This is a genomic window from Halomicrobium sp. HArcel3, from assembly GCF_058933135.1.
The window spans coordinates 162,990-211,739 of the sequence record NZ_JBZYDN010000006.1; the positions used below are offsets into that span (position 1 = coordinate 162,990).

Here is a 48,750-nt window from a genome sequence, read left to right on the forward strand (position 1 = left end):
GGTGAGTTTCACGTTCTGGACCTCCTGGTCGAGTTCGATGAGCGAACTGGTCACGGCCGCCACGCTGTCCGTTTCGCTGACCTGCTCGGTGAACGCGACCAGCGACGGGTCGTGGGGCTTCAGCACGTCGACGACGAGGCGGCGAACGGGTGCCATACGGGACCGTTCGCCCGTCTCCCACTAAACTGTCCCCGGGATCTGTGACCGAACTGGGACGACGAGTTCCGGGCCAGGCGCGCGCAATCGAGAAGCTGGCACCTGGGGCCGGCACCCGGGTTTACAACATTGGCGCTCGTTGTCACGACCAGGATAGCCATGTACGACCGACTGCTCGTTCCAACGGACGGCAGCACCGTCGCGGACGCTGCGGGAGAGACCGCGGTCGCGCTCGCACGTCGGGTCGACGCCGAACTCCACGTGCTCCACGTTCGCGAACCCACCGAGCGTCCAGTCGGTGCCGGCGACGCCCCACCGACGGACGCAGTCGAGGACGGTGACGAGGCGACCGCGACCGTCGCGGAGATGGCGGCCGACGCCGGCGTCGAAACGCGGACGGCGACCCTCCAGGAACGCGAGACCGTCCACCAGACGATCCTCCGGTACGCCGCGGACCACGACGTCGAGTGCATCGTGATGGGGACCCACGGCCGGACCGGGCTCGACCGCTTCGTCCTGGGAAGCGTCGCGGAGCTGACGCTGCGCCAGTCCTCGATACCAGTGATGACCGTCCACGAGGACACGGTCGTCGATCCGTCGTTCGACGACGTCCTCGTCCCGACGGACGGCAGTTCCTGTGCCGCCGCCGCGGCGGACCACGCGATCGACCTGGCGCGGTCGACGGGCGCGACCCTGCACGTTATCAACGTCGTCGACAGCGGCGCCGTCTGGGGCGGGGCCAACGTCGCGATGGTACTGGACGCGCTCGAGGAGATCGGGGAGCAGGCCCTCGACGACGTTCGCACCCGTGCGAAGGCCGCCGACGTGACGGCGATCGAGGGGGCAGTACTCAGCGGCATCCCGTACCGGGCGATCGCGGAGTACGCCGAGGAATCCGACGTGGACTGCGTCGTGATGGGGACTCACGGCCGGACGGGGCTGGACCGCTATCTCCTCGGGAGCGTCACCGAACGGGTCGTTCGGCTTTCGGACGTTCCCGTTCTCTCGATCCGGGAGCGCGAGGCCGACTGACTCCCGTCGCAGACGACGCCGCCGCCGGCCGTCGCGGTCTCCGGAATCGCACCGGCCGTCAGACGACCTGCACCGGTCGACCCGCGTTCTGGACGACCCGGTCGGTGACGCTCCCGATCAGGCCGGTCTTCGTGTGGGAGTGGCCCTGGTAGCCGACCACGACGAGGTCGGCGTCTATCTCGTCCGCGTAGCTGACGATCTCCACGTTCGGCTTCCCGTGACAGCACCGGGTGACGACGTCGATACCGAGGGAATCGCCCCGCTCCGATACCTCGTTGAGCTGTTCGTTCCCCCAGTCTTCGACCCCGGCCGTCTCCAGTTCGATGCTACTCAGCCCGGGCTCGGCGTAGCGGTCGGTGTCGACGACGTAGATCGCGTGCAGTGTCGCGCCGTGCTGTTCGGCCTGTTCGAGGGCGTGGGTGACCGCACGGTTCGCGGACCCGCTGCCGTCCGTGGCTACCAGTACAGTATCGTACATGCAGACGTGTTGGACTTCCAACTATATCAACGAACCGTGGCTTTCCGGCGAATCTCTCCGGCGGTCCGTCCCGACCCACGGTCCCCGGGCCGAGACGACTGGGGTCGGTTTCCACAGCGTGAGAATGGACCGAGAGTACTTGGAATTCCACGACCAACTCTGATACGTTGGCTGCGCAGTTCCGCGGTACCGAAGCGCGGCCACCCGGCTCTCAAACCCATGGATATCACCGACATCATCTCGGAGGAATACGTCGAGTTCAGCCCGGAGACGCCCGTCTCGAAGCTCGCGGGGACGTTCGAGGACCCCGCCGTCAGGGGCGTCGTGGTCCACGGCGACGAGTTCGAGGGCGTCGTCACCAGGCGACAGCTCGCGACGTCGCACCACCCACCCGACGAGAAGCTCGGATCGCTGGTCTGGCACGTCCCCAGGCTCGATCCCAGTGAAGACGTCCGCAAAGTGGCGCGGCTCATGATCGACAGCGACTCGCAACTCCTGCCCGTCTTCGAGGGCCGCGAGTTGGTCGGCGTCGTCACGGTGGACGCCATCCTCCGGAAAGTCAGACCCTTCCTCGACGCGGCGACGGTCGAGGAGGCCTGTACGACCGACCTCGTTACGGTCGAACCGGCGTCGACCGTGGGGGAGGCCCTCCACGTCTTCAGGGAGAACCACATCACGCACCTCCCGGTCGTCGAGGACGACGACGCCGTCGGTATCCTGAGCCTCTACGACGTCACCGACGTCACGGTCCGGTCGACGGACCGGAGCCAGGGCGGCAACGCCGGGGGGACCGATTCGTTCGGCGGCGACGTCTCCGCGAGCTCCGGGCGCGCCCGGGGCGGCGGGTTCGGCGCGCGCGAGGGAGAACTCGCCCGCCTGCTGGACCTCCCGGTCAGAGACGTCATGGTGTCGCCGGTCCGCTCGATCCGCCCGGACGCGACGCTCGACGTGGCCGTCGACGAGATGTTCGACGTCGGCGGCTCGTCGTTGGTCGTCACGGACGACGGACGCCCCTTCGCCATCGTCACGAAGACGGACGTCCTGGACGCGCTCACCTGGGAGGCCGAGGGCAACCGCGGCGTCCAGGTGTACGGCGCCGACCTCGTCGACGACATGAGCTACGACGAGATCGTGTCGATGGTCGACGGCCTCGACGCGAAGGACCGGGAGATGAACGTCCTGGAGACGAAGCTCCACCTCCACGAGCACGACGAGAAACAGCGCGGGACGCCACTCCTGCTCGCCCGGATCCGCCTGCACACCGACCGGGGGCTGTACGTCGCGTCCGGGGAGGGATACGGCGCGAGTCAGGCCATCAAGGAGGCGCGTGACGTCCTGGAGCGCCAGATCCGTGAGGAGAAGACGTACGGTCGCACCAAGAAGCACCCGGACGAGGAGTTCTGGGAGAAGCGCTTCGGCTGGATGCTCCAGGAGTGACGTGCCGCCGAAACGCTGACGCGTCAGCGACGTGCTGACGTGCCGCCGAAGCGCTGACGGGGTGTGCTGACGCGACACCCCGACAGCGTCCCGTTCCGGCACCTATCGAACGTACCGTTTCGGCACGCATCGAAGGCCCAAACGCCAGTGAATCGACGAAGTAGCGGCGAACGGAAACGACTACCTGACAGCCACTGCCAGGGGAGCACGAACTGATGGCGCAACTCGTGACGGCCGGCACCGTCGTGCTCCAGGCCGGAATCGTCCTCCTGCTGCTGGAGTCGCTCCGACGACGGGACTTCGCCGCCGCCGTGAACGGGACCGTCTCCCTGGCCGCCTCGCTCGTTCCCGCAGCCCTGGAACTCGTCGCGCCGCTTCTCTCCGGGCGGAGCGTCACCGTCGGTCCCGAACTCTCGCTGTGGATCGCCGCGGCGGGACTGATCCACTCGTTCGGGATGCTCGGACCGTACGACACGGTCGAGTGGTGGGACTCGGTCACGCACACCGTCTCTGCGGCGCTCGTCGCGGCGCTCGCCTACGCCGGCCTGATCGTCGTCGCACCCCGTGTGGCCGTCCTCGACGACTCGTTCGGGGGGCTCGCCGTGCTGACCGTCGTGCTCACGCTCGCAGCGGGCGTCTTCTGGGAACTGATCGAACTGATCGCGCGCGACGTCGGGCGGCGCTACGACGTCGAGCCAGTGCTGGTCCACTACGGCTGGCGCGACACGGCGCTCGACCTCGTCTTCGACGTCGTGGGCGCGCTCCTGGTCGTCGGCTTCGACGTGCGCGCCTTCGTCCCGGTCGCCGCCCAGTCGGTGCGCGTGACGACGTGGCTGCTGGTCGGGGGCGGCGTCGTGATCGTTCTCGGGTCGCTGGCGATGGCCGTATACGTCGAACGGAGTTCGGTCCGTCGTGAGTAGCGCGTGCACCCGCCGTCGTCGGCGCGGTCAGTCCTCGCCGTCGTCTCGCGCGTTGACTGCCAGGACGGGGACGTCAGCGTGCCTGATGACCCGCTCGGTGGTGCTCCCGAGGAGGAACCGGTTGATCCCGGTGCGACCTGCCGTCCCCATGGCGATGCAGTCGACGTCGTTCGCGTCGGCGTACTCGAGGATACTGGCTGCCGGGTACCCGCCGTCGACGGTCGTGACGACGTCCACGCCCGCCTCCCGGGCCCGACCCGCGACTCCCTCGACCGCGCGCTCTCCGTGAGACCTGAGGCGGTCGAGCAACGCGGCCGACTCCGGGTGTTCGACGCCGACGTCGGCGTCGCCGACGTTCAGGACGTGGACCGCGTGGACGCGGGCGTCGAATCGCGCCGCGAGTTCGAGCGCGGGCTCGACCACGACGTCGGCGGACTCGCTGCCGTCGGTCGGGACCATAATTTCGTCGTACGCGCCGACGTGCCGACTCGATTCGGTCGCCCGGACGGTGAGCACCGGCACCGGTGCCCGCCGGACGACCTGTTCGGTCACGCTCCCCATCACGTACCGTTCCACGCCGGTCCGGCCGTGGGTCCCCATCGCGATCAGGTCGATCCCGTGATCGCCCGCGTAGTCGAGAATCTCGTCGACGGGGTCGCCCTTTCGAACGGCGGTCTGAAGTTTGTTCGACCCGTCGACGGCGTCCACAGCGGCGTCGATACTGTCCTCGGCGTCCGCTTCGAGGCGCTCGACGAACTCCTCCCGGAGGCCACCGGCGTCGAACGGGCCGGCCGCAGCGCGGGTGTCGACGACGGATATCACGTGCAGGGTCGCGTCGAACGCCTCGGCGATGGCGGCCCCGTGTTCGGCGGCGCGAACCGCGTGGTCGCTGCCGTCCGTCGGGACGAGAACGGTGTCGATCATGGTCGTATCTCCGTGTAGGAACCATCGCCAGATAAATCGGCCTGCGCTTCTGACCAGCCGGGCGCGACGCCGCTTCTCGGCCGTTGGGAACTGGCAAGTTGATTGACAATCCTGCGATGCGAAGCCAGAACCGGCATGAACTTCGACGAATTCACAGGGCAGGTACAGCACCGCCTCGAACTTGCGGAGACTGGCGAAGCAGTGCGGGCGATCCGGGCGACGCTGTCGAATCTGGGCCGGCGCATCCCCGAGGGAAACGCCGAGGACCTCGCCGCGTCGCTCCCCATGGAGATCAAGTGGTACCCGACCGGTGCGGTCCACGACCACGGCCAGCGCTTCGACTGGTCTACCTTCGTCGAACGGGTCGCCGACGTCGAGGGGATCGACCGGTCCGAGGCCGCCTACCACGCCCAGGTCATCGTTGACCTCGTGACCACTCTCGTCCCACCGTCGGACCTGCAGCAGCTTCGCGACCAGTTACCCGAGAGTGAAGACGACGAGAACTGGGGGAAACTGTTCGCGGTCGTCGACGCCGGCGGCTGGGGCGAGGCTCAGGAAGCCCAGACCGGCGGCGGGCCACAGCCCGGGAACGAGTAACGATGAGGAGTGTACGGACTCGACACGTCAATTCATGAACGAACTCCGATGGCTACAGATGGCCGACGAAGAGATCCACGACTTTCTCGGGAACGGCGGGACCGGTGTCCTCTCCTTCTCGGCGCGCGACGGGGACCCGCCGTACTCGCGACCGGTCTCGTACGGATACGACGCCGAGTCGGGACACTTCCACTTCCGACTCGTGGAGCCGTCGAGCAGGCAAAAGAGAGGGCTGCTCGACAGTCCCGTCTCGTTCGTCTCACACGGCGAGCAGGGGGACAGATGGCGAAGTGTCGTCGCGACCGGCGAACTGGAAGACCTTTCGGACGTGCCGTCCGACTCGGCTGCGATGGCGGAACGGTGGGGCGTGGACATCCCACTGGTCGATATCTTCGAGAGCTCGTCCGACGACGTGACCTTCCGGCAGTTCCGTCTCGTTCCGGACAAACTGACGGGGAGAAAAGCGGTCAAATCCGAGGAGTGACTGGTTCGGAGGGCGTCACTCCCCCGAAGCCGGTGTCGCGTCGATAATCCCCTCGCGACGGACGACGGTCGCGAACTCCCCCTCCAGGTGGGCGAGGGCAGTTCGGTGGACCGTCTCCGGGTCGAACGACTCCCCGTCGAGCGTCCGGTCGAACGTCGCGGTGGCGTCCCGGACCAGCCGGACGTCGAAGCCACGATTCTCGGCCATGCGCGCCGTCGTCGACACGCAGTGGTCGGTCGTCAGCCCGCAGACGACGAGGGTCTCGTACGCCCGGTCACGGAGCCAGGACTCGAGTTCGGTGTCGACGAACGCGCCGTTGACTCGCTTGACGAACTCCGCTTCGCCATCTCGCGGTTCGAGTCCCGATTTGTACGCGAAGCCGGGGGTTCCCCGCCTGAGTGGCGACGACGCCTCCGTGGAGTCGTGTCGGACGTGGACGACCGGGAGGCCGCCTTCCCGCCAGGCCGAGAGCAATCGAGCCGCCTCGGTTTCGGCGTCCGGATTGTTTCGGGTGCCCCACTGCGGGTCGTCGAACCCTTGCTGGAAGTCGACGAGGACGAGCACCGGGTCGGCGGGCAGGTCGACCGTCATCGAACCGTCCCCGGTGACGACCGGCCGGCGTCCGCCTCGCCGCCGCCCTCACACAGCGCTGTCGCCTTCGGATGCTCGCGCGTGACCTTGATCGGACAGCGGTCCGGCGCCTGCGCGTCGTCGCTCGACAGCATGTACTGGCGCCATTCCCGGTCACCCTCGACGCCCCAGTCGCCCAGGTCGGCGTGGGGACAGACGCCGTCGTACTCCTCGAGGCGGTCCTGGATGATCCCCCTGGCCTGCTGTCCCCACTCCGTGTCCCCCGTCACGTCCAGGGACTCGAACAGGGCCCGGGGCTGGAACGTGACCTCCAGGCCAACGGGACAGTGCCGGCTCAGCCGCTGGTCGTAGAACGGCGCGCGACAGGTCGGAAACATCGGTTCGCCGCCGAAGGAGAACTCCCAGTACGGGTCGTCCGGGTCGGTCGGGATGTCCTCGGGCCACGGCTCCGGGTCGTGCACGTGGAGAAACTGGAGAATGTGCCAGAGCCCCTCGTGATAGTCGCGCTCGGAGCGGTCGCGTTCGGGCGGCCTGAAGAAGGCGACCAGCGACGCGCGGTCGCTGTGGTCCTGGTAGGTATCGAGGTACTCGAGGAGCGTCCGGCCCAGGTCCAGCAGCGCGTCGCGGCTGGTCATCGACGGCACGGCGGTGTACAGCGGGTCGCCGTTGGCGACCGACTCGGCCCCGAAGAAACACGGGAAGGGCGCGCCGTCGCTGTCGCCCACGAGCCGCTCGCGGAACGAGTGCCAGTGGGCGGCGACCCAGTCGGGCGCCGCCCCGCTCTCGACGCGCTGCTCGACGGTCGCCTGGTCCTGGAGGCCACCGACGACACGGTTCGTCATTGGGTACGGTGTACGGCTCCGTCGGCTTCTATCCGTCGTTTTCGACGACGGGCGCGTTCCGCGTCACGGGTACCCGTCCGCACCGCCACCCCGGACAACCTACATGAATCCGGCCCGCGACAGTCCACCCGTGTCACGGTCCGCCCACGACGAGCCGGTCGACGACGTCCTCGCGTCGGTCGACAGCGACCCGGACGGGCTGTCGGACGCGGAAGCCGACCGCCGGCGCCGGGAACACGGCGCGAACGAGGTGGAACGGGGGAGCGAGCGGACGGCGCTCGACATCTTCGTCGCCCAGTTCGACAGCGTCCTCATCTGGGTGCTGGTGGCCGCGGCCGTCCTCTCCGTGTGGGCCGGCCACACCGTCGACGCGGTGCTCATCGCCGTCATCGTCGTCGCCAACGGGCTGTTCGGCTTCGTCCAGGACTACCGCGCCGAGGAGAGCCTCGAATCGCTGCGAGAGCTGACCGCACCGACGGCGACGGTCCGACGCGACGGCCGGACGGTCGACGTCGATGCGACGGGCCTCGTCCCGGGCGACGTCGTCGAACTGGCAGGGGGCGACGTCGTCCCTGCGGACGGGCGGGTGATCGAGGTGAGCTCCCTCGAGGCGGACGAGGCGGCGCTCACCGGCGAGAGCGCACCGGTCTCGAAGTCCACCGATCCAGTCGCCGCAGACGCGCCGCTGGCCGAGCGCGAGTCGATGGCCTACAAGGGGACGAACGTGACGCGGGGGTCCGGCGCCGTCGTCGTCACGGCGACCGGGATGGACACCGAGGTCGGTGCCATCGCCAGCGAACTCGCCAGCACCGAGGAGACCGACACGCCGCTCCAGGAAGAACTCGACGCGCTCGGCCGGACGCTTGGCATCGGCGTCGTGGTGCTGGCGGCGCTCGTCATCCCGCTGTTACTGCTCCGCGATACGCCGCCGATTCAGGCCGGCCTCACCGCCATCTCGCTCGCCGTCGCCGCCGTCCCCGAGGGGCTGCCCGCGGTGGTGACGCTGACGCTCGCGCTGGGCGTCCGCAAGATGGCCGACGAGAACGCGCTCGTCCGCCGCCTCCCCGCCGTCGAGGCGCTCGGCGCCGTCGACGTCATCTGTACGGACAAGACCGGGACCCTCACCGAGGGGCGGATGTCCGTCAGCCGTCTCTGGGTGAACGACGCCGTGGTCGACGCGGACGCCCCGTCGGACGACCGGGCGACCGGCGAGGACGACGACCGGGTCGCGAGGGATGGCGACCGCGTCGACCTGCTCGTGCGCGCCGGCGCGCTGTGCAACGACGCCACGCTGGAGGAGGGTGACCCGACCGAGCAGGCCCTGGTCGCGGCCGCCGCGGACCACGGGTACGACGTCGACCGACTGCGCGAGCGCCAGCCCCGAACCGGTGAGATCCCGTTCTCGTCGGAGCGCAAGTGGATGGGCACCGTCCACGGCGACGTGGCCCACGTCAAGGGCGCACCGGACGTCGTCCTCGAGATGTCGTCACGCGTCCGGACGGCCGAGGGCCCCGTCGACCTGACCGAGGAGCGCGCCGACCGGATCCGCGAGCAGGTCGAGGCCTTCGGCGACGACGCGCTCCGCGTGCTCGCCGTGGCGACCACCGACGACCCCGCGACCCTCGACGAGGACGCCGTCGACGCGGACCTGACGTTCCTCGGCCTCGTTGGGATGATCGACCCGGCGCGCGAGGAGGTGGCCGACGCCATCGCCGCGACGAAGCGCGCCGGCATCGACGTGAAGATGGTGACCGGCGACAACGCCCGGACCGCCGCCGCCATCGGCGAGTCCCTGGGCCTGGGGACGTCTGCCATCGAGGGCGGCGAGGTGGAAGCGATGGACGACGAGACACTCCGGGACCGCGTCGAGTCGGTCGACGTGTTCGCCCGGACGTCGCCGGAACACAAGGTCCGGATCCTCCGGGCGCTCCAGGCCAGCGGCCACGTCGTCGCGATGACCGGCGACGGCGTCAACGACGCGCCGGCGCTGAAGAACGCCGACGTCGGCGTGGCGATGGGCGTCCGGGGGACCGACGTCGCCAAGCAGGCCAGCGACGTTATTCTGCTCGACGACAACTACGCCACTATCGAACGCGCGGTCGAACGCGGGCGGGCCATCTTCGACAACGTCTGGAAGTTCGTCGGGTACCTGCTCTCGGCCAACGTCGCCGAGGTGGCCATCGTCTTCCTCGCGTCCCTGTTCGGCTACCTCGTCCTCCCCGCGGTCCAGTTGCTGTGGATCAACCTGCTCACGGACGGCCTGCCGGCGCTCGCGCTCGGGGCCGACCCGGAGAGCGGCGACGTGATGGAACGGCCGCCGCGGGACCCGGACAGCGGCATCGTCGACCGGGCGATGCTCGGGCTCGTCGGCGGCACGGGCACCATCTCGACGCTCGTCATGCTCGCGTTGCTGGTCCTCACGCTCGACGGCGCCCCGGCGGTCACGCCGTACGTGATGACGATGGTGTTCACCGGCTTCGTCTTCCTCGAGTTCGAGAAGCTGTACGTCATCCGCTGGCTCCGGGAGACGCCGACGCTGTCGAACCGGTGGCTCGCGACGGCCGTCGGTGGCTCGATCGCGTTACAGATCGCCGTCCTCTACACGCCACTGGCCGACTACTTCGGCACGGTCCCGCTCGGCCCGGCCGACTGGGGCCTGATCGGGGCCGTGCTGGCCGTGGCCCTGCCGGGGTACTTGCTGGTCGCCCTCGGCGTCCGGCGGCTGCAATCGGCGGAAAGCCGTTTCGAATAACCAATTTCAAAATAGGCTATTTCAAATTAGCCTATTCTGGAATAGCCTATTCTAGAATTGTTAATTGTCAGATCGCCGTCACCTGTTGACCGTCACGGGAATCGAAGCCTCGTCGACGACACGGTCGCCGTCGCCATCTGGAAACGCCCGTTCTCGCGGCGCGACGATCGACTCGTGGCTATTTGGGACGGCGGACCAAAAAGCCGGTATGACCCTCGTCGTCCCGTTCGACGGTTCGGAACTCTCCGAGGCGGCGCTGCTTCGCGCGGAACAGTTCGGCGTCGTCTTCGACGAGTCCGTGGTGGCGGTCACCGTCATCCCGGACGGCAACGTCGAGTACGCGAGAGAACGCGGCTGGATCGAGTCCGACGAGGCGTTCGACCGGTCCGCCGTCGTCTCGAAGATACACGGCCAGGTGTCCGACCTGTGTCCGAGCGCCGACTTCCGTCACTTCGTCGTCGGCCGGTACGCGCCGTCCGGCGCCATCTCGAAGCGGATCCGCAAGGTCGCAAAGCGCGAAGACGCGTCGATGGTGTTCATCGGCAGCGACAACGCCGGCCGCCTCGTCACGTCGATCAGTAGCGTCGGTGGGAGCATCGCGACCGACGAGGCCTACGACGTCGTCATCGTCCGCCACAGCGGCCCCGCCAAGTCCGCCAGGCTCAGGGGAGCGGCCAGCCAGCGGCGACCGAAATCGGACTTCTTCCTCCCCGAGTGACGGACGACCGGCCGTCGTAGTTTGCCCGGTCGAGACCTCCGGACGGGGAGCGGTCACGAACTCCGAACGAAAGTGGCGACAGCTGCCGCGACGCCGGAGAGCGTCGCAAACGCGAGCGCCGTCACGGTACCGAGCCCGAACAGTCCCGCCGCGACGAGAAGCACCGTGAGGAAGACACCGCCGAACACGCCAGCGGCGAGCGCCACGCGCCGTCGCCGTGCGGACGTCTCGTCCCCGAGACCGAGGAAGACGCCCGCGGAGACGAGGACCCCGGCGACGAGTCCCGCCGGAAGACCGACGAACAGGGAGAACTCGATCGACGGGCGAAGGAGTTCGGTCACCGCGACGCCGACGACGAGGAACGCCGCGACTCCGCTCGCGACGACGAGGACGAGGTTCCGGAGCCTCATCTCGTCCACCTCCCGAGCACGGCTTCGCGGACGAGCCGACAGCGAACGAGACGGTGTCGTGTCGGGACCATCAGTGATCCCCGTTTTCGAGACTGGCCGTATAGCTCTTCCGCGGCGTTTTCGGCCCCGACGGGCGTGGATTCGATGCCGACGGTCACCGGGTTCCGTCGGCAACGTGCCCGGAGACGACGAGCGCGTAGCCGAGCAACAGCACGGACGCCCAGACGGGGCCGCGAACGACTGCGCGCCTGCGACGAACGTATTAGTTACTTCGCTAACATTTTGCACGTCAAGCACCTACGGCTGCGTGAGAATGTTCGCGGACACGCTGGGACTTGTCCCGTCGCCCGCTTACGGTTCCGGGGTGACAGTTGACCTCGTCCCGCTGCAGGGGGCCGAGGCGATACGACCGCTGTATCTCGTCGTCGGGCTGGTGCTGCTCGGCGTCACCATCGTCGACATCCTCTGGACCACGCTCTGGGTCGACGGCGGCTCCGGCCCGCTCTCGGCGCGGTTGACGACGTGGATCTGGCGCGGCCTCCGGCAGATCGGTGACACGCGGTCCCGTGCACTCAGCCTCGCCGGACCGGTCATCCTGACGCTGACGCTCGTCACGTGGGTCGGCCTCATCTGGGGCGGCTGGACGCTCGTCTTCGCCGGCGGCGAGAACGCGCTGCTGGCCGCCCGGGACGACGTCCCCGTCACCTGGTCGGGCCGGATATTCTTCGTGGCGTACACGATGTTCACGATGGGCAACGGCGACTTCTACCCCCCGGCGGGGATCTGGCAGATCGCCGCGTCGCTCACGACCGCGACCGGCATGCTGTTCGTGACGATGGGCGTCTCCTACGTGCTCTCTGTCCTCGGGGCCGTCTCGAACAAGCGCTCCTTCGCCAGTAGCGTCTCCGGGATGGGGGTCGACAGCGAGACCGTCGTCTGTGCGGCGTGGGACGGCGAGGACTTCGACGGGCTCCACCTCCCGCTCAACTCGCTCGCCTCACGGCTCGACACGCTCGCAGACCAGCACAAGTCCTACCCGATCCTCCACTACTACCACAGCCAACAGGCCAAGCACGCCTCCGCGATGGCGGTCGCCGTCTTCGACGAGTCGATGACGGTCCTCCGGTTCGGCGTTCTGGACGAGGACCAGCCCGACACCGTCCTCGTCGAGAACGCGCGGTCGGCGAGCCAGAACTATCTCGAGACGCTCAACAACGCGTTCATCGATCCGGCCGACGAGGCGCCGCCACCGCCCGACCTCGACCGGCTCCGCAGCGAGGGCGTGCCCACCGTCTCCGACGAGGAGTTCGCCGACGCCCTCGACGAGCTGGCGGACCGCCGCCGCAAACTGCTCGGAATCGTGACCGCCGACGCCTGGCACTGGCCCCCTATCGACACATGACCGAGGTCACCTTCTTCGTCTCCGGCTTGAACCCGATCGTCAGAATCGTCGTCGTCGGCGTCTCGATGTACGTCGCGCTCGTGCTCTTCCTCCGCATCACGGGGAGTCGAACGCTCTCGAGTATGAACGCGTTCGACTTCATCGTGACCGTCGCTATCGGCTCCGTGTTCGGCCGCGCGCTGACGGCCAAGGACGTCGCGCTCTCGGAGGCCATCGTGGCCTTCGGCCTCCTCCTGGCGCTCCAGTACGTCGTCACCTGGCTCCAGATCCGGTGGCCATTCTTCAGACGCGTCGTCACGAATCCGCCCGCGTTACTGTACTTCCGGGGCGAGTTCGTCAAGGGAGCGATGCGGCAACAGCGCGTCGCGAAATCCGAGATTCACGCCGCCCTTCGCAAGAAGAACTTCGGCTCTCTCGACGACGTCGAGGCCGTCGTCCTCGAATCGTCCGGCGAGATCTCCGTCATCGGCTCCGTCGAAGACGAGTCGTCGTTCGGCGAGCAACTGGAAGAACAGCTGTGGGAGTGAACGGGCCGGATTCGGAATCGCTCGTGGGGAAGGGTGCTCGCGCGTTCGCGAGATGACCGCAGATACTCGCAGATGCTGTCCTCTCGCTCGACCGGATCATAGTGGTGGTTGTAACTTTTTACCGGCGTTCGATGGCACCGGCGACGTCGAACGCCGGTACGGGCTTATAACCACCACTATCAGTCTGCGTGCGGTGCGGTGGCCGTCGATGACGGCGCCCCCTCGTCGTCGAAGAACGGCAACGGGTTCGGGGACCGGAGCGTCGCGATAGCGCTCCACATCACGCCCGTACACATCGCGCCGATCGCGGAGAACGTCATGCCCAGCGAGAGGAACGTCCCGCCGTAGACGAAGCCGATGGTGGCCGACGGGAGCGACGTCCCCAGGGGGACGTGGGCCATCGAGTCGCGCAGCGTCGGCATGAGGAAGAACAGCGAGAGGGAACTCCCGGCCATGAAGACGAGGTCTTGCCACATCATCGCTGGCTTCCTTCGACCGGGGGCGTGGTGGCGGTGATTTCGGTGCAAAACTGGGGGACGGTACGGTGATCGTAGGGAACTGTTACTCGCATTACTAGTGCGGGAGCACCTGCTATAGATAAGCCTTACTCACTAACGAGTAAATATATTCGTGACGGTTCCATATGGTGACGTCTCGCACGTTCGCTGGGCCCTGAGTCCCCACACCGTCCCCGAAAGAGGCCAGCGGATCACGCGCGGTCGCTCGATAAGGTGACGTTACCTGGTGGGACGCGGGTTCGGCGGCCGGGCCGCCGGGCAGCCACCTTCCGAGGACGCCGTCGGGACGACGACGACGCACCGCAATTTTGTTACCGGCCCTGCCGGATGTGACCGTATGACAACAGCGGCCGGTCCCACCGAGCAGCATCGACGCGTCCGCCGTCTCGAAACGGACTGGCGGTTCCACCGCGGCGACGTCGCGGACGGCGCCGACCCCGCTCTCGACGACGGCGACTGGGAGGCCGTCGACGTGCCCCACGACTGGAGCATCGAGGGTCCTTTCGACCCCGACGAGCCGGGCGGCCAGCAGCAGGGCTTCGCTCCCGGCGGGGTCGGCTGGTACCGTCGGACACTCCCCCAGGATATCGACGGCGAGGCGACGCTCCGCTTCGACGGCGTCTACCGGGACTTCGACGTCTACGTCGACGGCGAGCACGTCGGCCACCGCCCCTACGGCTACTCGACGGTGACCTACGACCTGGCCGACCTGGGCGTCGACGGCGGCGAGACGCTCGCCGTCCGCGTCGCCAACGACGACTACCCCCACAGCCGCTGGTACACGGGCTCCGGCATCTACCGCGACGTCCACCTCATCGAGACCGACCCGGTCGCCGTTACCCCCTTCGGCACCGACGTCCGCACGACGGCGGTCAACCGCCAGCGCGCGGAGGTGCAGGTGCTGACCGAGGTGAGCAACGGGACGGACGCGCCCGTCGACTGCGCGCTGGAGACGGAGATCCTCGACGCCGACGGCGAGGTGGTGGCGACGGCGGGGAGCGAAGCGACCGTCGACCCCGCAAAGCCCCACGAGTTCGAGCAGCGCCTCTCGGTCGCCGACCCCGACCGCTGGACGCTGGACGACCCCACTCGCTACTTCGTCCGCAGCGTCGTCTATCGCGAGGGCGACGGCGCGACGGCTTCGCCGTCGCGGAACGAGGAGGGCGGCTCCGCCGCCCTCCCAGTCGACGACTTCGTCACTCCCTTCGGGATTCGCACCTTCGAGTGGACGGCCGACGCGGGCTTCTTCCTCAACGGCGAGCCGGTCGACCTGAAGGGCGTCAACCTCCACCACGACGCCGGTTGTCTGGGCGCGGCGGTCACCGAACGCGCGCTCGAACGCGGCCTCGAAACGCTCCAGGAGCTGGGCTGTAACGCCATTCGCACCGCCCACAACCCGCCACAGCCCGCACTGCTCGACCTCTGTGACCGGATGGGCTTTCTCGTCGTCGACGAGGTGTACGACAAGTGGCGCCACGAGGGTGCCGACGAGTTCTTCGACGAGTGGTGGCGCGAGGACCTGGCGGCGATGATCGACCGCGACCGCAACCATCCCTCGGTTGTGTGCTGGAGCGTCGGCAACGAGAACTACGACCAGGGCGACGACGAGATGATCGCCGACCTGGCCGCGCTGACGGAGGCCGCAAGCGAGATGGATCCGACACGGCCCGTCACCTACGGGAACCCGCCGTGGGGCGACGGCACCGACGGCGTCGTCGAGAACGTCGAACGAGTCGCCGAACACGTCGACGTGCTCTCCTGTAACTACCAGGAGCACTGGTACGACGACTACCGCGCGGCCGGCATCGACATTCCCATCGTCGGCTCGGAGAACCGCCGGTTCTTCCGCGGGTCCGGCGACGACCCGCTGGCGTTCGTCCCGCACAATCCCTGGGCCGACGTGGTCGAGCGCGACGACGTCTGCGGCCAGTTCCTCTGGCCCGGGATCGACTACCTCGGCGAGGCCCGCGAGTGGCCCAGCAAGGGGTGGCCGACCGGCCCCATCGACACGACCGGCGCGATCAAACCCGCCGGCCGGTTCCACCAGGCCGCGTGGTCGGACGACCCCACCGTTTTCGCTGCGGCGGTCGACCACGACCGCGAGCGGCCCGCCTGTCGGCCGGCCTGGAGCGGGCCACCGCTCTCGGCCCACTGGAACTTTCCCGACCGCGAGGACTCCCAGGGGTTCGTCAACGTCTACACCTTCACCAATGCCGAGTCGGTAGAGCTCTACCAGAACGACGAGTCGCTCGGCACCCAGCGGGCCGACGACGGCCCCCGCCCGATGGAGTGGTGGGTCCCCTACGAGCCGGGGACGCTCCGGGCGGTCGCGAAGGCGGACGGCGAGGTCGTCGCCGAACACGAACTCCACACGGCGGGCGAACCCGCACGGGTCGAACTCGACGCCGATCGCGAGGCCATCGCGGCGGACGGCCGCGACCTGGTGTACGTCGAGGCGACCGTCACCGACGAGGACGGCGCGCGCGTCCCTCGCGCAGACCACGAGGTCAACTTCGAGGTCTCGGGCGCCGGCGAGATAGCCAGCGTCGACAACGGGAACCTCGACAGCGACGAGCCCTGGGTCGGCGATGCTTGCTCGGCGTATCGCGGCTCCTGCGTCGTCGTCGTTCGAGCGCCCCGCGAGGCTGGGACGGTCGAAATCGAGGCCGCGGCCGACGGGCTAGCCGGCGACAGCGTGTCCGTGACTGTCAGCGACGACTGACTTGTCGAGGCCGAGTCGACGGGCGAACGGCGAATCTGAGATGTCGTCTACGGAATCTCCGCGACGACGTCGGGGAGTTCGTCGGCACCGGCCCACTCGTGGCACCGCTCGCTGCTCAGGAGTCGCAGGTACGAGGCGGCCATCCCGTTGTCGTACCTGTCTCGCTCCATTTCCGGGTCGTCGTACGTCCGCTTCAGCATCCAGGTCTTCTCCCGATACGACGGTGCGAACAGTAGCCCTAGCTCCCAGACGTAGCCGCCATCGAAGTCCTCTATCACCCCGACGATGTGGGTCGCCATGCCGCAGAGAATGTCGAACACGCGCGTCCAGAGTCCTATCTCCTCGGGTGTGAGGCCGAAGTCTTCCAGTTCGACGGCGACGGCCGGCGGGTCCCGTCGGGCGTCGAGGAGGTCGTAGACGGTTTCCCGTCGCGAGGCGGCTCCCGTCTCGCCACCGGCCCCGGCCACCAGGTACCGGCGCTCGTGTCCCTCGATCCGGTTCATCTGGTCCCCGTTTACCAGATCCTTGACGCGCTGGTGCTCGCTCGGGGTGAGACTGATCGCTTCGACGTCGTCGATTATCTCCTCGGCCTCCGGAACTGTGTCGGTCCCGTCGTCGGCCACTTCCCGGTCTTCATCCCCGGAATTCATTGACTAATTTACAACATTGCCGCGACTTTAATTGCACGGTCGCTACCTAGTGGATTTCGAGACGAGTTTGGATACCAGATGCGCATGTAGTTGTGGATCCAGTTGTGGTCCTACCTTCATCTGAGTGCAAGTGTTTATGGGCGTGGGGCGACAAGTCAGAGACATGAGGCCGACGACAGAGGCGGGTGCCCAGGCGGAAGGGGCCCAGGGGGCCAGCGGCGACCGGTTCAACGCCTGGCGTGCGCTCCAAAAGGCGACCGACAAGAAGCGTGCCGACATCCTCGCCGACGTCGTCGGCCATCCGAAGGGGCTGCCCAGCGTCGAGGAACTAGACTACATGAATCCACCGCTGAGTGAGCACGCTGTTCGCCGGCACCTCGACACGCTGGCCGACGTCGGCGTGGTTCGCGAACGCGAGTTCGAACCGGGGGAACGGGTCGGCGGGTACCCCTACCAGTTCTACGAACTCACCCCGGAGGCCCGAGCCCTGTTCGACCGGAACGGTCTCTTCCCCGAGGAGGCTTGGCAGCGACAGTACCAGTCCGTCGAGAAAACGCCCCGGATCCGGGACATCGAGGCGATGCCGCGGCCGGACGCGGACAGCTAATTCCCACGCCGCTCACTGGCCACACTTTTCTTCCCTGAGCGCCGCCCGGAGCCCGATGGCCGCGATAGCACCGCTCGCCTCGACAGCGTCGACGAGCGACCGGAAGACGACGCCGAGCCACGCCGGCGCGTCGTCGTCGAGCCGGTCGAAGCGCGCGACGTCGACGCGCTCGCAACTGTCGAGGACGTCGCAGGCGGTCTCGGCGGTGCCGCCGTCGAGCAGGACGCTCATCGACTGCTCGATACCGTCACGGGCCTCGTCGACTGTCGCGACGAGCGCGTCGGCGACGTCTGCGGGCACCGGTGTTCGCTGTCGCTGGACGACCGTCCCGACGGTGGTGGCGTGGTCGACGATCCGTTCGAGTTCGGTCGCCGCGGCGTGGTAGTCGAACAGCGTCGTCCGTTCGACGCCGAGGTCGTCGAGCACGGCCGGATCGTCGAGCGACCGGGCGAACTGCCGGCCCACGAGCGCCGCGAGCCGACCCGCTTCGGCGGCGCGGTCCTCGATCCCGTGGGTGCCTACTTCCTCGTCGACGAGCGTCGACACGGCGTCGCCGAGCGCCGAGTCGGCGACGAACTGGAGCTGGCGGAGTGACTGTTCGAGCGAGACGGTACTGGCGTCGAGTAGACTCCGGTAGACGACGGCGTCGTCCGATCGCTGGACGACGTCGACGCCCAGGAGGGACGAGGCCACGTCTCGCAGCGCGCGCTGGTCCGCAGATCCCACCGCGTCGCCGGTCACCTCGATGGCCTCGCGACCGGTCTCGTACGCGGCCCAGACCTGGCGCCGGAGGGTCTCGACGGACCCGTCGGTCGGGGCGAGCTGCAGCGGTTCGCGCTCCGGCTCGGCGTGGCCCGCCGTCTGGACGAGCAGCGAGCCGTCCTCGTAGGGATGGACGCGAACACGCGCGCCCGCTTCCAGCTCTTGCTCGCTGGCCCACTCCTTGGGGAGCGACACCGTGTACGTCGTCCCGCCGGCGATCTGGATCTTGCGCGTCTCCATGCTATCCGAACTTGCCGGTGACGTAGTCCTCGACGCGCTGGCTCTCCGGGTTCTCGAATATCTGGTCCGTGTCGCCGTACTCGACGAGTTCGCCGCCGGTGAGGAAGACGGCGGTCTGGTCGGAGACCCGGGCCGCCTGCTGCATGTTGTGGGTGACGACGACGACGGTGTACTCCTCGGCCAGTTCCTCGATCAGGTCCTCGATCTTGGCGGTGGCGATCGGGTCCAGCGCCGAGGCGGGTTCGTCCATCAGGACGACGTCGGGGTCCGTCGCGAGACAGCGGGCGATGCAGAGGCGCTGTTGTTGCCCGCCGGAGAGGCCCAGCGCGTTGTCGTCCAGCCGGTCGTTCACCTCCTCCCAGAGGGCGGCCTGTTCGAGCGTTTCCTCGACGAGGGACGCCTCTTCGTCGACGTCGTCGCGGCCGAGCAGTCGCGAGAGGAACGTCGTATCGAGGTCGCCGTGCTTGCGCGGCCCGTAGGAGACGTTGTCCCGGATCGACTTCGGGAACGGATTGGGCTGCTGGAACACCATGCCGACGCGCTTGCGGAGTTCGACCAGGTCGGCGCGGTCCCGGTAGACCTCCTCGCCGTCGATCCGGACCGACCCCTCGATCCGGGCGCTCCCGATGCGGTCGTTCATCCGGTTGAGACAGCGGAGGAACGTCGACTTTCCGCAACCCGAGGGACCGATGAGCGCGGTCACGCTCCCTTCGGGAATCTCCATCGAGATGTCGGTGAGCGCGTGGTCGTCGCCGTAGTAGACGTTCAGGTCCTCGACGGCGATCTTGGTGTCGCCGTCGAACTCGTGGTCGACCCACTCCGCCCGGGTCCGTTCGTCTGTCTCGCCGACCGTGGTCGCGCCGCCGAGTTCGGCCGGGGACTGTGCCGCCTCCGTCTGCGTCTCGTCGAGTTCGGTACTCATTCGTGTAATTTCCTCCTGAAGTAGGTCCGCGAAGCGATACCGACGGCGTAGAAGGTGAGGACGACGACGAGCAGGACCAGCGCCGTCCCCCAGCCGAAGGCGGCGTCGCCGCCGACGCCGGCCGAGATGATCGCATAGAGCTGGTAGGGGAGCGCGCTCGTCGCCTCCAGCAGTGCTGGGTTCGTGACGAACGGGGGCGACGAGGACAGCGCGAACCCGCCGACGACGTCGGCCGTCTCGGCCGCCGACGGTTCGGTCGCGCCCGCCATCGTGAGCAGGATGGGCGCGGTCTCGCCGGCGATGCGGCCGACGCCGAGGATGACGCCCGTGATGACGCCGGGGAGCGACGCCGGGACGACGACGCTCCGAATCGTCTGCCACTTCGAGACGCCGAGGGCGGCGCTGGCGTCGCGGTACTCGTCCGGGACGGCGAGCATGGCCTCCCGGCTCGTGATGACGACCAGGGGCAGGAGCATGAATCCGAGCGTCAACATGCCCGACAGCAGCGACTTCGACCCGCCGAACCGGGGGACCAGGAACGCGTAGCCGAACAGCCCGAACACGATGCTGGGCGTGCTCCAGAGCGCGTTGGTCGCGACCTCGACGACCTGCGTGAACCGCCCTTCCTCGGCGTACTCGGCGAGGAAGACGGCGGCGCCGACGCCGAGCGGGACGGCGAACAGGACGGCGCCGACCACGAGCCAGACGGTGCCGACGATGGCCGGCAGGACGCCGCTGACTTCCGCGTACAGCGACACCCCGTTCATCACGAACGGCCAGTCGACGGGCCAGACGACCGTGTGGGCGAATCCGAACAGCCTGATCGTCGTCTCCGGCCCCGCGCCGGGACCGACGGTGATCCCCTGGACGACGACCGGTGCCCCCTTCGTGAACACGAACGCGAGGAGGCCGACGAGGACGCCCAGGATCGAGAGGACGTTCAGGTAGACGAGCGCGTACGCGCCCAGGTGGCGGCCCCGCGCGCCGAACCCGCCGTAGGCCTTCGCCCCCGCCCAGCCGACGAGGAGCGAACAGAACAGGACGATGATTGGAATCGCGATCGGGGCGGCGAACGTCGCCCGGAGGCCGACCGGCGACCAGGCCCAGTCGGGCCCGATGACGTCGGTGAGAAGCGCGAGCCCACCTAGCCCGGTCAGGGCAGCGACCGGAAGCGTGGTTCCGAGGTCCTCGCGCGGGAGCGCGGTGGCCGCGAAGCCGCCGGCGCCCGCAAGGAGCGCCAGGGCGAGCCAGCCGACCGTCCCGAAGCCGAGCGTCTGTGACCCGACGAGGCCGCCGACGACGAACCAGACGCCGGCTGCCCCTGTGGCGGCGACCACGCCGGCGCTCGGTCGCGGGTCAGTCGGGACGAGGCCCCGGTGGGACGCGACGCCGAACCAGGCGAGCGCTGCGCTCGCAAGCGTGAGCAGTCCGCCGAGCAGCCGTGGCAACTGGACGCCCGCGACCGACTCCGTCACCGCGACGAGTTCGAACAGCCCGGCCAGCCCGAACCCGAACAGGACGACGGCGAATCCGACCGTCGCACCGGCGCCGAGTTCCAGGGTCGAGGTGTCCTCGCGAACGAGGTCGTACTCGGTCGCCCCGCTCATCCCTGGTTCCCCCCGAGTTCGCGCTCCATGCGCGCCTCGATGATTTGTGACCCGACGCTGAGCGCGAGGACCGTCACGAACAGGACGACCCCGGCGGCGAACAGCGCGTTGAACTGGAGGCCGTGGGCGTCCCCGTAGCGGGCCGCGATCAGCGAGGTCAGCGTCTCGTACCCGTAGAAGGCGTTGTACAGCGGCTCCGGCAGGGCGGGGCTGTTGCGGAGCATCACCGTTGCGGCCATCGTCTCGCCGATGGCGCGGCCGACGCCGAGCAGGACGGCCGCCGAGACGCCGGAAGACGCCGCCGGCAGCGTGATGGCGGTCATCGTCTGCCAGTCGGTCGTCCCCAGCGCCAGCGACCCGCTCTTCATCGACTCCGGGACGCTGTTGATCGCGTCCTCGGCGACGGAGACCACCGTGGGGAGCGCCATCAGGCCGACGACGAGGCCGACGAAGAGGTACGTCCCCTGGCCCACGAGGTCGAACGCCTCGCTCGCCCACGGGCTGAGGATGGTGAAGCCGATGAAGCCGTAGACGATCGATGGGATGCCGGCGAGTATCTCGACGCCAGGCTTGACGAGTTCGCGCACCGTCGGCGGCGCTATCTCGCCGATGAACAGCGCGGCGGCGACCCCGAGCGGGCCGGCCACGGCCGTCGCGACGACGGTCACCATCACCGTCCCGTGGATCATGGGGGCGAGCGAGTACCCGATCGGCTCGCTCACCGGGCTCCAGTTGGTCGTCGTGAACAGTTCGAGGCCGGGCACCTGCACGCCGAACACCGTCCCCGAGGCGTACTCGAAGACGGGCCACGCCTCGGCGAAGATGAACACCGTGATGAGGCCCAGGATGAGGATGGTCGAGGCCGTCATCGCGAACGTCATCGCGCGTGCGGTCAGCGCCTGGTGGCGCAGCCAGCCGTAGGCGAACGCGGCCAGGAACGCACCGAGCGCGAGGACGGTCAGCGGGGACTGGACGAGGAAGCCGACGAGCACGCCGATCAGCGCGAGGCCGCCGACGAGGCCGGCGGCGAGCGCGGTCGGCGGCGTCTCGTCGACGAACTCGCGGGCCGCCGTGAGGCGTCGCTGAACCGATCGGCGTCCGTCGTGAGGGGGTCGTCGGAGATCAGACATTGGGTATCGAAATGGATAGATCGGGGTCGTGGATCGTGGCAGCCGCTGGCGGTCCGCTCGTTACACCTGGTCCGGGAGCTTCTCGCGCTCGGCCTCGATGTCCTTCGTGGGAAGCGGGATGTAGTTGTTCGCCTCGACGAACGTCTGCTGGCCGAACTCGGTGAGGAACATGTTGATGAAGGCGGCTTCCTTCATGCTCGTCCCCTCCGGCGTCTCGTCGGTGATCCGGGTGTACATGTGCAGGTCCCGGTTCAGCGGATAGTCGCTGTCGAAGATGGTGTTCTCGGCGTCCTTGTCGGGCTCGTAGGTCGTCCCGTCGAAGGTGATCGCCACTGGCGAGATGGCGCTGCTCTGGAAGGCCAGCGCCATGTAGCCGATGGCGCCGTCGTTCTGTTCGAGCACCGTCTGGACCTGCTGGTTCTGGCCCTTGCGGGTGTCGACGTCCATCGGTGCATCGGCGTCACCGAGCATGTTGAGTCGGAACGAGGTGTCCGTCCCGGAGCCCTCGGCGCGGCCGACCACGTAGATCTCCTGGTCGGGGCCGCCGACCTCGCTCCAGTTGGTGACGTCGCCCTGGTAGATGCCGCGGACCTCCTCGCCGGTGAGCTCCGTCACGCCCGCGTCGTAGATGGCCTGGCTCACGAACACCGGCTGCCCGTCCCGGCCGACGACGTGGTCGACGTAGTTCTCGTCGCGTTTCTCCTCGCTGATGCCGAGTTCCGCCGTGATCGGTCCCGACGAGTTGCCGATGTCGACGAGACCGTCGCGGACGGACTTACAGCCCGTCCCCGAGTGGCTCAGACCGACGCTCATGTTGAACGGCGCCTCGGAGCGGGTCTCCGTCGGTTCGAAGCCGTAGAGGCTCGCGAAGTAATCCGCGAGGTGCATGTCCGTGTCGATGCCGTACTGGCCCGGCCCCCAGTACTCCTCGTCGTCGGCCGGCGGATTCCCGTTCCAGTAGGACCCGCCCTTGTTCGAGATGGGGTACACGGTCGAAGACCCCTCGGCGGACAGGTCCGACGGGCCGCTCGAATCTGAGGATGCCTGGCTTCCCGACTGGTCTTTGACGACCGTCCGCGTCTCGACGCGCGGCGTCGGTGTCGACTGACCGCCGCTGCCGCCCGAGCACCCGGCGAACGCCGCCGTCCCCGCTGCACCGGTCGCCAGGATGAATTTCCGCCGCGATACGTCGTCCGGACGCTGGTCACGCGTCATCACCTGAGACGGGTGGGAGTACGGATATGAACGTGTATATGAGCTGTACGGCCCGTAACGGAGCGGAACGTACCTCTCAGTTGGCGACGTTCTACTAGGAGTTCTATATATTGCTTCGTACGATTCTGTCGTCTCTCGTCTGCGCAGATTCGGCCAGATGCGTAGGCGCGTTTGAGCTACGTTGCAGGGGCCATCGAAACAGTTTCCGAGGAATTCTCGCAACAGCGCTCTGCCCCTCGAGCTCGCTGAACACAACTTCCCGAGCCGCCTGATCTCGCCATTCTCACCTCTTAGGGCACGATTACTGGACTCGTCCTTCACAACCGGAATCGCACGCCGAAAAATGATATAGCGATATACGATTCATACAATTCTATGCTTGTTGCGCATGATCTACCGTTGACTGCGCAGACTCTTGCAGTCTACGCAACCACAACAACTATTTGAATACCGATAGATGGCCCCAGCATGGCGAAATCGGGGCACTCAGATTCCACACCGGACGTCCAGTGGACGCTCCTCGGCCTCGACGGCCTCGAAGACGCGTACTGGGACGTCGTCGCACCAGCGATGGAGGCCGATGGGCTCGATTCCGAGGCGGATCGTCCTTCACACTCCTGGCTGTCCGAACACGGGTTTCGCGGCCTGGTGTACGCCCTCCGGGAGTACCACGACCGCAGCTTCGCCGAGTTCTGGAACGACGTCCTCGGGCTCGAATCCGGGGGGTACGACTGGGGAATCGACCACGGACCGACCGTCGACGCACTCGAACGGTACCTCGACCGGCAGGCCCAGCGCCTGTCCTGGAGCGACAGCACGGTCGAGGCCCACGCCTACCGCCTCGGTCGTTACGTGCGCGCCTACGAAGACGTGAACGGCACAGCCGATCTTCTCACGCCCGTCGCCCGGGACAGTGACATCCCGCCCCACGAAGCCGTCGACGCCTGCTGGGACACCTTCGATGCGCTGGACCGAGACGTCGGCCGGCGGACGCTACGGCGGATCTACCGGACCACGTCGAACTGGTACACGACGCTGGTCAGCCGTCGCGAAGCGGCGCTGAACCCCACCGACGGCCTCGACTACGACTGGACCGTCGACGACGACCAGCGCGGCTCGAATCCGGCGCTGTCTCCCGATCACGTCCGGGCGCTGTTCGACGCCGCTTCGAATCCTCGCGAGCGACTGATCGTGGTCGCGCTCTGCGCCTGGGGCCTACGAACGAGCGAAGTGGCCGCACTGCACGCCCGCCAGCTGGTCCTTGACGACGAGAACCCCCACATTCGCTTCGACGAACGGAAGAACGGTCCGGGGACGGTCGCCGTGATCTACGGGGCCGACACCGCTCGCGAACGCCTCGCCGAACTGGCCGACGAAGCCGACTGGTCCGGCTATCTCTTCCCGTCGTCACGGTCCGCCACGGGTCACCGGTCGAACAGCACCATCGGGAACTGGTTCGCCGACCTCGTCACCAGGGCCGACGTCCCCCGGCAGATCGGTGGCCAGAACACGGTCCCGCAGATGGGGCGACGGTTCTGGTACGACCGCTACTCGGACACCGTGGAGATGCTCGTCGAACACCAGGTCTCGGAGATCGCCGACGAACAGGGGAGCGCCTCTGCAGACGTCGTCTGGCACGACTACCTCTCTGCCGACCGTCGACGTGAGCTGCGTCGCCAGTTCATGCGAGAGAAGCTGAGTGCCGCCTTCGAGTCCGCCGACGGGGAGTGAATCGGCGCTCTGCCGCGCCGAATGCTGTACTGGCCGAACGCTTCGTCGGAGCCGTAGTTCGTCTCTTCCCTCCCTCCTACAGCCAGTGGCTGACGCAAATGGTCGTTACAAACGTCTGTTGCAAACGACTGGTGCAAACAGTTGTTGCAAACAGTTGTTGCAAACAGTTGTTGCAACCAATTGGTTCGATCGTCGGTTACACCCCCCGTCTGGATCGTCCCAGTCGATTCGATCGAGCCCTGTGGTTGTCGGGATCGAGTCAATGATCCAGTCGTTACAAACAACTGTTTCAAACGAGCGTATGAAACAATTGTAGCAACTAATTACTGCAAACAACCGTTTCAAACAGACGAAACGTACGTTGAAATCGATTGATCGTTGGAAATGTAGGCTACAGGCGCTACATCCGACATTCTTCGTTCCGATTGTATCGAACAGATGTTCCAGCCGATTACTCCGAACGTTCGATGCAAACTCCTGTTGCAATCGTCCGTTGCAAACGACTGTTACAATCGGTTGTTTGAAGCAGGTGTTGCAAGCAAACGTTACAAACAACTGTTTGGTGTACGTGGTACGTTGAATTGAAACGTCTGACGAAAACTTATACTCGAAGCCTCGCAACGGATGGTATGCTCTCGTATGCGGTGTACAGCGAGGCCGGTGGGGTCGGGAAGACGACGCTCACCGCAAACCTGGCTGTCGCGCACGCTCGCGCCGGACTCGACGTCCTCGTGGTCCCGCTGGACCCGCAGGACGGCGACCTGAGTTATCTGTTCGACGCCGACCACGACCGGGCGGACAGCGACGTCGACACCCTGGTCCACCACCTCGTCGGCCGGGGAATGGGCGAGTTCTCGGACCTGATCCGGACCGTCGAGCACGGCGTCGACATCATCCCCGAGCACAACCGGCTCGAGGACCTCGGCGAAGCGCTCCGGAAGGAACAGGAGGCCCGGAGCGACTTCGGCGAGTCGTTCCCGATGTGGACCCAGCTCCAGCGCGTTCTGCGCGAGGAGAAGATCAACGAACAGTACGACGTCCTCATCGTCGACCCGCCGGCCAGTTCCGGCCCGCAGCTCTACAACGCACTCGACGCGACCCGAAACCTGGTGGTTCCCATCGAACCCTCCGGCAAAGGCCAGGCCTCCGTCAGCGGACTCGACGACCTCGTGACGAACCTCGAAGAGCAACTCGAGATCAACATCGGCGTCCTGGCGGCTGTGCCCAACCGGTTCAAGGGCACGCGCGACCAGGACGACGTCGTCGCCGAGGTGGAGGACGCGGGATTCGACGTGCCGGTCATCCTGCGTGACCGGACCTCCCTGCTGGAAGGGTGCTGGCGCGCCCACTGCAGCGCGTTCCGGTACGTCCGCGACCACCGCGACCGCAAGCGCGACTACGAGGTCGAGACGCTGGCGCAGTTCGACCAGCTGGCCCGGCACCTCGAATCCGAGGGCGGCGTCGAGGCGCCGAACCCGCCCGAGCCCGGTGAGGCCGAGCCCGAGAACGCCGAGGTGGAAGCATGACGGGGCTGAAATCCGGCTCCGGCGACGATCTCTGGGGCGACGACGGCGACGAAGACGACGAGGCGGACGACGCTCAGGCCACCGATACCGACGACGCCGGCGCCGACGACTCGAGTACCGAGACTGGCACCGACCGGACGTCAGAGCAGCAATCGGAGACGCCCGACAGGACTGCTGCCGGATCGAGTGTGGAATCCGACCGCGACGCGGACTCCGAATCGTCGGCGGCGTCGGCGTCTTCCCCGTCGACGACCGCTGGCTCGTCGACCCAGCCGTCGGACTCGTCCGCAGACGACGGCGGATCTGCTCTCGACGCGTCGTCGATCGACGTCGGGTCGTCGTCCGGGGGACAGCCCTACATCGTCCGCCGGGCGATCCAGGACAAGTCGGTCCAGTTCGAGCGCGACGAGCGCCTGACCTTCTTCGTCCACGACGACGTCGCCGACGGCGAGCGGGACCTGATCACCGACCTCGAGACCTCGCTCGGCCGGGACCTCCCGAAGTTCGACGTGCGCGAGGCGGTGTACCGCGCCGCGCTCCGGAACCCCGAGGCCGTGCTCGAAGAACTGCTGGCGATGGGCTACTCGGCCGACGAAGAGTAGGTCGCTGGTCACAGACGACCCCTGTTCGCCCCAGATCAAGTTTGTTCGCTGACTATATCCCATGTCGATATATCGAGAGGTGGGTAACTGAACGGTGAGTCAGAGTCGAGTCGTTGCCAGTCGGACGGACGTCGTTTTTAGTATTTAACGGCAGTAGGTGCCACATGGGAAAGTCAGCGAGACCCGGACTGGCAGACCGGACGTCTCTTTTCGCGACCGAACGTGAGCGGCCGAGGCCGAACGGAAACGAGAATCAGCGATGGTAGCGTTGCCAGGGACGTTCTACTGGATTGCGGCGTTCGCCATCGTCGCCGCACTGGTGAACGGCGCAGGCATCGTCACGATATTTCGACACCGGGGGTGGGCGGAACGGTCGCTCCCGTATCTCATGTGCTTTGCCGCGGGGATCCTCATCACGACGCCGCTAATTCATGCCCTCCCGGACGCGGTCGCGAACAACGCTGATGCAGGGTTCACCGCCCTGGTCGGCTTCCTCTTCATGTACCTCTCCAACCAGGTTATCAAGCGTCACACCGGGGAGGAGACGCTCGCGTTCGGGGTGACGGCAGCGGAGGGCATCGGGATCCACTCCCTGGTCGACGGCGTCGTCTACACCGTCACGTTCAACATCTCGGTGCTGACGGGCGTTCTGGCCGGAACCGGGCTGGTCGTCCACGAATTCGCCGAAGGGGTCATCACGTATCTCGTCTTGCTGAAAGGGAACGTGACGGAACGAACGGCGGCAGTGTACGCGTTCTTCATCGCGGCGTTGACGACACCGATCGGCGCCTTCGTCGCCTATCCACTGGTACGCGACCTCGGTCGAAGCGACCTGGGCCTCATGCTCGGATTCGTCTCGGGCGTGCTAATCTACGTCTCCGCGGCCCATCTGCTCCCCGAAGCACAGTCCTACGAGACGGAGCACTCGATGCTCGCCCTCCTGGCCGGCGTCGGCCTGGCGTTGTTCATCGTCTTCGCACGGTCGATGTGAGTCGATTCGACGAGGACAACCCGACTTCGGGGGCTGCATGTCGCGTTCGCTCACTTTTTGGGTCCAGGAAATGCCGCGCCCGACGGACGTGGGCTCTGTCACGTTCGTCTCTCCCGCGTGATGTGTACGCGATGACCGACAGCGACGAGCGACTGGCCTTCTTCGTCCACGTCGACGTCGCCGACGGCGAGCGGGACCTGATCACCGACCTCGAGACCTCGCTCGGCCGGGACCTCCGAAGTTCGACGTGCGCGAGGTGGTGTACCGCGCCGCGCTCTGGAATCCCGAGGCCGTGTTCGAAGTACTAGTTCAGATGGGTACCATTCCATGTCCTCGAACTGCAGGTAGAACAATTACCTCTCGGTGCGGTACTCGACAACGTTTTCGATGGACTGTTTCGATGCGGCTAATCGATCTCTCCATTGCTATGGCTGTGTGGGGTTCCGACTATCTGACTCAGGCCCCCTGCGTTCAGTATCACTTTTCCCGTTCGATGTACGCTGTCGCTGGTCGGATATCCGATCATTAGTTCTTGTGACTGTCGGACTCCCCTCAGAATTTCCTCGCAAAACGCGCTCGACGTATTCGCTGTAATCCCCGTGTTCACGGCGACTGTACTGGAGGACGGTGTCTTCGAACGGTGACGCTTCGACGTACGTCGGTATCCACGACTGGTAGTCGTCGAGTTTGATCAGGCACTCCGAGTGTCCAGCGGCGGCCTTCCCCGGCGTCGCCTTTCGCTTGACGAACTGGATCTGGGTGCTGTTCAGCCCGAGTTCGCGCAGAATCTCCGGTTCGACGCTCGGCGTTCGATAGCACTGGACCGTCGAACACTGGTCGACGATCGTCCGCCGGTGGCTCTCCTCCGCCGCAGCGTGGCCCTGCATCGACGACAGGAACTCTCGCGGACTCTGACTCACGAACCACAGCGCTGCGTCGTAGCGTGCCCACTCACGTGCTGCCTTCTGCAGCCAGGTGACCATCCGCTCACTGTGAAGGAGGACGTGTGCCTCGTCGATGAGGAAGACGACCTTCTGCCGGGAGCGCTTGACCTTCTCGTAGACCTGACCGAGCATCAACTGGAGCATCACTGATTTCTCGGCGTCCGACGACCCGCGGAACTGGCGAAGGTCCAGATACGCCATATCGAGGTCCGGGTCGGTCAGGCTCTCCTCGGTCTGCCCAACGAGATAGCTGTACTTCCCGCTGGGTTTGAACCCCGAGAGCTTATCGAGCAGGTCCGACACCCGGGCAACCTTCCGTTCGATTTCCCGTTCGTGATTCGTGTGGGTGTACTCGCCCGGATGTTCGAGGATGTCTTCGAGTGTCTCCAGGAAGTCCGCGACCGTCGGGCTCTCGTTCGCGTGGCTGTCGAGGTCCTCGGGATAGATGTCGAAGCGTGCGTAGGTCTCCTCGAGTCCCTCTTCGATCGTCGACGTGTACGAGCCGGGGTCGACGCCCTGGGATTTCAGGACGCCCGCGAAGAACTGCGTCGCCTCGTTGACCTTCATCTGGTAGGGGTTGACCTGCCCGACGCTCTCACGGACGTACTCTGGCACCGGCTGGATGTCGAGCGGGTTGATCGTCTTCGAGCCGTCGACGACGTAGTGACGGCCACCCAGCTGTTCGGTCACCCCCTCGAATCCGGCCTGGGTATCACAGACGATGAGCGTGTGGTCGTCGCTCTCCATGAACCACCGGGCGGCCGCCTTCGAGCAGCCGTAGGTCTTCCCCGAGCGAGACTGCCCGACTGGTGGGTTCTCCTCGTTCCCTGACTGGGAGGGCTCATCGCTGTCATCACCGCCATCACCGCCATCGCTGCGAACCGTCAACGTCCCATCCTGCACAGCGGGGCTTACCTGTTCGCTGTCGTCGGTCCGGAAGTCGTGGACGGTGTAGCTGACCGTCGACATGCCGGGCGCTGTCGACCTGACAGTGACCGTTGCCAGAGTCACGTTCGTCGCCCCTGGCTGGACGGTTTGCCCGAGATCGGCCGCCCGGAATGTGACCGAGTCCGCCGTCCGCGAACGAACCTGGAACGCGCCGATATCGCCGCCGGAGGCGGATTCGATCGCCGCGACATCGTCGTTTTCGAGGCGGACGGTCACGTTGTACCGCTGGATACCGGCGGGCGCTTCGTCGAGTGTCACGGGGATATGCGTCTGTTCGTCGACACCGACCGTTCGATCGGCCCCACCCAGGGGCCCAGTTGCGGCTGCGATGCCTGTGGTGAGCGCCGACGCGAGCACGATACTGACGAGGACGACTGTAGCTGGTCTCTCGATGGATAGCATTGGAATCGTTCGAAAAATTCGGTCGCAGGTGGTTGACGGGCGCTACGTCCGTGCGACGTGACCATCAGGCCTGGAAGGCGAGTTCGATGGCGTCGTCGAAGTCCACGTCACCGTCCTCGTCGAAGTCGAAGGCGGCCCGCTGCTCGTCCGAGAGCGACTCGGTGTCGACGAAGGTGAGCGCCACCGCGTCGTCGAAGTCCACATCACCGTCGCCGTCGACGTCCTCGTAGAGTCCGTCATCGTCGCGATCGGTCGGCGCGGCATCGGATCCGCTCCCCGGCAGTGGTTCGGAGAACCGACTCGCGCTCTCGACCGTGACTGCGTCGGCATCGATCGGTTGCCCGTCGTCGTCGGTCACCGAATCGACCGTGACCGTGACGTTCTCCGCGCTGACGTCCTCGGCGAGCGTGACCGTCGCGAGAGTGAGCGCGTCGTCGGTCTCATCGACGTCCTTGCCGATGTCCGCACCGCGGATCGTCACCGAGTCCTGCCCCGTCTCGGAGACCTGCAGGAATCGCGAGGGAAGCAGGTCGGATTCGACGTCCGTGATCGTGCTGTTGTCGGCGTGGACAGTGACGTTGAACGACTGGAGCCCGTCCGGAGCTTCGGAGAGGGTGACGTCGAACTCGTTCTCGTTCGGCGAGGGTTCGGGCGTCGTCTCCCCATCCTCCGTCACCCAGATCGGGCTGGTCATCGCCCGGTCACCGTTCTCGTCCTCGACGTGGAGCACGAACCACTTCGTGCCGTTCACCTGGGCGTCGTAGGTGATACTCTCTTCCTGCGAGTCGAGGTCGAAGGTCTCCACGACCGTTCCGTTCCTGACGAGTCGCGCGTGCGTCAGGTCGCCCTCGGCATTCTGCAGGTCGGCGCTGAGGGTGATGGTCCCGTCCTCGGCAGCGACCCGGTCACCGGGAATCGCGCCATCACCGGCCTCGAAGTAGACCAGCGGCCCGTACGTGGCGAAGGTGTGCTGGTTCTTGACGGCCTCTGCCCACTCCGTGCCGTTGGGGGCGGGACCGGCACCCGGGTCACCGTACGCGTACGTCCGCGGGGTCCCAGTATCGGGGCCGTGGGTGAGCGCGTCGTGATTGTCACTCACGCTGGTGACGGCGTACTGTCGGCCGTCGTTCCAGAACGCGTACATCTGCCGGATCGTCATGTTCTCGTCGTCCTCCTCGTCGAGCCCGTTGTACACCTCCGCGCCGTCGAAGGAGTAGTTGAATCCGGACCGGTTGCGGTCAGCGAAGTAACCGATGCCGTCCGGATCATCGCCGTTGTAGTAGGGGTGGTTAACCTGGATGGCTTCGGCGCCGGACTCGCGAGCATCCCCGTAGACTTCGGACATGTTCCCCGTCGGGTCGACGTAATTGCCCTCCTCCAGGGCGTAGGCGTTGTGGTGGCCCCACTCCGACGTCGAGATCTCCTCACTCAGGAGATAGGGGACGCCGCGATCCGTGGCACGCTCCTTGATCGGCGCGTGTCCGTCGACCATGTTGTGGTCGCTAATAGCGACGGCGTCGGTCTGTGCAGCAAGGTGAGCGACGACCCACGCGTCACCGCGTGTGTTCGGACTGCCGGCGATGGTCTCGTTCGGATCCGTGCTGTCGTGAGCGTTCGTCGAGTTCGCCCAGGGACTGTGTGCGTGCGGGTCGACGCCGTACCAGCCCCGGTCGTTGGGCTCGTAGAGTTGCGTGACGTCGACGCTGGTGTTCGCCTCGCCACCAGCCGGAACGGTGACGTTGACGTACTCACGCTCGGCGAGGTGCCCGCCACCAGCGTCGATTTCGAGCTGATACGCTCCAGCAGGGAGCTCGAACGTCGCCGTCCCCACCTCGTCGAGCGCGGTGTATCTGACCGCCTCGATCTCGTCGGGAGCAGACTGCGGGCGCACGATGATCTGTGCGTCCGTCGGCTCCCCGTCCATCGTCACGTCGACGACGACAGTGCCATTGCCGCCGGTGTCGACTGTCGTGTTGGCTTCGTGCTGCGATGCGTTCGTTTCGTTCGCCGCGTGTCCACCTGCGTGTCCAGCCGCCGGGACAGCTGTGACTGCCCCCAGTACGAGAATCAGTACCCCAGTCAGCGCTGTAATCTGTTGGTGCCTCATTGCCGCACGGGACCGTACGAAAGTCGGTTCAATGACCGTTTATAATATTGATATTTCTGTCTAATTGTACGTGTTTACGGCCCTCAAAATTCACGTACTGATTGTAGTCAGCTATAGATCAATACCTGACAACACAATGATCGAAGCTCTGTGATCCAGTTGCCAGACAGAGGGGTGAGTCAGCGGATCGAGGCGGTGCTCTCGCCACGAAACCCGCCCTCACCGCTGGAGCCGTCGGAACGTCACGTATACCGTCAGGGGACAGTCAGGCGGTACCGAACCAGGGACATGTGCAGTGACTTGCTTTCCGGACTCGATACCTTCCGGCCCGGTATCGAGCGGTCACTGTGGCTCAATATCACTACAGTCGAATCAGTAATTGTCAGAGATCCGGTTGTTTTATATCAATCCGGGAAGAAGATGACATATGGGAGATTACTCCACGCAGACGCCGGCATTCGGGGCCAGAAAGGAGATAGAGAGTCCCGGATGTGAGCGAGATATCCCGATGCGGTCACGAATCTGTCCACACTGTGAACTATCTCTGGACTGATTCAATTCGGTGGCCAGTAGTGCAGCTCGTTGATACCTGTCGCTGTTGCCGACCAGTTTGAACGCTTCGTCCCAGAAGACCCGTCGCGACCGATCTCTACGGCGTCCTCAATAGCGAGGTCGCTGCCCTGCGTGATGACGCGGTCCGACGCGCCGAGACAAACGACCGTCGGACGGTCCAGCCCCGCGACCTGTAGGCTCGACCTGTTGTTCCTTCTGGCGTATAGATTCCTCTTCGATCGTGACAACGTCGACAGCGGGACGTGGCTATCTGGCCCTTCCCACGAGACCAGATAGCTGATTGTCGTCAGTGGTCGTCGCGAAGCGCCAGGTCCAGGTATGGTCGCACAGACTCGATGGCGTCGAGTCCATCCACCGTCTCTTGGTCGCTGTCGTACTGGACGAGTCCACCTTCCACCAGGTACGGAAGATGGGTGTGATGGAGACTCGTGAGGATTCGTTCGTACTGGTCAAACGTGGGGTCGTCCTCCCAGATAGCGATCTGTTCGGCCAGTTCCCCGAGAGAGATGGAACCGACCTGTCGAGTGAGATAATGCAGAACGTCGCGACGTCGATCGCTTGCGAGCAAGGGGAAGATCTCGGAAGCTGCAAGGTCGTCGGTCTGCCGATTGTGCTGCGATTCAGCTGGGGTTTTGGTCGTCATACTGCTAGTACCTATACTCAACCGACAATCACCCACCATTCCTTGCGTCACGTGCGACTTCGGCAGAGTACATCTACCGAGTGGGAAGCGATCCCATTAAGCGATTGCACCAGATGCGTATCAGATCACCTCTACGAGCCAATTCTCACTCTTTGAGGAACTCGGGCTGGTATGACGATTCTTCTGCTGGATACGTCTTCTCGATAGTGACGGTCCAGTCCGGAGCGTCGCCAACGGGGACAGTGATGTCCCAGGAGTCTTCGACTGGAACCCCCTCTGCAAACGATTCCAAAATGAGCTGGGCGAGCGATTGCTCGAAGTCGACGATGGCCGCACCGATTGCTTGGTTTTCGTGGTCAGATTGCATGGGCTGAGGAGGGCTGTGAACGGGAATCACATCATTGCTCACGCTCCCTCTGCCACTGAGTGAGGCGATACCTCAATATACAGTCTTCGGCGGGAATACGGTCGGTTTCCCGGGAACTCGGTAGAATAGATATCCGGAGTTCAATGAAGAAAGACGGCTTTCGACCGCGAACGCTATCTTCGAAGCGTCGCTATTCCCCACCCGATTCTGGCAGCTCGACGAGTATCTCCTTGCTCTCGTCGGCGAGGGCGTCCTAGCTCACCTGCCCCTGTTCCTGGATATTGTCGACGTCCAGAGCGGGATCGGCAAACACGAGCGCCGCCGTCAGTTCGGGCGGTCGCAGTTCGGGGCCGGTCCCACCACCCTCTCCCGGCGTCGAGACTTCGGTACTGGTCCCAGTTTCGGTCATCCCCGACTCATCGGCATCGTCGTCGTCTCCATTACCATCGTCACTAGAATCGTCTCCGTCGTCGTCGCCGTTGGTCTCTTCAGTATCGTCGCCAGCATCGTCATCACCGCCCTCATCGTCGTCCATCCAGCCAGCCGATGCTTCCCCGACCACGACCCGTCCGACCATGCCGAAGATCTCGTGGGGCGCACAGAGCATATCGTAGACGCCGGTCTCGTCGAACCGGTACAGCCAGAACGTCTCACCCGCCATGACTGGTGAGGAAAACGGCGGGACGCCCTCCGGCACGCGACGTTGCCGGCCGAGCCCGGGTGGTACGCCGTCACTCGTCTGTCTCGGTCCGGGAGACCTGCTGAATACTGATGTTCGCCACGTTCGCCCCGTACTCGGCGGTTCGGCGAAGACTGTCGAGGAGGAGACCGGCGGTATGGGCCTCGCTGGGGACGTCGTGGTCGTAGAGGTTGCGGTCGAGCGTCTCGATCTCCGTGACGAGTTCGTCACGGTGCTCCAGGGCAAGGTGAGCGGCCTCGATACCGGCGTCCGCAAGGATGACGTCCGCCGCCTGGTCGACGATCTGGCGCGCGTCGTTGCCCAGCGAGACGACCCGATCGCTGAAGTCGGCCGGCAGGCCCGCGTCGGGATCGAGAGCGAAGCGGGCTATCTTCTCCGCGTGGTCGGCGATGCGCTCGAACTGCCGGCACGCGTAGTAGTACTCGAAGAGGTCGTCGCGCCCCTGGTCGAGTTTCTCCACCTCGTGGAGGTCGGTGAGCGCCCGGCGGAAGTGCCTGGTCACCATGGCGAACAGTTTGTCCGCCTCGGCGTCCCTGTCGACGACGCGCTCGGCCAGCGCCTGTTCTGTCTTCGCGAGCACCGACTGCTTGCAGTACTCGCCGAAGTGCCCCTGGAGGAGCGCCGCTGCGACGTCCGCACCGAACTCGGCCTCGAGGCTCTCTCCGTAACTGTCGCCGTACTCCTCGTCGTAGTGGGGGACGCTCATCACCGTCCCCACGTACGCGTCGCGGACGGTGGCCAGACCCGTCGTCTGGGGTGTCTGGATCTGTCGTTTTGGGCCCTGCATGGGCGTCGGCTCGACGACGTCCACGTCCCGGACCCGGTCGAGGAAGGTCGAGAGGGCGTCGCGCTCGTCAGTTGTTCGCTGTCGTTCGACGGCCAGGGCGCGCCGTGCGGCCGCAAGGGGGTCATCCGGCGCTCGGTCCACGTGTGCCGGGTCGGCTGTCATCAGACGAAACTCGTCGAATTCACGCATAAGGCGTTATAATACTTCTACCGAGCGGTCTGTCCGGATCAGAGCAGTACGTAGCCGGTCGCGACTCCACGGCAGAGCGCCTGGTTTTGCCCGTCAACAGCGGCCGTCGTCATACCCGACGTACACCCCATTAATATATAGAAGTCATATAAAATCTTTATATCTTGTCTGACATCTGTATGCCTGACGGCAGACAACCTGCCAGCCGGTCCAGCCACCCACCATGTCATCAACAGACGAACCCACCCAGGATCGAAACGCCCGGTCGAACCTCCCCTGTTGGACCTGTCGCCAGTGTGGCCACTCGTACAACGTCACGCCGCGCCGTTGCCGGCATTGCCGCGGGACCACCTTCGCTCCCTGAAAGTGGTACGTACGTCGCAATAGAACTACTAGAAGGTTCCTTGTATGATACTCGGCCTTTCCGTACCATGCCACGGGCCGTGTTGCGACGGTGCGTAGTCCCAGTCCGCGACGCCGTCTACGCGTGTGGGGGAACGACGGACTACGCTTCGACCGAGAGACTGTGGGCAGGGACAACCGTCGGTCAGCGCTTGCCAGTTCCGCAATGGCCACTGATCGCTCGCCGAGACAGCGTGGGCCGATGACCGAGCGGAACCTGACCGATCCCGAGTACTATCTCAACCGGGAGCTCTCGGAACTCGCCTTTCAGGAGCGCGTCCTTGGCGAAGGGACCGACGAGCGCAATCCACCTCTCGAACGGTTGCGGTTTCTCGCCTTCTTCACCAAGAACACGGACGAGTTCTTCATGAAGCGCGTCGGGGGACTCAAACAGCAGATCGAGGCCGGCGTGACCAGGACGACGCCGGACGGCCGGACACCCAAACAGCAGTGGCGCGAGATACTCGACGCCGCCCGCCCCCTCTTTCGAAAACAATCAGAGTACTGGGAACGAACCCTGAAGCCAACGCTGGCCGAGGAAGGGATCGAGATCAGCGAACCGGGCGAACTGCCCGCCGACGAACGCGAGCAGTTGCAGGTCTACTACGAGGAATCGATCCTCCCGACACTGACGCCGCTCGCCTTCGACCCGGCCCACCCGTTCCCGTTCATCTCGAACCTCTCACTCTCCCTGGCGGTGCTTTCCACCCGGGAAAACGGGGAGACGCAGTTCACTCGCGTCAAGATCCCGTCGAACCAGCCTCGACTCATCGAGGTCCCCGGGAGTTCGGACCAGTATGTGCTCATCGAGGACCTGATCGAGGCCAACCTCGACCTCCTGTTGCCCGACCTCGACATCTGGGACGTCTCGAAGTTCAAAGTGACCCGGAACGCAGAGGTCCGGCGCAACGAGGAAGTCGCCGAAGACCTCATCGACATGGTCGAAGAAGTCCTGGAGGAACGTCGGTTCGCCACGGTCGTCAGGCTAGAGGTCGACGCCGACATGCCCGACGAGTCGGTGTCCATCCTCACGGAGCAACTCGACGTCCAGGAACGGGAGGTGTTCTATTGCGACGGGCCGATCGACTTCGAGGACTTCTTCGAACTCGTCGACCTGGACTATCCGTCCCTCAAACTACCGGGCTGGACGCCGAAAGCACATCCCCGACTGGAACAGGCTGCGGGTGAGGCCAGCGACGAGGCGACGCACATCTTCGAGGAGATTCGGGAGGGAGACATCCTCGCCCACCATCCGTATCACTCCTTCGAGGGCACGATACAGCGGTTCCTGGACGCAGCGGCGAACGACCCCGACGTTCTCGCCGTGAAGGCAGCCATCTACCGCACTGCGAGCGACTCGAAGGTAATCCAGAGCCTCATCGACGCCGCCGACAACGGGAAGCAGGTGGCGGTGATGGTCGAGCTCAAGGCCCGGTTCGACGAGCAGAACAACCTCGAGTGGGTCCGACAACTCGAGGAGGAGGGCATTCACGTCGCCTACGGCACCGTCGGACTGAAGACGCACACGAAGACCGCCCTCGTCGTTCGACAGGAGGACGACGGCGTCAAACTGTACTCCCACGTCGGCACCGGGAACTACCACTCCGAGACGGCGAAGGGATACTCCGACCTCGGATTGCTGACGGCCGACCGCGACGTCGGGCACGACCTCACGAAGGTGTTCAACTTCTTCACGGGGCCGACGCTCGACGATAGCTTTCGGAAGCTCCTGATCGCCCCCGTGACCATGCGCGAGCGATTTACGGACATGATCGAGCGCGAGATCGAGCACGCCGAGGCAGGTCGACGGGCGCGGATCGTCGTCAAGGTGAACGGCCTCGAAGACCCGGCGATGGTCGCGGCGCTGTATCGCGCCTCGATGGCCGGCGTCGACATCGACCTGATCGTCCGGGACATCTGTCGGCTCCGCCCGGGAATCGAGGGGCTGAGCGAGAACGTCACCGTGCATTCGATCGTCGGCCGGTTCCTCGAACACGCGCGGATCTTCTACTTCGAGAACGCGGGCGACCCCGAGTGGTACATCGGGTCGGCCGACTGGATGACTCGAAACCTCGACTACCGGGTCGAGGCCGTCACGCCCGTGGAGAACCGACAACTGCGTGAACAGCTCCGGTTCATCCTGGAGGCGTCACTGGTGGACAACCGCCGCCGGTGGGTGATGCAAAGCGACGGCCAGTACGAGCAGGTCACCCCGGGTGACGAACCGGTGCGGGACATCCAGGAAATTCTGATGGCGGCGACGGAAGCTGCCGTCGCCCGCGGCCACGGACCCGGACTGGCAGTCGATACGGACCTCGTAGATGGCGACCTCCTGATCGACGACGTGCCGGAGCCGGCGGTGGACGAGGAACCCGAGGAGCCTGAGGCTGCGCCGAAGGACGTGGACAACGTCGCGATGACCGACGGGGCGAACAGGGCCCAGTCGGACGGCGGCAGCACGTCCCTGTTCGACATCCACGCCGAGCACTGGTACCATCCCGATAGCGAGACGTACGACTGGGCTGTGCGTACTGCCGACGGAGACCGCCGGTACTTCAAGACGCGCGAGGGAGCACGGGAACGCCTCCGGGGCGAATACGAGTAGTCGACGCGACGTCAAGGACGAGACCCGTTCAGACCACGGAGACGAACTTCGAGTCGTCCCGCTGCTCGTGGGTCGTCGGCTGGTCTATCGTGACGTAGTCGTCGTTCCGGTAGTCGTAGGCGGTGAGCGTCCCGCCGTAGACGCACCCGGTGTCCAGCCCGACGGCGTACTCTCGTTCCATGGGACTGTCGTGGACGGTGTGGCCGAAGAAGACGCGGTAGGGCCCGTCGTAGTCGTCGTACCAGAACGGCCCGTCGTACCCGTCACCGCTGGGCGCACGCATGGTCAGTAGCTCCTCGACGGTGTGATCGTCCAGCGGTCGGTCGGGGTCAACGCCGCCGTGGACGACGATCGCGTCGTCGAAGGAAATCGCGGCGGGAAGCGACTCGAAGTAGGCCCGATCGCCGTCTCTGAGCCAGTCCGGGTCCTTGTCGCCACGGACGATCTTCTGCTCGTTGTTCCCGCGGACGCTGACGAGCCGGTCGTCGTCGCGGACGAGGTCGACGACCCCGGGGCTGTCCGGCCCCTTTCGCACCAGGTCGCCTACGAAGACGAGGCGGTCGTCGTCAGCCGGGTCGAGTTCGGACAGGAGTTTCTCCAGGGCGGCCCGACTCCCGTGGACGTCTCCGACGATGTACAGCTCCCCGCAGTCGTCGACGGCGAGTCGTTCGTGGGCTGATTCCACGGTATCACTGAACTTTGGTCTCGGATTCATTTGTGGAGCGCGGGATTGCGGTGGAATGCCTCGTCGCGGTAGGAACTGATACCCCGCGATCGGACTATGAGGCTTGCTAATAGTGGTCCGTACGACTATGTATCTCCTCGACGACGCCGTTCTCTGCGGATCACGTTGGTCAGCTGTCGCCTAGCCGCGTCCCGATACCGGAGAGACAGCGTCTCGCAGGTGATGACGATCTCCGGCTGGATGTGGCGTGACTGCTCCGGGGGGCCTGAGAGCGGTATTTCGTCTCCCGCTGGTCGAAACAACTATATTAGAACCTGCTCATATTACTAATCACTAAAATGGACCAGAACGCTACTGACACGGCTTCCCAGTCCGGCCGACCCGATGACTCGGCCGAGAGCGCGTGTTGTACGCCGATTCCCGATATCGACGAGGACGCGCTGGTCGGCGACGTCCAGTTGCTCTCGGCGCTTGGCAACGACACCCGCTACGAACTGGTTCGCCGCATCGGCGCTGCGGAGGACAGCGTCTGTGTCTGTGACCTCGAAGCCGCAGTCGGAATCAGCCAGAGTGGCGTCAGTCAGGCCCTGTCGCGGCTCTACTCGGCGGGGCTGGTCACGCGACGGAAAGAGGGATCCTGGCGGTACTACGGATTGACCGACGACGCCGAACAGATCCTGGACACGCTCGACGCTCTGGGGGGGCGACCATGAGTGACACACCGTCAGAGCAGTCGTCGCTCGACCGCGACGCTACTGCGCAGCGTCGTCTCGTCAGAGAACGCTACGCCGACATCGCCACCGGCGACGACGCGGATTCCTGCTGTGAGGACGCGACAGCCGACGGAGACGGCTGTTGTGACGGGTCGACTGGGACGGACAGCGAGCGACTCGGGTATTCCAGCGAGGACATCGAGGCGGTCGCCAACGGTGCAGATCTGGGCCTCGGATGCGGGAACCCGAAAGCCATGGCCGACCTCGAACCGGGCGAGACGGTCCTCGATCTGGGCTCCGGCGCCGGGTTCGACTGTTTCCTCGCCGCGAACGAGGTCGGGGAGGAGGGGCAGGTAATCGGCGTCGACATGACCCCCGAGATGGTCGAGAAAGCTCGAGACAACGTCGAACAGAATGACGCGACCAGCGTCGAGTTCCGCCTCGGCGAGATCGAACACCTGCCCGTGGCCGACGCCCGGGTCGACGTCGTCATCTCGAACTGCGTCATCAACCTCTCGCCGGCGAAAGGCCAGGTGTTCGCGGAGGCGTTCCGCGTCCTCGTTCCGGGCGGTCGCCTCGCCGTCTCGGACGTCGTGTTGACCGCGGAGCTGCCCGAGTCCCTCGAAACCGACCCGGACTCGGTGGCGGCCTGCGTCGCTGGCGCGTCGCCCGTCTCGGAGATAGAACGGCTGCTCGCCGACGCCGGGTTCGTCGATGTCCGGATCGAACCGAAAGACGACAGCGCCGAGTTCATCAGCGAGTGGGACGACCGGCTCGACCCGAGCGAGTACGTCGTCGCGGCGACTATCGAGGCGCGGAAACCGACGGCGGCGCGGAACTGACCCTCGGGACCGATGTCGGCGCACGCGGACCAGTCGAGCGACGGGTGGATCGACCGACCGAACGTCCGGATGCTGGCGGTCGTCAGCGCAACGCTGTTGCTGTCGACGTTACTCTGGTTCAACTACTCGGCGGTACTACCGACCGTCGTCGATCACTGGGGTCTCAGTGGCCTCCAGGCTGGCGTCGTCTACGGGGCATTCCAGGCCGGCTACCTCCTGGGCGTGATCCCGTTCGGGGCCCTCGCCGACCGGTACGCTCCGCGGCCGGTCATCGCAGTGGGCGCGACGGTCGCGGCGATCGGTAGCCTCGCGTTCGGGGCGGTGGCAGACGGACTCCTCGCGGGAACGGCGCTCCGCTTTCTCAGCGGTGTCGGGATGGCAGCCGTCTACGTCCCGGGGATGCGATTCGTCAGCGAGTGGTTCGATCCCAGCGATCGCGGGACCGCGATGGGCGTCTACGTCGGCACCTTTTCGCTCAGTAGCGGGCTATCGTTCGTGCTGACCTCGTCGATAGCTGGGAGCGCCGGCTGGCGGACCGGTATCGTGGCGACGAGCCTCCTCGCGCTCGGTGCCGGCCCACTCGTGTATCTGCTGGGGCGAGACAATCCCGACCGGGCGTCGAACGGTGGCGGGTTCGACCGCTCGCTGCTGACAGACCGGGCATTTCTCGCCGGCGTCGCTGTCTACGCCGCGCACAACTGGGAGCTCTACGGGATTCGTAACTGGCTGCCGGCCTTTCTCGTCACGACGGCGGCCGTCGGGGCGACCGACGCGCCGGTCGCCACTGCGGGCCTCCTGGCCGGCGTCGTCACGGCCGTCGGCGGCGCAGGAAACCTCGCCGGCGGCTGGCTGAGCGACCGTCTCGGCCGCTTTCGAGTGATAGCGGTCGCGCTCGCGTGTAGCGGTGCGGGAACGATCGTGCTCGGTGGGCTCGCGTGGGAGTCGCTGGCGGTTCTCGCTGCGGTCGTTTTTGGGTACGGGTTCGTGCTGACGATGGACAGCGCGCCGACCTCGACGACGATCACGCTGGTCGTCGACGACGATCAGATCGGAACCGCGCTGTCGCTACAGGCCTTCCTCGGGACGCTTCCGGGTATCGTCTCGCCAGTCCTGTTCGGTGCGGCGCTCGACGCTAGCGGCTACACGCTCGCATTGCCGACCCTTGGTGTCGGCGCACTGCTCGGTGTCGGCGGCGTCTACCTCTTCTGGGCTGCTACCGAGACCCGGACATGGGCCGAGACCAACGTCGATCCCGCAGACTAACCGCCTGACTGGCAAAACGATAAATTGGGAGTATACCGCTCTCGTCCGGCTTTTATCTCTCCTCACCGGGTGAAGGAGGATTCCTCACTTATGCCCCAGGTTGCATCCCGAACCACAGAGCAGCAGCACTCGTCAACTACCTGTCCCGACTGCAAGGGCGACGTCACCCAGTTCGGTCGCGAACGCTATTGCAAGGCCTGTGGTCTCATCGTCGACATCTACCGCGTCGACCACGGGCCCGAGTGGCGGTCGTTCGATGCAGATACCAGAGAACGCGTCGGCGCTCCCCGGACACAGGCCCGCCACGACCGCGGGCTCTCGACGAAGATCGGTCGGGGCGTCGACGCACGAGGGAACTCGCTCTCCGGGAATAAACAGCGACGACTCGCACGCCAGCGGCAGCTCCACTCCCAATCCCAGACGCGCTCGAAACGCGAGCGGAATCAGATTACAGGGAACAGCGAGATCAAACGTATCGCTGGCCATCTCGAACTCGGCGACGGCCTCGTCGAGCAGGCGTGTTCCCTCTTCGAAACTGCCCAATCCGACGACCTCCTGGTCGGTCGTTCTATCGAAGCCGGCGTAGCGGCAGCCATCTTCATTACCTGCCGGTTGAACGACTGTCCGCGTCAGGCAGAAACTATCGTGGAGCCGGCCCGCTGTTCAGTCGAGGATCTGTGGAACATGTCCGGCGTCCTCAAGCGAGAACTCTCGTTGCCAGTTCCGATACAGGAGCCAGCAGACTTCGTTCCCGAGATCACGGCTGCTCTTGAGGAGCAAATCCCTGCCAGCATGCGCCTCGAAGCCGAACAGTTGGCCACCGAGGTTCACGAGTCAGGTACCCTCCAGGGCAAGCCCTCAGCGATCGCTGCTGGGTGTCTCTACACAGTCGGCCGACGCGACGACCATCCCCAGCTGACTCAACGCGCCATCGCCGACGCAGCAAACGTCTCAGCCGTCTCAGTTCGCAAGCACTGGCAGACTATCCAGAATCCTGAGTGAACCATAGAAGACGGCCCTCGCTGGCAACATTGATTCATTGCGGAGGCAGAATATCCGCTCTCCGAATGTGCTGAGGTACTGTGAGCACAATGTTTAGCACGTATTGAACAGGTTACCTGGTCATGAACAGCGGACCAGTTCGGTTACTTCACCTGATCTGGTAGGGAGTTCTGTTCGACGCGGGAGAGAAGGTGTGTACAGTCAGATGGGCACCTTAGCACGACGAATTGCCCCCTTCTTCGGTGTGCTCTCTAGCAGAAACCTTATACAGAGATATCTCGAATAAGATACTAAGAGTCACCGATGGAGATGACCGAATTCATGGATCCCACTGCTGCGAAGATCGTCTTAGCAGCGGAATATGGGGATTCTATAAGCCGAATCGCGGAGAAAATCGGCATCTCGTACTCGTGGGTGTACAACTGGATCGACCGGCTCGAAACGGCATCGATAATCGCAAATACCGATACTGGGGTTCGAGTCGTCGACCAGGGACTCCGACGTGACTTCGACACCATGCTCGGCGCGCTGTATCAGCGGGACGAGATTACCCAGGACGACGCCTACATCATTCCACACTTCGCTGGCATGGAGTTCGCCTTCACCGAGATCGACGCCGCGTTCGTCTGGACCGAGGGCGGGTACCAGGTCGCACGAAGTCACGATGATTATCCCGTCTTCATTACCGTCCACGACCACGACGTCGAACGATGGGTCGAGTTCTTCGATAGATATGGTGTTGACGCGACCATCGGCGAACGGCCAGACGCTGACGACGTCGACGGGTCTGTGCACTACGTGCTCTTTCCGAGCACCGATGACATCGATCCGGCCTGGGTGGATGGCAGCCCCGTCATTCAGTTAGAGAACGCGATCGAGAAAATGCTCGACACGCGGGCTGCGTACGAACCTGCCCTCGAGATCATCGCCGACAAATACGACGTCGATATCGACGCGAGTCATCACGACCAGGCCCTCGAATCGAATAACACCTAACTTCAGGAAATGAGTCATACTGAACGACAGCGCGAGCTCATCGAGACGTATCAGGCAGTACAGAGAGAAGACCTCCCGTTCGTCCTCGTCGGCGGGTGGGCAGTGTCGGCGTTCCAGTCCCGCTTCACGACTGACGTCGACATGGTCATTTCCGAGGTAGCCGTCGATCAGTATACGAATCTACTCGCAGATCGAGGGTACACAAAGGAGTTTGATACCGACATTTCCAACGTCTACCAGGGCCGAATTGTCCGGTACGAGAAAGCAGTCGGCGAGAATACAGTCCAATTCGACGCTCTCGTCGAAGCTCTTCGATGCAGGCAGACCGATGCCGAATGGTCGTATCGATATCTTGCCGAGTACAGTGTCGTCGAGTCGTTGTCTCTCGCTGAAGGCCTCGAAGCTCGGATCCCAGAACCTGCGCTTCTCTTTGCACTGAAGCTCCATAGCGGACGATTGACGGACGCTCGTGACCTCGTTCTGATGACCTCGCATACGGACTTCGACCGTATCGAGCGCCATCTTCACCGTGGTGATTCAAACGCACTCAAGCAACAGATACAGACCGTCAAGGAGAAGATCAGGAGCGACGGTTTCATCGACTCTCTCAAAGGGGTTTTTCAGTTGCAACAGGAACCAGAAGAAGACGTCGCGACTCTACAGCGGTTCCTGGCGGACCAAGCGGATTCCCTGTAACCGGAACCAAGATCCGCTTCATACCTCGTTGCATAATATCAGACAGTGTCCGAAATCACGAAACGAGATATAATTGTTAGGGGCGATGGAGTCGCCAGGTGGTGATACTAGCCTCTCTCGAAAAGAGGCAGCCGACGACATTTACCGTCTGACTCCCCATCGGCCGATTCACTCAGGGCCACGAGAGTTTCTGTAATCGAGACGGCTACGTTTCAGGAGTAATCGATGGAGCATCCGGGCCAGGTCCGTTGCACTGGCTGACACAGCGATGACCACCGGTGTTCCTCGGACGACGTTTCCCGCCGATACCCGGGCCTGGGGACATCGAACAGATGTCCCCGTCGGGAGTCTTGCTTCCCACGCTGTGGCGGGTCGCGATCTCCCTCGCTCACGGACGTCGTTGCGTTCGCAACGGAGATCGACCGCCACACCGCGGTCGCTGGCGATTCCGGGCCCGCGCATCGACGTTGTCCGTCTGACACCACCGCCCACCCGACCCCCGCGCCCCCGTTCCTCGGTCCGGGCATTTCGCGCCTTCCGTTGCGTCTCTCCGCACCGCTCGACGGACGGGGCACGGTCCGGGCTGCTCGCTTCCGCGCTCTCTCAGCACTGCCCGAGCGCGGGGCTCGCATACACGCGGGCATGTCGCGGATTTGGGGCCACCGGGGGATTCCTCCAGGCTTCTCTCTCGGCGCGCGGCCACGTCCGCCCCCGCAGGGGCGGATTCCGTTGCGTTTCGCGGGCCCGGACCGGCGACTCCTCGCCCGACGGGCGAGCTTCGCCGGACCCGCGAACGGACGGGGCCCCGCGCCGTCGGAGATAGCTCACAGACGCCACGCTTACTCGCCCGGTCGACCGAGGACTGCGGACCCTCCCCGCCGTCGACGGCGCGACGGCGGGTCCCTTCCACAGCCCTCGGCCGACAGTGCGTCGACGCGACGCGTCTGTTGCGCCACCGCAGGCGCGGCTTCCCAGAGCCTTGCCAGGCTCACTGGCCTACACACGTTTATCGGATATGGGTTTCCGGTCGTGCGCGTTTCCTCCTCATCGGCTTTCGCACTCCTCCGCTCGCTGCCGAGACTGCTCCCCGCCGCCGCCGGGGAGCTTCCATCGGCGACCACGCGGAGTTCACGCACCGATTGTCCGGAGGGACTTGCGCCGACTCGGCGTGCTCACACCGCGAGCACGCCGCTCGCGGGCACCCCACCGCGCCCCCGCGACCCCACGACCCGAGAGCGGGCCGCTGTGGCACTTCGTCTTCGACTCCGTGCCACTGGACCCGCAACCGGGTATACCGGGGTATATCGGGGGTAATCGGTGCGGTACCCGCGACGGAGAACCCTATCCGATAAACGGTTCTAAAAAGGGGTGAACTCGCGTCGAGCGGGTGACCGCCCCGGCGGCAGCCACCGCGCCGCAGGGTGGGGTGGTCAGCCCGGTCGTGAGTTCAGTGGTTGTATCGCTCGCTCAGTGTGGTTGTTCTCCGTTCTGTAGGGCGCGGAGGACAGATGGTTCTCGACGGTTGGTTGCAGAGGACGTCGTGAGACGCCCTACAAGTGTTATCCATCTATGAGTTCACACGGTTCGCACAAGAAAGTATCGGTCAGAAAGCACAGCGGAGTGGCGGACGAGCAGCGTGCGCCAGAAGAGCAGACCTTGCAGACGTCAGTGGCGTCCCAGGTCGACGCGAACGGTCTCCTGAACGAGGTCGCTGAAACGACTCACGAACAGGAGCTGCGCCCGTCTGTGGAACAGGAAATCCAGGGGAAGAAAGATTACGACTGGACGCGCTCGACGGACGTCGGTCCGGATCGTCGATACGGTGAAACTCTCGCGTCGCAAGAACGGCGGCTGGGCGAAGCGGCTGAAATGGAGCGCCATCGCGAGCACGCACTGGCGGCTGCGGAGGCTGACCTCGAACGTGGGAAATCCTGTAGAGCGCAAACCCAGATTGAACAAGCGCGAACGGCGAGGGACTTCTGGGAACGAGCGCACCTCGCGGCTGGTCGAGAGTTCGTCACCATCCCTCAATCCAGTCGAACGCAAACGGTGGACCCCCGAGCCACGCTGAGTCAGGAAGAACTGGCCAGGGTGAACGAACGGGCGACCTCCATAGCAGCGAGCTTCGAAGCCCTCTCACGTGCCGACGCTGCACGGCGGCTGGCCGAGGAGTGGGACAAGCAGGGAACATCCTTCACCGAGGCAGTGTTCACGGTCCTGAACGAGTGGGCGGACGACCCCACTGTGCCGATCAACGTGGCTGGGATCGATCCCGACGACAGGTGGGTCACCGTCGAAGGCGAAATCACGTGGTTGTTCGACGAGCCCGCGACCCGGAATCAGTACCAGGTCGGCTACCTCGAAGATGATCAGGGAGCGTCAGCCAAGGTGACGGTCTGGCGCCGGTCCATGTACGGTCCCATGGTTCGCACGCTCTCGGAAGGCGACCGTGTTCGAATCGCCCTCGGAAAGCCAGGTGAATACAACGGGCAGAAGACAATCGCAGTCACGAGCGATACTGCCATCATCTCGCTCGACCGGTGACGAACAGGCAGCTCTCTTTTTGTTCCCCACCGATCGTCGACGGTGGACTCTCGATGTGGACCTCGGCAATTGACTCCCAATTTTCGAATGGCAGAATTCTACCCATCGTAACTGAGGTCCATTGCTTCTCGTTCGCGCCCCCGGCTGGCGATCTCGATGCGCATCGTCATCACCCAAACGAACGCCGATCTTGTTCAAAGGCTGATATAGGCCAGGGGGTGGCTGGTGACTCGAACTCTTGGGGCCTCCGGGGGGTAGCAACGAATCTGGAATTCACTGATCACAATCCTCACGAGACTGAGAATTCCCCCTGCTGGAGTCTCGCTGGGAGGCCGAATATTGTTGGGGGCAAGTTGCCCTGAGCGTCGGATCGGGTGTTGGACACAGTCATGATCCGACTTCCAATCTAGTGAAAGTGACTATTTTCCCAGTAGTGATCGCTGCGTGGGACATCTGGACTGATCTCGAAACCGTGCAACAGGCTACCTGAAAAAAGGAAGTGGGCTAGTGACTCACCCTTCAGTTGCGGCCACATTCGGGGATCGACTCGATATCGATCGTCGCGACCTTCCTACCATCGAACATGAATATAACCGTGCCGGCGTCGCTCTTGTTTCCGATCCAGAAGGATTTGCACTTGTGCTTGTCGACCGTGACCTTCCCGCCCTTACCCGTTCCTTTCAGCCTGTAGGAGAACTTCAGATCGTGTTTCGTGTCGTTGTGGACGACGTGTTTGATACGTTTGTCTGTTCGACATTCTGCCTCAAATCGAACGTCCTTTTTGATATCTGGCTTCTTCTTTCCGTCCTTATCCGATGTGTCGGTTTCCGTTTCCGTGTCGGTTTCCGT

The 48,750-nt window shown here is 65.1% G+C and carries 44 protein-coding genes and 2 pseudogenes (1 of these 46 cut by a window edge); 25 read left to right on the forward strand and 21 right to left on the reverse strand.

The genetic code is table 11. The features are described 5' to 3' along the window. Positions 1 to 156, reverse strand: the 5' portion of a protein-coding gene (locus AC5FRV_RS15700) for a DUF211 domain-containing protein (protein ID WP_493562031.1). Its footprint begins 135 nt before the window's first position; 156 of the gene's 291 nt are visible here — the first part of the coding sequence; its start codon is at positions 154 to 156; the stop codon falls past the left edge of the window. A gap of 159 nt (positions 157 to 315) precedes the next feature. Here AC5FRV_RS15700 and AC5FRV_RS15705 point away from each other — a divergent pair, with 159 nt between their 5' ends. Then, complete coding sequence (locus AC5FRV_RS15705; protein ID WP_493562032.1) at positions 316 to 1,188, forward strand: universal stress protein; 873 nt, start codon at positions 316 to 318, stop codon at positions 1,186 to 1,188. A 58-nt stretch (positions 1,189 to 1,246) separates the two neighbouring features. Here the strand turns inward: AC5FRV_RS15705 and AC5FRV_RS15710 are convergent, their stop codons facing one another. Continuing rightward, complete coding sequence (locus AC5FRV_RS15710; RefSeq protein WP_493562033.1) at positions 1,247 to 1,666, reverse strand: universal stress protein; 420 nt, start codon at positions 1,664 to 1,666, stop codon at positions 1,247 to 1,249. A gap of 219 nt (positions 1,667 to 1,885) precedes the next feature. Between AC5FRV_RS15710 and AC5FRV_RS15715 the strand changes: the two genes are divergently transcribed. Together AC5FRV_RS15715 and AC5FRV_RS15720 are read left to right on the forward strand one after the other, a co-directional pair. After that, positions 1,886 to 3,103, forward strand: coding sequence for a CBS domain-containing protein (locus AC5FRV_RS15715; protein WP_493562034.1), 1,218 nt, complete (start codon positions 1,886 to 1,888; stop codon positions 3,101 to 3,103). Positions 3,104 to 3,318: 215 nt separating this feature from the next. Then, positions 3,319 to 4,023 carry a DUF2238 domain-containing protein gene (locus AC5FRV_RS15720; protein WP_493562035.1) on the forward strand — a complete coding sequence of 235 codons (705 nt, stop codon included), beginning with the start codon at positions 3,319 to 3,321 and terminating at the stop codon, positions 4,021 to 4,023. A gap of 27 nt (positions 4,024 to 4,050) precedes the next feature. Here AC5FRV_RS15720 and AC5FRV_RS15725 read toward each other — a convergent pair whose 3' ends face one another. Beyond that, positions 4,051 to 4,947, reverse strand: a complete 897-nt coding sequence (locus tag AC5FRV_RS15725; RefSeq protein ID WP_493562036.1) for a universal stress protein — start codon at positions 4,945 to 4,947, stop codon at positions 4,051 to 4,053. A gap of 135 nt (positions 4,948 to 5,082) precedes the next feature. Here AC5FRV_RS15725 and AC5FRV_RS15730 point away from each other — a divergent pair, with 135 nt between their 5' ends. Together AC5FRV_RS15730 and AC5FRV_RS15735 are read left to right on the forward strand one after the other, a co-directional pair. Further along, positions 5,083 to 5,544, forward strand: coding sequence for a DUF2267 domain-containing protein (locus tag AC5FRV_RS15730; RefSeq protein ID WP_493562037.1), 462 nt, complete (start codon positions 5,083 to 5,085; stop codon positions 5,542 to 5,544). 34 nt (positions 5,545 to 5,578) lie between these two features. After that, positions 5,579 to 6,028 (forward strand): pyridoxamine 5'-phosphate oxidase family protein, encoded by a 450-nt coding sequence (locus AC5FRV_RS15735; protein WP_493562038.1) that lies wholly within the window; start codon positions 5,579 to 5,581, stop codon positions 6,026 to 6,028. Positions 6,029 to 6,043: 15 nt separating this feature from the next. Here the strand turns inward: AC5FRV_RS15735 and AC5FRV_RS15740 are convergent, their stop codons facing one another. Both AC5FRV_RS15740 and AC5FRV_RS15745 read right to left on the reverse strand, forming a co-directional pair. Further along, complete coding sequence (locus tag AC5FRV_RS15740) at positions 6,044 to 6,619, reverse strand: cysteine hydrolase family protein (RefSeq protein WP_493562039.1); 576 nt, start codon at positions 6,617 to 6,619, stop codon at positions 6,044 to 6,046. Next, complete coding sequence (locus AC5FRV_RS15745) at positions 6,616 to 7,461, reverse strand: YqcI/YcgG family protein (RefSeq protein ID WP_493562040.1); 846 nt, start codon at positions 7,459 to 7,461, stop codon at positions 6,616 to 6,618. The genes AC5FRV_RS15740 and AC5FRV_RS15745 overlap by 4 nt, the downstream gene beginning before the upstream one ends. A 130-nt stretch (positions 7,462 to 7,591) precedes the next feature. Here AC5FRV_RS15745 and AC5FRV_RS15750 point away from each other — a divergent pair, with 130 nt between their 5' ends. Together AC5FRV_RS15750 and AC5FRV_RS15755 are read left to right on the forward strand one after the other, a co-directional pair. After that, positions 7,592 to 10,213, forward strand: coding sequence for a cation-translocating P-type ATPase (locus AC5FRV_RS15750; RefSeq protein WP_493562041.1), 2,622 nt, complete (start codon positions 7,592 to 7,594; stop codon positions 10,211 to 10,213). 208 nt (positions 10,214 to 10,421) lie between these two features. Continuing rightward, positions 10,422 to 10,931 carry a universal stress protein gene (locus AC5FRV_RS15755; RefSeq protein WP_493562042.1) on the forward strand — a complete coding sequence of 170 codons (510 nt, stop codon included), beginning with the start codon at positions 10,422 to 10,424 and terminating at the stop codon, positions 10,929 to 10,931. 53 nt (positions 10,932 to 10,984) lie between these two features. Here AC5FRV_RS15755 and AC5FRV_RS15760 read toward each other — a convergent pair whose 3' ends face one another. Beyond that, a complete protein-coding gene (locus tag AC5FRV_RS15760; protein WP_493562043.1) occupies positions 10,985 to 11,341 on the reverse strand; it encodes a DUF8147 domain-containing protein in 357 nt (118 codons plus the stop codon). A 403-nt stretch (positions 11,342 to 11,744) separates the two neighbouring features. On the opposite strand from AC5FRV_RS15760, the gene AC5FRV_RS15765 reads away from it, so the two are divergent. After that, positions 11,745 to 12,743 (forward strand): two pore domain potassium channel family protein, encoded by a 999-nt coding sequence (locus AC5FRV_RS15765; RefSeq protein WP_493562077.1) that lies wholly within the window; start codon positions 11,745 to 11,747, stop codon positions 12,741 to 12,743. After that, a complete protein-coding gene (locus AC5FRV_RS15770) occupies positions 12,740 to 13,270 on the forward strand; it encodes a DUF421 domain-containing protein (protein ID WP_493562044.1) in 531 nt (176 codons plus the stop codon). The genes AC5FRV_RS15765 and AC5FRV_RS15770 overlap by 4 nt, the downstream gene beginning before the upstream one ends. A 248-nt stretch (positions 13,271 to 13,518) precedes the next feature. On the opposite strand, the pseudogene AC5FRV_RS15775 reads toward AC5FRV_RS15770, so the two are convergent. Beyond that, positions 13,519 to 13,749, reverse strand: a pseudogene (locus tag AC5FRV_RS15775) (hypothetical protein); the annotation flags it as partial. Between the two features lie 376 nt (positions 13,750 to 14,125). On the opposite strand from AC5FRV_RS15775, the gene AC5FRV_RS15780 reads away from it, so the two are divergent. Beyond that, entirely contained in the window at positions 14,126 to 16,510 is a 2,385-nt protein-coding gene (locus AC5FRV_RS15780) for a glycoside hydrolase family 2 TIM barrel-domain containing protein (protein WP_493562045.1), read from the forward strand. Positions 16,511 to 16,557: 47 nt separating this feature from the next. Here AC5FRV_RS15780 and AC5FRV_RS15785 read toward each other — a convergent pair whose 3' ends face one another. Then, the gene (locus tag AC5FRV_RS15785; RefSeq protein WP_493562046.1) at positions 16,558 to 17,160 is read right to left on the reverse strand and encodes a hypothetical protein; all 603 of its coding nucleotides are present in this window, start codon (positions 17,158 to 17,160) and stop codon (positions 16,558 to 16,560) included. A 163-nt stretch (positions 17,161 to 17,323) separates the two neighbouring features. Between AC5FRV_RS15785 and AC5FRV_RS15790 the strand changes: the two genes are divergently transcribed. Then, a complete protein-coding gene (locus AC5FRV_RS15790; protein ID WP_493562047.1) occupies positions 17,324 to 17,767 on the forward strand; it encodes an ArsR family transcriptional regulator in 444 nt (147 codons plus the stop codon). A gap of 12 nt (positions 17,768 to 17,779) precedes the next feature. Here AC5FRV_RS15790 and AC5FRV_RS15795 read toward each other — a convergent pair whose 3' ends face one another. From AC5FRV_RS15795 to AC5FRV_RS15815, 5 genes are read right to left on the reverse strand one after another with little or no spacing between them, the layout of a single operon-like run. Next, on the reverse strand, positions 17,780 to 18,769 hold the full coding sequence (locus tag AC5FRV_RS15795) for an AbrB/MazE/SpoVT family DNA-binding domain-containing protein (protein ID WP_493562048.1): 990 nt from the start codon (positions 18,767 to 18,769) through the stop codon (positions 17,780 to 17,782). 1 nt (position 18,770) lies between these two features. Then, on the reverse strand, positions 18,771 to 19,691 hold the full coding sequence (pstB, locus tag AC5FRV_RS15800; RefSeq protein ID WP_493562049.1) for a phosphate ABC transporter ATP-binding protein PstB: 921 nt from the start codon (positions 19,689 to 19,691) through the stop codon (positions 18,771 to 18,773). Next, the gene (gene pstA, locus AC5FRV_RS15805; RefSeq protein ID WP_493562050.1) at positions 19,688 to 21,298 is read right to left on the reverse strand and encodes a phosphate ABC transporter permease PstA; all 1,611 of its coding nucleotides are present in this window, start codon (positions 21,296 to 21,298) and stop codon (positions 19,688 to 19,690) included. The genes pstB and pstA overlap by 4 nt, the downstream gene beginning before the upstream one ends. After that, positions 21,295 to 22,428, reverse strand: a complete 1,134-nt coding sequence (gene pstC / locus AC5FRV_RS15810) for a phosphate ABC transporter permease subunit PstC (RefSeq protein ID WP_493562051.1) — start codon at positions 22,426 to 22,428, stop codon at positions 21,295 to 21,297. Before pstC ends, pstA begins: the two co-directional genes overlap by 4 nt. Before the next feature lie 60 nt (positions 22,429 to 22,488). Further along, positions 22,489 to 23,643, reverse strand: a complete 1,155-nt coding sequence (locus AC5FRV_RS15815; RefSeq protein ID WP_493562052.1) for a PstS family phosphate ABC transporter substrate-binding protein — start codon at positions 23,641 to 23,643, stop codon at positions 22,489 to 22,491. A gap of 468 nt (positions 23,644 to 24,111) precedes the next feature. Between AC5FRV_RS15815 and AC5FRV_RS15820 the strand changes: the two genes are divergently transcribed. The 5 genes from AC5FRV_RS15820 to AC5FRV_RS15840 all read left to right on the forward strand — a co-directional run bounded on the left by AC5FRV_RS15820 (position 24,112) and on the right by AC5FRV_RS15840 (position 28,801). Beyond that, positions 24,112 to 25,374, forward strand: coding sequence for a tyrosine-type recombinase/integrase (locus tag AC5FRV_RS15820; RefSeq protein WP_493562053.1), 1,263 nt, complete (start codon positions 24,112 to 24,114; stop codon positions 25,372 to 25,374). Between the two features lie 629 nt (positions 25,375 to 26,003). After that, positions 26,004 to 26,900, forward strand: a complete 897-nt coding sequence (locus AC5FRV_RS15825; RefSeq protein WP_493562054.1) for a ParA family protein — start codon at positions 26,004 to 26,006, stop codon at positions 26,898 to 26,900. Further along, positions 26,897 to 27,502, forward strand: a complete 606-nt coding sequence (locus AC5FRV_RS15830; RefSeq protein ID WP_493562055.1) for a DUF7970 domain-containing protein — start codon at positions 26,897 to 26,899, stop codon at positions 27,500 to 27,502. Before AC5FRV_RS15825 ends, AC5FRV_RS15830 begins: the two co-directional genes overlap by 4 nt. Before the next feature lie 259 nt (positions 27,503 to 27,761). Then, positions 27,762 to 28,493: a ZIP family metal transporter gene (locus tag AC5FRV_RS15835; protein ID WP_493562056.1), complete on the forward strand. Its 732-nt coding sequence runs from the start codon at positions 27,762 to 27,764 to the stop codon at positions 28,491 to 28,493. A 131-nt stretch (positions 28,494 to 28,624) separates the two neighbouring features. Further along, on the forward strand, positions 28,625 to 28,801 hold the full coding sequence (locus AC5FRV_RS15840; protein ID WP_493562057.1) for a hypothetical protein: 177 nt from the start codon (positions 28,625 to 28,627) through the stop codon (positions 28,799 to 28,801). Positions 28,802 to 28,918: 117 nt separating this feature from the next. Here the strand turns inward: AC5FRV_RS15840 and AC5FRV_RS15845 are convergent, their stop codons facing one another. Together AC5FRV_RS15845 and AC5FRV_RS15850 are read right to left on the reverse strand one after the other, a co-directional pair. Continuing rightward, positions 28,919 to 30,643, reverse strand: coding sequence for a hypothetical protein (locus AC5FRV_RS15845; RefSeq protein ID WP_493562058.1), 1,725 nt, complete (start codon positions 30,641 to 30,643; stop codon positions 28,919 to 28,921). A gap of 208 nt (positions 30,644 to 30,851) precedes the next feature. Further along, a complete protein-coding gene (locus tag AC5FRV_RS15850) occupies positions 30,852 to 32,711 on the reverse strand; it encodes a CehA/McbA family metallohydrolase (protein ID WP_493562059.1) in 1,860 nt (619 codons plus the stop codon). Positions 32,712 to 33,529: 818 nt separating this feature from the next. On the opposite strand from AC5FRV_RS15850, the pseudogene AC5FRV_RS15855 reads away from it, so the two are divergent. Continuing rightward, positions 33,530 to 33,643: pseudogene (locus AC5FRV_RS15855) on the forward strand (DUF1931 domain-containing protein); the annotation flags it as partial. A gap of 110 nt (positions 33,644 to 33,753) precedes the next feature. On the opposite strand, the gene AC5FRV_RS15860 reads toward AC5FRV_RS15855, so the two are convergent. The 4 genes from AC5FRV_RS15860 to AC5FRV_RS15875 form a co-directional block, all read right to left on the reverse strand. Further along, entirely contained in the window at positions 33,754 to 34,110 is a 357-nt protein-coding gene (locus tag AC5FRV_RS15860; protein ID WP_493562060.1) for a DUF7344 domain-containing protein, read from the reverse strand. Between the two features lie 145 nt (positions 34,111 to 34,255). Then, positions 34,256 to 34,477, reverse strand: a complete 222-nt coding sequence (locus AC5FRV_RS15865) for a hypothetical protein (RefSeq protein WP_493562061.1) — start codon at positions 34,475 to 34,477, stop codon at positions 34,256 to 34,258. A 253-nt stretch (positions 34,478 to 34,730) separates the two neighbouring features. After that, positions 34,731 to 35,138, reverse strand: coding sequence for a plastocyanin/azurin family copper-binding protein (locus tag AC5FRV_RS15870; protein WP_493562062.1), 408 nt, complete (start codon positions 35,136 to 35,138; stop codon positions 34,731 to 34,733). Positions 35,139 to 35,208: 70 nt separating this feature from the next. Further along, positions 35,209 to 36,126, reverse strand: a complete 918-nt coding sequence (locus AC5FRV_RS15875; protein WP_493562063.1) for a PhoU domain-containing protein — start codon at positions 36,124 to 36,126, stop codon at positions 35,209 to 35,211. Positions 36,127 to 36,757: 631 nt separating this feature from the next. Here AC5FRV_RS15875 and ppk1 point away from each other — a divergent pair. Next, complete coding sequence (gene ppk1 / locus AC5FRV_RS15880; RefSeq protein WP_493562064.1) at positions 36,758 to 39,160, forward strand: polyphosphate kinase 1; 2,403 nt, start codon at positions 36,758 to 36,760, stop codon at positions 39,158 to 39,160. Positions 39,161 to 39,188: 28 nt separating this feature from the next. On the opposite strand, the gene AC5FRV_RS15885 is transcribed toward ppk1, so the two are convergent. Further along, positions 39,189 to 39,875 (reverse strand): metallophosphoesterase family protein, encoded by a 687-nt coding sequence (locus AC5FRV_RS15885; protein WP_493562065.1) that lies wholly within the window; start codon positions 39,873 to 39,875, stop codon positions 39,189 to 39,191. Between the two features lie 308 nt (positions 39,876 to 40,183). Between AC5FRV_RS15885 and AC5FRV_RS15890 the strand changes: the two genes are divergently transcribed. From AC5FRV_RS15890 to AC5FRV_RS15920, 7 genes are all read left to right on the forward strand, one after another. Beyond that, positions 40,184 to 40,558 (forward strand): ArsR/SmtB family transcription factor, encoded by a 375-nt coding sequence (locus tag AC5FRV_RS15890; RefSeq protein WP_493562066.1) that lies wholly within the window; start codon positions 40,184 to 40,186, stop codon positions 40,556 to 40,558. After that, a complete protein-coding gene (arsM, locus tag AC5FRV_RS15895) occupies positions 40,555 to 41,400 on the forward strand; it encodes an arsenite methyltransferase (protein WP_493562067.1) in 846 nt (281 codons plus the stop codon). The genes AC5FRV_RS15890 and arsM overlap by 4 nt, the downstream gene beginning before the upstream one ends. A 12-nt stretch (positions 41,401 to 41,412) precedes the next feature. Continuing rightward, positions 41,413 to 42,663, forward strand: a complete 1,251-nt coding sequence (locus AC5FRV_RS15900; protein WP_493562068.1) for an MFS transporter — start codon at positions 41,413 to 41,415, stop codon at positions 42,661 to 42,663. Between the two features lie 69 nt (positions 42,664 to 42,732). After that, on the forward strand, positions 42,733 to 43,665 hold the full coding sequence (locus tag AC5FRV_RS15905; protein ID WP_493562069.1) for a transcription initiation factor IIB: 933 nt from the start codon (positions 42,733 to 42,735) through the stop codon (positions 43,663 to 43,665). A gap of 309 nt (positions 43,666 to 43,974) precedes the next feature. Further along, the gene (locus AC5FRV_RS15910) at positions 43,975 to 44,661 is read left to right on the forward strand and encodes a helix-turn-helix domain-containing protein (protein ID WP_493562078.1); all 687 of its coding nucleotides are present in this window, start codon (positions 43,975 to 43,977) and stop codon (positions 44,659 to 44,661) included. 9 nt (positions 44,662 to 44,670) lie between these two features. Continuing rightward, complete coding sequence (locus tag AC5FRV_RS15915; RefSeq protein ID WP_493562070.1) at positions 44,671 to 45,357, forward strand: hypothetical protein; 687 nt, start codon at positions 44,671 to 44,673, stop codon at positions 45,355 to 45,357. A gap of 1,569 nt (positions 45,358 to 46,926) precedes the next feature. Next, positions 46,927 to 47,901 (forward strand): single stranded DNA-binding domain-containing protein, encoded by a 975-nt coding sequence (locus AC5FRV_RS15920; protein ID WP_493562071.1) that lies wholly within the window; start codon positions 46,927 to 46,929, stop codon positions 47,899 to 47,901. A 519-nt stretch (positions 47,902 to 48,420) separates the two neighbouring features. Here AC5FRV_RS15920 and AC5FRV_RS15925 read toward each other — a convergent pair. Further along, positions 48,421 to 48,750, reverse strand: a 330-nt coding sequence (locus AC5FRV_RS15925) for a hypothetical protein (protein ID WP_493562072.1), incomplete at its 5' end; no start/stop codon positions are given.

Excerpts from the sequence above, each read along its gene's own strand:
- AC5FRV_RS15705 (WP_493562032.1), top strand. The coding sequence starts at position 316 with ATGTACGACCGACTGCTCGTTCCAACGGACGGCAGCACCGTCGCGGAC.
- AC5FRV_RS15710 (WP_493562033.1), bottom strand. The coding sequence starts at position 1,666 with ATGTACGATACTGTACTGGTAGCCACGGACGGCAGCGGGTCCGCGAAC.
- AC5FRV_RS15715 (WP_493562034.1), top strand. The coding sequence starts at position 1,886 with ATGGATATCACCGACATCATCTCGGAGGAATACGTCGAGTTCAGCCCG.
- AC5FRV_RS15720 (WP_493562035.1), top strand. The coding sequence starts at position 3,319 with ATGGCGCAACTCGTGACGGCCGGCACCGTCGTGCTCCAGGCCGGAATC.
- AC5FRV_RS15725 (WP_493562036.1), bottom strand. The coding sequence starts at position 4,947 with ATGATCGACACCGTTCTCGTCCCGACGGACGGCAGCGACCACGCGGTT.
- AC5FRV_RS15730 (WP_493562037.1), top strand. The coding sequence starts at position 5,083 with ATGAACTTCGACGAATTCACAGGGCAGGTACAGCACCGCCTCGAACTT.
- AC5FRV_RS15735 (WP_493562038.1), top strand. The coding sequence starts at position 5,579 with ATGAACGAACTCCGATGGCTACAGATGGCCGACGAAGAGATCCACGAC.
- AC5FRV_RS15740 (WP_493562039.1), bottom strand. The coding sequence starts at position 6,619 with ATGACGGTCGACCTGCCCGCCGACCCGGTGCTCGTCCTCGTCGACTTC.
- AC5FRV_RS15745 (WP_493562040.1), bottom strand. The coding sequence starts at position 7,461 with ATGACGAACCGTGTCGTCGGTGGCCTCCAGGACCAGGCGACCGTCGAG.
- AC5FRV_RS15755 (WP_493562042.1), top strand. The coding sequence starts at position 10,422 with ATGACCCTCGTCGTCCCGTTCGACGGTTCGGAACTCTCCGAGGCGGCG.
- AC5FRV_RS15760 (WP_493562043.1), bottom strand. The coding sequence starts at position 11,341 with ATGAGGCTCCGGAACCTCGTCCTCGTCGTCGCGAGCGGAGTCGCGGCG.
- AC5FRV_RS15770 (WP_493562044.1), top strand. The coding sequence starts at position 12,740 with ATGACCGAGGTCACCTTCTTCGTCTCCGGCTTGAACCCGATCGTCAGA.
- AC5FRV_RS15780 (WP_493562045.1), top strand. The coding sequence starts at position 14,126 with ATGACAACAGCGGCCGGTCCCACCGAGCAGCATCGACGCGTCCGCCGT.
- AC5FRV_RS15785 (WP_493562046.1), bottom strand. The coding sequence starts at position 17,160 with ATGAATTCCGGGGATGAAGACCGGGAAGTGGCCGACGACGGGACCGAC.
- AC5FRV_RS15790 (WP_493562047.1), top strand. The coding sequence starts at position 17,324 with ATGAGGCCGACGACAGAGGCGGGTGCCCAGGCGGAAGGGGCCCAGGGG.
- AC5FRV_RS15795 (WP_493562048.1), bottom strand. The coding sequence starts at position 18,769 with ATGGAGACGCGCAAGATCCAGATCGCCGGCGGGACGACGTACACGGTG.
- pstB (WP_493562049.1), bottom strand. The coding sequence starts at position 19,691 with ATGAGTACCGAACTCGACGAGACGCAGACGGAGGCGGCACAGTCCCCG.
- pstA (WP_493562050.1), bottom strand. The coding sequence starts at position 21,298 with ATGAGCGGGGCGACCGAGTACGACCTCGTTCGCGAGGACACCTCGACC.
- pstC (WP_493562051.1), bottom strand. The coding sequence starts at position 22,428 with ATGTCTGATCTCCGACGACCCCCTCACGACGGACGCCGATCGGTTCAG.
- AC5FRV_RS15815 (WP_493562052.1), bottom strand. The coding sequence starts at position 23,643 with ATGACGCGTGACCAGCGTCCGGACGACGTATCGCGGCGGAAATTCATC.
- AC5FRV_RS15820 (WP_493562053.1), top strand. The coding sequence starts at position 24,112 with ATGGCGAAATCGGGGCACTCAGATTCCACACCGGACGTCCAGTGGACG.
- AC5FRV_RS15825 (WP_493562054.1), top strand. The coding sequence starts at position 26,004 with ATGCTCTCGTATGCGGTGTACAGCGAGGCCGGTGGGGTCGGGAAGACG.
- AC5FRV_RS15830 (WP_493562055.1), top strand. The coding sequence starts at position 26,897 with ATGACGGGGCTGAAATCCGGCTCCGGCGACGATCTCTGGGGCGACGAC.
- AC5FRV_RS15835 (WP_493562056.1), top strand. The coding sequence starts at position 27,762 with ATGGTAGCGTTGCCAGGGACGTTCTACTGGATTGCGGCGTTCGCCATC.
- AC5FRV_RS15840 (WP_493562057.1), top strand. The coding sequence starts at position 28,625 with ATGACCGACAGCGACGAGCGACTGGCCTTCTTCGTCCACGTCGACGTC.
- AC5FRV_RS15850 (WP_493562059.1), bottom strand. The coding sequence starts at position 32,711 with ATGGACGGGGAGCCGACGGACGCACAGATCATCGTGCGCCCGCAGTCT.
- AC5FRV_RS15860 (WP_493562060.1), bottom strand. The coding sequence starts at position 34,110 with ATGACGACCAAAACCCCAGCTGAATCGCAGCACAATCGGCAGACCGAC.
- AC5FRV_RS15865 (WP_493562061.1), bottom strand. The coding sequence starts at position 34,477 with ATGCAATCTGACCACGAAAACCAAGCAATCGGTGCGGCCATCGTCGAC.
- AC5FRV_RS15870 (WP_493562062.1), bottom strand. The coding sequence starts at position 35,138 with ATGGCGGGTGAGACGTTCTGGCTGTACCGGTTCGACGAGACCGGCGTC.
- AC5FRV_RS15875 (WP_493562063.1), bottom strand. The coding sequence starts at position 36,126 with ATGACAGCCGACCCGGCACACGTGGACCGAGCGCCGGATGACCCCCTT.
- ppk1 (WP_493562064.1), top strand. The coding sequence starts at position 36,758 with ATGACCGAGCGGAACCTGACCGATCCCGAGTACTATCTCAACCGGGAG.
- AC5FRV_RS15885 (WP_493562065.1), bottom strand. The coding sequence starts at position 39,875 with ATGAATCCGAGACCAAAGTTCAGTGATACCGTGGAATCAGCCCACGAA.
- AC5FRV_RS15890 (WP_493562066.1), top strand. The coding sequence starts at position 40,184 with ATGGACCAGAACGCTACTGACACGGCTTCCCAGTCCGGCCGACCCGAT.
- arsM (WP_493562067.1), top strand. The coding sequence starts at position 40,555 with ATGAGTGACACACCGTCAGAGCAGTCGTCGCTCGACCGCGACGCTACT.
- AC5FRV_RS15900 (WP_493562068.1), top strand. The coding sequence starts at position 41,413 with ATGTCGGCGCACGCGGACCAGTCGAGCGACGGGTGGATCGACCGACCG.
- AC5FRV_RS15910 (WP_493562078.1), top strand. The coding sequence starts at position 43,975 with ATGACCGAATTCATGGATCCCACTGCTGCGAAGATCGTCTTAGCAGCG.
- AC5FRV_RS15915 (WP_493562070.1), top strand. The coding sequence starts at position 44,671 with ATGAGTCATACTGAACGACAGCGCGAGCTCATCGAGACGTATCAGGCA.
- AC5FRV_RS15920 (WP_493562071.1), top strand. The coding sequence starts at position 46,927 with ATGAGTTCACACGGTTCGCACAAGAAAGTATCGGTCAGAAAGCACAGC.